The sequence below is a fragment of the Bacteroides sp. 14(A) genome (assembly GCF_000526555.1).
In the GTDB taxonomy this organism is placed as follows: domain Bacteria; phylum Bacteroidota; class Bacteroidia; order Bacteroidales; family Bacteroidaceae; genus Bacteroides; species Bacteroides cellulosilyticus.
Genome location: NZ_JAGH01000004.1, coordinates 805423 through 847787 on the forward strand (window position 1 = coordinate 805423; position 42365 = coordinate 847787).

Here is a 42365-nt window from a genome sequence, read left to right on the forward strand (position 1 = left end):
AAACGAAAATGGCAAGATATAAGAGGGTATGAACGTCTATATCGTGCAAACACAGATATGGATGATATTTTAAGATACCTTTCAAGAAGCCAAGTGATGGAATTGGCTGAATTAGAGTATAAAAAGTATGCTCCAGCAGAATGTTTGTTTAACGAATAAGAAACAGATATGAGCAAAGAAAGATTACAAGAAATAGCAAAGGAATTGGCAAATAATGCCAATATGCCGTACTGCTGGGAAGATGTCTACAATCGTTTGATTGGCGGTTATCCTCTTCCGTTTAAAGTAGAAGTCAAATAGCGTAAAACTAACAAGTAATGAGTAAACTTAAACTAATAATTAGGTGGATATTACTCCCTTTATGGTTAGCAATATTCATTGTTTATCTACCTATATGGTATTTACAAATGAGTTGGTACTATTTTAGCTTTCAGGATTATTGGGAAGGATATCTTGTACTTTGGGATAGGGTAATGATAATTTTAAGATTAAAAACGATATGAGCAATGAGTGAAAAGAAACATATCCTCGATTGGTATATTAAGAATACGCCATCTGACGAGAAGGAATACGATAAAGGCTGTTTATTCGCTTTCTCTACAATAGCTATTGTTTTCATTACATTAGTAATTTTAATTCTAAAAACAATATAAAGAAACATTATGAGAGCAATAAAATTTAGAGGAAAATCAATAGAGGGTAAACAATTGGGAGAATGGATTCATGGGGCTTATCTCCCAGACTTTGATGGATATACTCACCGTACATTAATTGTTGATTGTATTACTGGATTTTCAGAAGAAGTTAATCCTATAACTATAGGGCAGTTTACCGGACTTCTTGATAAAAACGGTAAAGAGATTTATGAAGGTGATATACTGCAAAATACGCCAAAAGAAGTACGATACAAAGTCTATTGGAGTACAAACATTCACTCCTGGTCCTTAGAACACACTAATAATGGGAGCAAAAAACCACTGTGTTGTTTAGATGATAAATTTGAAGTGATTGGTTCAATCTACAATAACCCCGAATTAATTAACAAATAATCAAATAAGAAAGAAAGGAAATCAAAATGAAAAGCAAAAAGGCTAAGATGTTTTTAGAAACATGGCAGACCAAATTAAGGGGTGTTCCTGTAAATTCTCACGATGACGCCATGAAAGCCGTTGAAATGGCAGAGGAAGAGATGAAGCAGAAAGCTATTGAAGCGTTCCGCCATTTTGTCGAAGATTATTGTAACGAATCGGGAAGAAAGGATATTGCAGCAGAATCGGAGCACTATCTGAAGATATTCAATGAATTAATTAATGCTAATCAATAATGAATATAGTAAGAACTGAGCAAGAAATTTATGAAGTATTGGATGAATGTCTAAATTGTGAGAACACCAGCACATCCATATACCCTGGAATGAGTTACGAACAAGGTGTTAAGGCAGCTATTGAGTGGATTATCGGCGATACTAACGAACATCCAATTAACGAATAACTAAGTAGATATGAGAAAAACTTTAAGTATAGGGGACAAAATAATTTCTAAAAGAACTGGGAAAATACTTGAATGCTATCATGTCATGCCAGTTTTTATCGGAAATGTGATAAGTAGCTATGAATATAGCTTCTTTGATCAAGAAAAGAAACTCAAAACTATCAAAGCCTCGATATTGGAACAAATGCTGGAAAAAGCATGGATTAAACAATGATTCAAATTAGAATAAACTTGAACCTAATGCTGTATAGGTAAAGCGTGATAAATTATGAAATACGGGATTTTGGATTTGTTAGACGAGTCTCTGAGTGAACTTTCAAACAGAGAACAGCGGAATTTACTCAAAGAATTGTCAAGTGAAATCGATTCACGACTTCAAGATGTTGGTGAAGAAAAGGATGATAAAGACGAATTTGAGGAAGAGTAGCAACATTGTCATACGGTGGTTGAACGTCCACCGTATGACTCAATACAAAACAAATATGAATGAATTAACGAATGAGCAAGAAGCCGAAAAACTTGCCAAAAAGATAAAACGGTGTTTGGATTCCATTCCCGATAAATTTACAGTAGTAATAACAAACTCCGCTATTCAAGTGTGCCGTAAAGATGAGTTTGAGAAATATTTTCAGAAAGAAGGAGATATCGATAACCCTCCGAGCATAGCCTACGAAACATTTAACAGAGGTAATGTTTGCGGATGCGATTCTCAACTTTAACGTATAATCCTAAAAAAAATAACGAAAAGATATGAGCTTATTTACAACAGAAGAGCTAAATATGTCTATTAATAAGGCAGTTGATGCAACGAAGACAGAGGCAATTAATATTCTTTCCTCTGTCTTAGAAAATTGGGTACATGGCGGTGATGCTGATTGTATCATTGCGGAGTTTGAAGAGAAATTAAATAACGAAATTAGGATATGAAGCATTATCACGAAGAAGAAATACCCATAGAGGAAGACTTTAACCCGTGGGATGAGAAAGAAAGAGCTGTCTAACTAACTACTAACAAGATATGAATAAAAATGTATCTAAATATGCTTCTGAGCATTGGAGCAATAGCGATTATAAGGTAAGAGCCGAAATAGCTCATCAAAAAAGTGTATGTGTAGCTACCTCTGTTGTAAGAAAGGCTGTACTGGAAACCTTTGAAAAGGCTTTCTGTCTTGGTGAGGAAGAGATGAAGCATAAAGCTACTGAAGCGTTCCGCCATTTTGTCGAAGATTATTGTAACGAATCGGGAAGAAAGGATATTGCGGCAGAATCGGAGCACTATCTGAAGGTATTCAATGAATTAATTAATGCTTAATGGAATGATTATGAAAATAGAGACTAAATTTAATATTGGTGACAAGGTCAAGTTCACTAAGGATGGAGACCTGTTAGAGGCAGAAGTAATTGCCGTAGAGACTTTAAACAAGTCGGACGTATCTTTTATAACTTATGTTGTTATAACTAAAGATGGAAGGTTCTTCCGAAGGTATGAATATGAATTGAACGATTTAACTTCATAACCTAAATAAGAAAATATGAATATAATACCTATTACAACAAAAGATAATCTTTCTAAAGAACAGATTGAATATCTACAAAAACAGCAAACTGAATATAAACTTATTAATAGAATTAAAAAGAATCCGGGACATACTTTATTCTCATTTAACCGAAAAACAGGAGAAATAAAGAAAGCCTCTGTTGTATATAAGGTTTCACTTGGATTAAATGGAAATCCTATAACCAAGTCAGAAACAGTTATAGAACCAGACTGTTATTATGAACAAGCTTTGAATGAAAAGAATTTTAGAAAAAGACTGAAAAGAATCGGGCTATTAAACCTTTAATAATTAATATGAAAAAATAAAGTTATGGACGAAAAATTTGTAACATTGGATATTTGATGGTCCTAACGATGGCGGACAATGGGATACCTACGAAGAAGCGTTAGAGGCTGGAATACAAGAGGCATTAAAATTATGTAATTAATAACTATCATGAAGAGAAGAATGAAAAGAAAAATGATGAAAAATCCGGGTAGGTATAAATTGCATCAGTATTTGAAATATGCTCATCAATGGTCAAGTACTATCGATTATAAGTGCCGTTTATACCTGATATTAGAGAGTGGTAAGATAATTAGAATCGAAAATTAAAAATCAAGCCTGAACTATTCGGAATCTCCTAATAGTTTAGTAGTCCCAATACTTTTTTAAATGATGCATCCCCAAATGTCTTTGATGTTTGGGGATATTTTTTTTGAAAATAAAATTTATATTATGGAAATAAAAATAGATCAGAACTTATATGCTGATTCATTAAAAGCGGCATTGAAAGTAGATTTTCTTAAAAGTAGTAAGGAATTAAAATTATATGCAGCCTCTATCTATAACGCTTCGATGTGGGCTAGGGAAATCGATAAAAAATTGGCTATACGCACACGGATATTACCCTTACCAATACAGCAATAGGTATTATCCAATGTAGCACCTTCTCAAAACGTTCTAAAAAACATTCCATTGAAGAATCCTAAATATCAGGCAGAAATCACAGTAGAATGCGAAATCTGCCTGATCCAGCAATATGTCAACCTTACTTTCCTTCATACAACAATACAATGAAATAGTCCGAACTTGGATACCGCCCGGACACAAAAAAAGGCGGTGAAACCGTTTGGAATTACCGCCTTGACTTTAGTATTAAAAATTTTAATTATTTCTTGGTATTACCAGATGGCTTGCTTTTATTCTCATTACTTTTAATAAAAATAGATGCCACGGATACAAGTGTACTAGCACCCATAATCCCAGCAAACCAAGGTTTGTCTAAATAGAGAGCATAACCAGCAAGAGCTATCATTACAACTATAGCAAGAAATGCGAAAAACATTCCCCACCAGTTCATTCTTCCATCTCTTCTATCAGCTTTTCTAATCATATTCAATTTATTACTATCCATTTTATGTCGGTGATCTTGCTCTTTTACAGAGGCATTAATAAGATAATCAACAATCCTAGGATCAATACTCTTATATGCGGCTAATTCTTGAGGTGAAGGTAGACAGTTGTCATCAACGGTATAAGTCTGCTCTAATTGTTTTCCAACTCCATCGCCTGTTGCAACTTGTGTTTCTCGCTGTTTTAATTCTTGCTTACCCATTGTTTAATACAATTTCATTGAAAGCTCTACGCATATCCCCTTCAACATTTCTTCTGTCTTCCATAAGATTTCTCTTATCATCATTCCTATTTCTGTCTTTTTCTATAATTTCTTTCCTAATTTCAGAAATAGCTTCGGAGTTCTGCTTATAATGCCCTTGAGAGGCATCACGAAATGTAGAAGCTCCATTTTTAATAAAACGTCCTACTTCCTTTAATATGCACATACTTACCTCCATATTTAAATTATAATGCAAATATAAAAATAAAACAGTAAATCAGATATTTTGTTTCCAAGATTATGCATATTATTAACCATAAAGTCACATTTTAACTAAAAAATTAAACGGTAATTCCAACAAGTCAAAGAACTCTTATATCTTATTTCCCTTCATACATAGCTTCCATATACAACCATATCTTACCCGGAGGAGCATCCTCATCAGCAAAATAAAATTTATGTGCAGTCTTAATGATTAACTCATCATCGAGAACTGTACATGTATCGGCATAAAATCCGTTAAAAGCTACATACTTGTCCCATTTCGTTGTCCCCGAGGGGAAAGTCATGCCTTTGGTCGCATTTTCGATTTGTTCCAAAGTCCAATATCCGCCTTCACATTTCTTTCCTGCCCTATCTGTATATCGGATCATAGACACATCATGCATGGCAAATCCTTCATCATAATGGTTTCCATACATGATACCATGTTGTTCACGCATGAACTTCCAGAACATTTCTGGATGTTCCTCTTTCATTTTGCAAAGCATTTCGTTTAAGCCATCCACACTTTGCCACATTATCTTTTCTGTTGCTACGCCTGCATTTCTTGCGGCGATTAGCATATTCTTGTAATCCATAATAATTATGCGTTAAAAAGTTCTTTCAATTCAAGGAAATCCGCCTCGGTTATCTTTATCGCTCCAGTATTGCCAAACATAAGATTGAAAACCGGATTATTCGGTAATTTAAAGCGAACCACGCCTTTTCCAATAGTTCCCTGCAAGAATCCCTTGCCAAACGTGGTTTCTTCCATTTCTCGGAACATGGTCATCATGTCTTTAAATAGCATGTCCGCGTCAATATTTCCCTCTTCATCACAAATAAATAATGCAGCATTATCAATTGTATTCTCAATCTTCCCTCGCTCACGTGCCAAATAGTTTTTGGCTCCACGCTTCATGTAGATAGAAGCCGTTTTCAAATTCGGGTTCTGTGTCACAAAATCATCAATCCGGCCATCGACCCATGTTTCTAAAGAATTAATAGCTTTATCTTTAAAATCTAATAATTTCTCTTTTGCTTCCATACTATTTATTTTTTAGGAGTTTTAGGAACCGGCTGTTTACCATTCTTCATATCAATAAATTCCTGCCAGGTTAAGTGAGAGTACTGCATGATATATTCATTCATTAGCGCCTCCTTTTTGTTGGCTTCGTCTTTAGCGGTTTTCTGAATTCGTTTCAGAAGCGTAAGATGCTTATCAAGAGCATCCTTTCCGTCCTTAGTATTGTTCTCTACAATCGGACGCATGATGCGCATATATTCGCGCTGAAGTATCTGCTGGATATTGATGCTGCTTTCTTGGAACTCCTGATTGTTTTGCAGGAAATCAAATTCTTTATCACTCAATGAAGAAGTGATACGGTCTATCTCATCCCAGACTGGAGTAATCGGTTGTGATGGTTGCTGATAGGTCCTCTTCATGTCAGCAATCTTCTGCTGCATTACTTCCTGGGACTTTTCAAGTTCCGGGAGAGAAAAGTCCCTTTGTTGTAATAGTGGATCTCCGAAATTCATATTGCTTGTTAGTTAGTGGTTAGTAAAAAAAAGAAAGTGGTTCACCCCCCGGAGGGGGCTTACCACTAACGCTTTTTGCGTTTCTTTGCGCTCTTTACAGATTTCACGCTGTTGGAGTTGGCGTTACTGTACCTGGACAGTTGCATCCGAAAGGGTTTGCACCCTCCAGAACTGTAACTGTAGGAGTAGACGGCAATCCTACAACACCGTAGATGGCGCGGCAAGTCTTGCGATCAGTGTAGTTGATAGAGGCAGTAAATGCTCTGTCGATTTCGCACTGGATCAAACGATCTTGATACGGGCGAGTGGCTTCCAGAACGGCAACCTTCTTGTCAAGGTCACAGAACTTGGCGCTATAACGCTCGTTCAGTACGTCGTAAAGATCACGTTGTGATTTGTACAGACCGAAGTCACCGTCTATCTGAGACTTGTACAGACCAAAGTCAGCATCTACTTGAGATTTCCATAATTGGAATTTCTCGTTGATGTCAACATCACGATGAGCGTACATCTGTTCCTGAGTGTTCACTTTCAGACCCCACATTGCATTAGTCAATGCAAGAGCTTCAGAACAACCTTTTTCCCATGCCTGAAAAGCAGTGGGAGCAGCAGCAGAACGGCCCGCAATTGCATCGCTTACAGTGTTGATGTTCACGTTTTCGGGCATACCGCCACCAAAACCGAAACCACCTCTACGAGACAATGCCCACAAACCGAGCGCTGTGCCGGCAATACCTAAACCTAAACCAGCCGAATACTCACGTATTGCTACGTGTCCTGACTATATCTTACCCATACTAAGTATGAGAAGCCCTGTTTCGAATTCCGTGCAAATAGGAACCCTACTCTCCCGATTCGGAGATAGTCGATACACCGCTCAACCTTTCGATTGCATGGCACGGGATTTACCACGTGGGCATTCCCCGTTAGCATTAAAGTAGTTCTTTAACACCCCGCTTGCGAAGCGGATAAGGGCTAACAGGCACTGTTACATACCAGCTACACCTTTCGATGCAAAACGGTCGCGGTCATAATCGTAGTAGTCACGATCTCCGTGTACATACTCCTTCTCCTTGATTACTTCTTTTACTTCAGCTTCCATAAAAATATGTTATTTGTATGTTACAAGACAATGCAATAGCATTGCGATACAAATAACCTTATAATGGCTATGCTAACATATTGCTTATCTGCGAGTTCTCTGCGAGTTCTTTGCTAATTTCACTTGTACAGTTTTTTACACTCCATTTCTGTAGTTTACACTCAAAATTATTGCGGATATGATTTATTGACTGTCTTTTAAGGTTGGTATGCCTTGATATTTCATCATCGGTAAGAAACTGGGCAAGAAAATAAACGAGGATATATCGAGCATCTACACACTCCTCTTTATTGCTCTCAATCATATCGACTTCACTCACTCCCGTATGACGGCACACTGCCGTTGTCATTGCCTGGTATAAATCTTTTGTTTTCATATCTGTTATAAAACATAAAGTTATTAAAAACAATAGTCACAACCCGCTTGTTTAGTGAGGACTGAAAGCCCAAAACAGCATTGGATTGTGACTGTTGTCCCTTGTGGTTTACCAGACGTAGCAAGGGACGGGCTTTCTTTTATCTCTAAGCCCTCTAAAAGAGAGTATTTGTCAATGTACTGCGAGATGCTTCTACTCATCTCTAATAATCAATGATCTAAATCATATCAACCTCCTTTCTTTGTTTTATAGATTATCCATGCTGCAATCATCAATAGTAATAATATACAAGATGCCCATATTACACCGGAAATCTGCTTTGGCACCGTCGTTTCGTTTTTCTGCTTTTCCTGTTCCTGCCTATCGTTTTCCTGACTCCAGGAAGACGATGAGCTATCCGATTTCAATGCAGTACTATTCAACAATGCGATATTGGTATTTTGATCAATCTGATTGTCTTCTTCAGTATTACCTTCGGCCAGCAACGGATATTTACCTGTATCCGGATTAACCGGCTTACTGGTATCATACAACTTCCAGTTTATTTTCCTATTCATAGTAGAATGCAAGAAGTTGGATATATCCTGCATAGAAGTAAAGCCCAAATCAATACTCTGTTTAGTACTATCCTCTCTTTGAACGAAAGTCTCTTTCATGACGGTAGATTTATGACTCCCACAGGAATAAAGCGACATCACAATTACCATCACAACCAAGGCTATAAAACCTATTATTGATAGCCTAACCATTTCTTTTAGATTATTCATGAACATTTTCTTTTTATTAGTGTTACTATAAGGTTCATATAAACTCTTTTGAACGGCCTTCCGCTGTGATAGTACATTGCCGTTATATTATAGCTCAAAGATGAAATCATTGATTCGATTTAACCAGCCTCTCTTGAACTTGTTGTTAGCCGGGCGCTTACGACAAATTTCCTCGATGAAGTCAAACCGTGAAATCTTAATCATATCGAATAATTCGCGAGGATTACGTGAGTTAACAGCTTCAAGGGTTTTAGGCCCGACAATGCCGTCCACCTTAACGTTAAGAAGCTGTTGCGGTATCTTTATGCCGTAGTTTCCTGAAGCCCAAACCCAATCTACCAGAATATTAGCAACAGACTGACTTTCTATCTGGTCAGCCTTCCATCTGTCCCAATACATTGTCTTTAATATCTCGGTCCATTCATGCTCAGATAGATTCTTCAGCCTCTCAACGGTTGGTACCGGATAACCTTTCTTTCGGCAGTACTGCATATAGGTTGCAAGCGTTACACCTCGATTAGTCGCACCTCCCAAATCGTCGGGGTCATTTACGAAACCTCCCTCCCACTTTAGGATAAGAGGTGCCAGTTTTTCAACATTTGCCATAATTATCTTTCATTTAAATTGTGATAAAATTCTAATCTAATATTAGCATACGCCGATTCGATGTTTGTATAGGCACGCCCATTGTTAGGACCTTCTACATTGTATATTTCAGCCTCTACCACCTTTGCCACTTGATCAATCCATTTCCTGTCTGTATAATCAGACAATTTATTGCCATGATAAGTAAAACAATCAAGTTTACTATTACGATCTTCGTGTATGTTCGTTAGCAAAGTCCGTATCTTCTTAATGGTATTCTCCTTATCTACTATATGATTCTCTTCTCTTATCTTCTTTATAATACGACACACCTTTTCTACCGAAAGATCAAAAAGAAGATTAGATAGAGTTTTAACTCTTAACTGTGTTTCCGGTTGTAATCCTTCGGCTATACGTGTCATTATGTGATTGTTTTCAATCATTTGCCTTTTTAATTCCTGCCAATTTGCTCCCTGGGCTGATAATATACCGTTAATAATACTCATAAACCACCGAAAGCAAGCAATCCACATTAAAGCAGATAATACAAGAAAAAAGCCTGCCGTGATAGCCATCATTCCAAACTCACTAATACCCCTTCCCGTCTGAAGAGCCGCATTTACAACTTCCGTATCCATTACTTTTAATTTTATAAAATTAATCTTATATTTGCAATTAGGATAGTTAGGACACTATCTCGCTCACAATCTCGTCCGGCTCGTGAGAGTCAGACGGGATTTTTTCATGAAGCTGGGTAAGTATTTGTCAAAACATCATTTTTATAAAATCTTAATCCAACTCGTGGATCAATATAAAAGAAATAATTATCATCTCCCATATTAGTGGATGACGAAATTACAGCACTTGATATATTCATTTCCGCGTTTAATACATCATTATGATAGGTTCTCAGCCTGATTTTGGGATAGTAATTTTTACCTTCCGTCCAGTCTTCTTCAACGAAGAATATACGTCCAACTTCATTGTTGTCTTGATTATACATAGAAAGACTATTGGTGTCTGGATCAATTTCTATACGAGTATCATTTAGTGATGTTGAAATTTTGCCTATAATTGATATATTTCCGACTTCATCGATATTGAAAGAGCCATTGGGAGATTGAATATTCTTAAAGACTCCACTTGTCGCATTTACCTCACCGTTGAATTTATATTTTTGGCTCTCTGGATCAAGCTCAAACATTACCTCATTATTAACAAGAGCAAAGATACCAGACCTCTCAACACCATTAATGGTAATGCACTTATCTCCCTGCACAATACCTGTCAATATCGGTTCTTCGGCAGTTCCGGTGTTCTTACCCGTAAACAGCTTTGGAGATATCATATAATTACTACCAATTTGCACCTTGTTTGTATCCCAACCTATTAACCAATCTGGAACATTTGCCATCACCTTAGATATTGAAGCTTCGGTAATCAAGACATAATCAGGAATTGACTGTTCATAGGCCATTACCGCAATACTGTCATATTCTAATGATTTCTCGAGGGATATATTTATAAAGTTGAGCGATTCCAAGGGCTGAATGGAAAGCACTTCAACACCTTCTTTTAAATAAGATACACGCCACCTGTCAGGAGTATAATCTTCCTTACTGCTTCCACTTATACGAAGTAACTTAGCTATAACAGTATTGCCGGAAATTGAAGTGCCATGTATATCGCACGGAATATCGCTAACGCGGATACCGTTCATATAAAATTCTATCGCAAACATTACAGCATCTTGGCCATCCGCACCATCTTCACCTTTATCCCCTTTTATTTTAATGGGATTTCCCCAACTACCGGAAGACGCGCTTTCCGCTACCTTCTGAGACATCCATACGACCGAATCTGTAGCGTTGGTATGCCATCCGTTTAAAGTACCATCTTCTGTTGGAACTTCCGGTTGTGACTCGCCATCGTGATATGTAATAAACACGGATAAACCATCAGAACCATCAGCACCAGAAGCTCCGTCATTTCCGTCTGCTACCATTAAAGCCCAGGCAGTTCCTGTGTAAATATAAACCTTTCCATTGTCAATATCCCGATATACCCAGTTTATCTCGGGATTCGCAGGGGGAGTAGACAAGTCACCTTTCCACACAATTGATAATCCATTGGTGCCATCTTTACCATTAGCACCATCTACACCGTCAATAGTCATTTGATACCATACGCCATCCTGATAGACGTAACTCTTGCCATCCGTAGTATTTCTATAAGCCCAGCCATTTTGAGGATTAGCAGGATGCGAGACAAAGCTGCCTTGCCACACTATTGATGTTCCATCCTTGCCATTAACTCCGTCAGCACCATTCTGTCCCTTTTCTCCAGTTACACATACAGCCTCTGTTGTTGTGCTCGTACCATCCGTATATGTTATGACTGAACGCGTCCAGACGTACCAACCATTTTTCCAAGCAGGTCTTTCAGTACTCCAATCTCCATCCGCCAGACTGGAGGAAGAACTGGAAAGATAATATTGTTCTACTATCGAGGAAATTCCCTTTCCACCACTGATGCACGCCGCCTCAGTATAACTAATAGTCCCATCAGTAAGTGTTATCCTGGTTCTTGACCATATATATTTTCCATTTTCCCACGATGGTGCCGTAGTCTGCCAACCCAAGGTAGGAGCTTCAGTGCCGGATGAATTTTTTGCATATTCAACATCAACTGATTCAATACCGGTTCCTGCATCTCCCTTTAGGTTTTCCTTAGCTTCAGGGGAAAGATTATCCCAGCCTAGAATCACATCTCCCATTGTGCAGACAAATTTGTTTTTTTCGTCATTCCATTTCCATGAGATTGCACCACCGGCAATATATCCGGATTTATCCGTTGCAAACCGGGCGGAACCGTCGCCAAATTCGGCTGTTCCATCAGGATAGATACAATAAACTGTATGTCCGCTGCTATCTGTTCCTTTAATCAAGCCATTCTCGCAATAGAAGCCTTTCAAACCATTTGCACCGGGTATATCACCACCGATACGCATTTTTACGCAGCCGGCAAAACTTTTACTATTAATGCCAAAGAGAATGTCAATGGCGGGTTGTCCGCCTTCGTCCGCATGAAGATAGATAGCTGATTGTCGATTTATATTAATAGTATTACCAAACTGTATAATTTCATCACCTTCAGTTGGTATAGACATATCTGATAATCCGGAGACTACTGCTTCCATGCCATCTATATAATCAATACTTCCGGAAAATTCACTGACAGGAATTACAATCGTATCAACGCCATCTATCTTGCGAATTTCCGATATCTCTACCCAATAACCTTTTAATGTTCCATTTTGCCAATTCTGACAACGAATGATATCATGAGCGACGAAGGACATTTCATCTTCTTCAATAGTAATGAGCCAATTTTGCTTTGCATCATCCAATATGGCACTCTTTATCTTACCGTTTGCCTGAGTGATTCCAAGAGCTCCTTTTACAGCACGTATCTTCTGGATCAAGAGTTCAAAAACCGTCATCGTTTCACGCACAACAATAGAATCTATTTCAAGCTTCCATTTTCCCGATATATACTCCCATATTTTCCATCCGTGACCTGCGAAGCCGGACATGAAATCTTCTACCACTTCTGCCACATATTCTCCGGCAGCATTCAAGATTTGCTTACCAGTTTTCTTTGCCGAAGCAAGCATACCTACAATCTTTGCTGTACTTAATATAGCCATAACTATAGTTTTATTATTTCAATCAGATTAACTCCAGGCACATAGTTCACGCCTAAAGTGTTCCAGAAATACACATCCAATAAGCCATCGCTACCAACTGTTACGTTATCAATTTCAACGAACTGAGTCATGTTATTCAACGGGCTAAAGTCTATATTTACCTCCACATTGTTAGCCGAATAGAATACCGACGGAAATTGGTCTGACGGAAGATCCCTGTCACAAGAAGGCAATATTCTTACTTTATAAGTACCTGCGGCAAATGCCTGGAATCGAAGCATGACCTTTAAACCGGAGCTGGTACTGCTACCGGAATTATACCGACTAATATACTTGGCGGGATATACACCGCTATCGTCCACATCAGGTTGGCGTACATCTGTATTAATAGCAGACCGGTCCACATTTATCTCACCTGGATAATCATCTCTTCTCTTTAAGTAATTACCTACTTCGTTTCCGCCGGAATCTTTCAGAATATTGGTTGTATAGTTAGTTCCTTGTACAATTGACATGTAATTTATAATCTCACCATTAACCGTATCATAAGATATATTATTGGCAAGCTGAGCAAATGAAACGATTGTTTTTCCGGCAGTGCCACTTCCACCTTCTTCCTGGAAATTACAAGTTATCGTTTTATTGCCTTGAACATTATTGACGGTCGCCGTTCCGCTCGTAGTCCCTACACCGGTACTCGTATCTGCGCCACTCCAACTACCGATAACATAGCCATCATTAGCCTGCGCGTTAACGCTTGCCTGGCCTCCCTCGGCAACATCCTGAACGGCTGGTGTCACAGTACCGTACGCATCGTTATTCGCCTTTCCTGTTACTGTATAAGATACGGCCGGACGTTCAGAATACAAGATGGAGGAAGATTTGATTTCTGACGTTCCATAATCATTCTTAACCTGTACATATATCGTTTTAGATGCATAACCGGCTGAAAGCTCATAAGAAAAAATCTTCGATGTACCGGCAATCCAGGATACATCGGTTAAATCGGCAGTCTCTCCAACTTTATAATGAGTAAGTCCGCCAGTCATATTGAGAGTTATAGAAACCAATTGGTCGTAAGTCACCGTTACACCATCATTGATTAATATCGAATTTAAAACCGGTGCGGTCTCATTCGCGGATAACCGTGCGACAAACGGAGCTTTTAAAGTATCTTTTAATTGATTTACAAAATAATATGCATCAGTCTTATCATCCTCGGATAACGTACTTTCAAATTTTGACGTATATTTCTCAGCACAATCCAGGAGCAACTCGTTGAAATTCACATTTACAAGCATTCCTGAACCATGAGCCGCATAGCTATATCCGAATATCTTGTCGGAAACCGTGAACGCATCCACGGAAGTAGTTCCTGATATCAGGAATGACAAGTCCTTAAAATAATAGTTCTTAGAAAATGGAACTAATATTTTCCATGTGACAGTATTGTCGCTTACTACTTTTTTAACGATTGAATTCAACCTCATCTGTATATATTCGTAGACCTCATCCCAGGAAGCAACCCAAAGGCTATCGTCACCACCCTTTCCATATAATGAATAGATAGTTTCCAATAGCTCTATCCGGGAAAGGTCCACGCGGTGGGTCGTTATACCTACCCAGTAGGGGTTATCGCTTGTATGTTGTTCAGCCAGTTCTTCCAGCTTTACATCATTAACGGAAGAATTGGTTCCGCCGTAGGTCCTTTTTTTGAATAAAGAACCTGTAGATTTCAGGTAAATGAATTCCAGGTGATGTAATGAACTGCGATAGAAATCAATTAAAGGGGATTTATCTGCCGCAGTTACGTAGGCGGCATTACCGTCGGGGAGTCCCATTATTTTCATGCGACGGTTTATTTTCTCCAGAACCTTATTGTAATCGGCCACAAAGCCTTTTTCAATATCATCGGCATTATCCTTATCATATACTCTTTCGTCAACATTGTGGTAGAGCATGGAAACGCCCCAATCCTTTATCAAGTCAAGCTCATTCCAGGTTATATATATGCTGTTAGTACTGCTGTCCTTTATAAGCCCATCCGGATTATATTCGTTACCCCACGTTGGCCATAATGCAATGCTAAAACCAAAACGGCGATCATTACCGCAGCCGTCAGTATATACGAGTGGATATTCAGGTATATAGCCGGTCGTCGGTGTGTTGCCAAGATGGAAAAACTCAGTATCATCAATCCATTTTTGATTAATTCTTCGCCAGATACGTGCATAGGCTCCCTCCACGGAATCATCCGCTGTATATGTAAATGCGAAATGCTTGTCATATTTCAAAGGCGCAAAATTTAGGTTCACATCATCCGCACTAACACCGGAAGGAAGATCAATGCTAAATTCGATAATCTCTCCTGCAAGTTTAAGATATTCAAGGGTCAGCATCAAGGTTGAACCGGATGGCAAAGCTGACTTACATATCACAGATAATTTTGTCTCAAAATTTTCTGTCACATACATCTGACTAACGTCAATCGCTCCTGGATAAAACTTACCATCTGTATCCTTGACTGTTATGTTTTTAGCTGCTAAATACATATTATTACCCAACGGGGATTCGCTTACGGTGTACTCCTTTTCGGCCCCTACAGAAGTAGGAGGTTCAGATAATGATACAGTACAAGAATAGATATCATGTTCTTCTCCCTTGAATGAATAAGAACCGATTACTTTTTCTTCGTCAGAAATCCAGATACCACCGGAAGCGCCCGATATCCCTTCAAGATAATCAACTCTTGTAAGGAGCTGTGCCAGATTCTGCTTTTCCGTATTGGTATAGTCATTCGTTGACAGTCCTTTACCTGCTATACTATCCTGTTTGGAATTCACTGCGCTGACTACTTCGTTAAATTCACTGGCAGAAAGTGTATCGCCTGTATTTTTAGTAGGAATATTTATATTTGCCATATTTTTTATTTTTTACGTTAAACCAATGCAAATGAGAAAGTATACGGGAAACCGGATGACGGAGGTGTTACACTACCTTTAATAACAGATATAGGCACAAATACCATTTGTTGAATCCTCTTATCAAAGACAGGAATAAGCATGTTATCTTCATCTATGCTTCCCGAAAACAAGGATGGTGCCACATAACTCCACTCATTTTCACCCTTAACCGGAAGAGAACCTACCGGAGCAGTATCAACAGAGGAATTAACGTTGCTAAGCTCTCCAAAAGAAAGTTCTCCGGAGGATTCCGCTATTTCCATCACTGCATCTTCATCTTCTTCAATGATTAAATTCTCATCCTCTTCGACAATACCACTCTGTGATGTGGCTGGTGTCTGTTTGGGGATTCGAACCACCAACCCTTTTTCTATGGTAGCACCTCCTAATAACCTTAGCAAATAATTAGTGGAATCTGATTTGTCCTTACGAAGAAATAATTTATCTCCAAAAGATTTAATTATAGATTGTATCTGTTGCGTTGTAAGTCCCCCACCTCCTTGCCCACCAGAAATTGAATCTATTTGGTTTTGTATTTTCTCTAATGTCCCGACTACTTTATCATTGCGAAGGATAATATCGTATGTCGGAATAAGTGTAAACCCTTCCTTTATTATAAGACTGTCAATGATAATGCTACCGTTAATATTTAAATCATCGTCCTCAAATAGCATCAAATCTCCTTCCTTTATGCTATCGTGCAGATCGGGATGACGTGCCATAAATATTTCATCAACTTTAGGCTCATAAGAATATCGCACATAATCATTCTTAGAAAGATATTCTTTTGCCTTAGAAAAAAGCTTTTGAGAACTCGCTTGAATATAAACATCCGGCATGTCTATGTTCAACAATACAAACTTGTCTCCTTTTTTTATATTGTAACCTTGGTAGGGGAAATATAATTTTAAACCTTCATCATAATCACGGTTGCAAGTCAATACATACTTATTGCCTTGTTTTTCACATTTCGTTATTTCAAACTCACGTCCACCACACATTCCATTTTTCATACTAATGGTGGCTGTTTCAGATGTTAGATAATCGTTTATATCAAAACCAATATCTTTTAATGTAATGGTAAAAGGAGGAATGTTTTCATCTTCTTCTATTTCATCCATTGTACCATCATCCGTCAGTTGTTCCGCATCGGCCACCTCATCAAGATTGCCATTATCCCCCGCATCTAACGATATATTAATTCCAGCGGCCTCTAATTGCCCCGCAGTCATACCTTCCATCGAAGGGTATATCTCTTCCAAATCTCCTGAACCGTCAAAATAAACGCTTCCTTCCCGAATACCTAATTCGCTAACATTGGGACTGTCTATATAAGGGTCTAACGTTTTTTCTGGGAAATCCGGTAGCATCAAGTTATCTACAGCCATGTTGTTAGGAAGGTAATTATCAGAAGAGCTGTTAGATAATTTATTATAATACCTTAAAGGCATGTTTCTAGTACTACCATATGCGCGTAGCCGGGTAATAATATCTTGGTCTGTCTCTGCTGTTTTCTGAATACTATATAGCCCATTCCCTTTCCCATAACTGAATAAATTCCCTACTGCAATTCCGGAAGTACCTATAGTTATAGTTCGTCCTCTTATGATAAAATTTGAGCCAAACTCGCTGTTGACAAGAGCCAAAGCATTCCATACATTTATGTTATTGACCGATATGTTTTTATTTGAGATGTTAACGTATTCAGGATGAACTGTTACAGTCCATTTCTTTTCATTTTTATATATTCTATCAAGATTGACTTGTATTCTTTCAGCCAAAGCGCTTATATTTTCTGCATAGAAGCTAAAAACAGGCAAGGATGAATAATGTACTAAGTTGTCGCTTTCTACATAATCTAGGAACCTACACCTTGTCAGTTCATCTGCAAGAGAATTGAAAACTATATTCTCGTATTTGAAAGCCTCTCCATATGTGTTCTTGGCGGCCTGCTTCAATTCGGTAGGGTCGTAGTTTATTTCAAACCTTTCTTCACGGTATATCAGATAGTCTCCAATTTCAAAATCAATTGGAGATGCGGACGTAACGGTAATGTTAACGGAACAAGCTCCCATGAACTCTCCGTTATACTCTAATTTATTGACAATACATCGTTGCGTTTGTCCGTCTTTATTATATACTATCCAACCCATATAGTCAACTCCTTATAACCAAATTTTCAACAATTGTACTGTCATCTGCATTATAAATTGGAATAATCCTTGTTTTTGGATCGCATACGTGCAGTTCCATATTAAACTCAAGAATTTCACTGTTGTCTCCTTGCCACAACTCCGTATCGCTTATTTTAGTCAAATACACATCCTGCCTTCCTGTACGTGTCATGGCATTGTATATTTTCAACCGTGAGCCATAATTATCCGCTCCGGTAAGATACTCAAGCAACATCTCCAATTTATCCATAGCCGTTCCTTTCGCTCCCTCATAACATACGCTTATTTTAATGTCATATGCTTTTAAAGGTAACGTGTCTGGAATAAATGTGTCTTCACCATCTTCGTCTGCCCAGTCGCGTTTAGGCAAGTCTTTAACTTCACCCGGAGCAGAAAGCGGAAAATCCGTACACACCATCCCGAAATCAACGAGAAAGTCCTTAACGGGTGCGTCCGACTTCATCTTCTGGAATAATATGGAATATGGTTCGTTCATTTACTTTAATAAAAAAAGAGCCTGAAACGGGTACAACAGCTTATGTTGCCCTATTTCAAGCTCTTATGGCTTTATGGTATATTAAATGAATTGATACTTCATTGCAAATATACCAATTTTTATTATATTATCTACAAAATAATAGAAAATATAAGTAAATATACTTGTTATATATGCGACAATATCCGCATGTGTAAGCATTTTGTTTTTTCACCTTCTGCTTCCTTGGGCTTCTCCAGCTTGTCTATTCTTTCGTTGGCGAGTTCCAAATCTTCGGATAAGCGCAACAATTGCTTCATGAGAATTTTATTCTGTCTTATCAGTATTTCTATATTGTTTTCCATAATGTTAATTCTTTTAATATAAGTGAGTTGTATGGAATAAGTCTGCTCGCCTTACAAATGAGGCGAGCAAAACTAATTGACATAGTGTTATCTATTCTCCTTTTATCTGTTTTACAGCTTTCCTAATGTTCCAATTATTATCATATAAAGCATGAACCAGCCTTCTTCCTTTCTGCGTCCACACTGTATATACACTTGTACCTATACTACCGTCAGAACGGGTGAAAGTTTGTGTTCTTGTGGAATGAAGTCCCCATCTTGAATAGGGAGTACAAAACATCCACTGACCGGATTGCTTATAAATAATCCCTTTCTCTTTCAGAATCTTATTTAGCGTAAACGCTTCCATTCCTATCTCTTTTGCAACTTGTGTAGTAGTCATAGTATTTACCGATTGCAGCGTTTCATCGTAATAATTCACTTTTGGAGCTGATTTCTTTATTTCATTCTCCTGCAATTCAATGGTAACTTGCTGCTGTTCGGCTTGGGATTGCAAGCGTTGCTTTTCCTCACGTTCATTTTTCAGTTGCGTGGCAAGGCTGATAACAAGATCGGGGTTGTTAATCATTTGCTCCAAAGTTGGCTGAGTGGCGGTCATACCGTATTGAAGAAGTTCTTTGATACGTTTGTTACACCATATAGCAAATGTAGGGGATAACCAACGAGCAAATTCAAGGGCAACATCTTCGTGCATCCAAGTGCCTTGTTCTCCATTACCTCCCTTAACTACTTGAATTAGTGCCGATATGGGAATCTGAATATCGGTTGAAAGTGCATCTACAAACTCAGTGGTTGTTTTTAAGCGAAGCCAATTACCAACTAATTTCCCAAATGCTTTTGCCATCTCTGTAGCGTTCACCATTACATTACCTTCCTTACCGAAAGATATGCTATTTCCATTATATTCAAATATCTGTATATCCATGACGTTATTTTTAAAAAGGAAAGGGCAAATGCCTATCCGTATATTGTAGGAGTTTACGGAATCGGCAAATGCCCCATAAAATATTTTTGTTCTCCATGCGCAACTCCTACGTAACGCACTTTGATAGCTATCTTCTGACAGCAAAGTTATAGGACAAAATAGACCTCTGCAATAGCCCTAAAAAGCACTTTAAAATATTGGGCTGTATTGGGACATAAACGGACATAAACGGACATAAAAAACTTTATTATACGATGTAATTTAGATACATTCTACTTCCATATGCGATACATGGCGTATAAACATACCATCATGCCCGAGCTGTGATACCACTTGCTTGTTTAAGAATATAACAAGCTGATTTATTTAATATTGCTGGTCTAATTATAGTCCCACCATTATAGATATGCTTCAAACACTTTCACATTATAGATATTGACTTGTCCGTAGTTGGCATCAAACACCTTCTTAATATCATATCCCAACTCATAAGACAAAGCTTTCATCTTTCTCCAATTAATAGAGCGCCAGTTCATCCCATGCTCTTTTGCCCAACGCTTGATAGAATACCATTCTTTTGATTCATCAAGTTGTTCGGTCTTCTGTTCAAGAAGCTGTTGCTTTTGCCTGTTTTCTATTTCAAGTCTCTCTTTCTCTTCTTCTGCCTGTAATGCCATTAGAAGAAGTTCCTTACGGGAAAGCTGATGCTTTGTTACCTTATGGAATACTTCACGGTACACATCAAATACCGGGCGAACTTTGCGAGCGATGAAGAATTCCATACAAGCAACAGTAAGGTAGTAATCTACTTTGTTGTTTCCTCCCCAGCCGTTAATAGAATCTTGCTCCCCATTTTTGGGAAATTGCTTGCAATCTTGCTTGCCATTTTGGGCAACCGACTTGTAATCAACACCTTCAATAAATTGTTCATTTGAAGTCAAAGCTCTTACAGCCTTCCCCTTTTCGGAATAGACCAACGGCCATACTTCTTCAAGATTGATAGGGAACTCGTTATCAGATTGTGACAATTTTAATACTGCGTTAAAATACGCTCTGATTTCGCTTTCGCTACTTTCCTTTGATAAAACCAATTCGCTTATATCTTTATTCGTTTTCATATCCGTTTATTTAAAATGAAAGCAGGGAGAAATGAAATTTAGATGTTTAATGTGGCTGCCAACATCCAATTTCAAAACTCCCTGCAAATATCTTTAGTGCTTTTACCGGCAGCCACGCGGGTAAATAACAACGTTGTTTCCGTTCGCTAAGTTAGGTAACAAAAATTAATTAAACAATAGACGATTTAAACTTTAACTTATTGATTATCTGTTTAAAACAACAAACAAAGAAACAAACAAACAAAGTAAAAATGCATACAATTGTTGCGTACAATATACTCTAGACAGATATATTGCACCTTTAAAATCTTTGCTACTTGGCTAAATAAGCAAGTGAATTAACGTTGGTTAAAACCTCTTTGTAAGTTTCACAAACGGATATAGAAACAAATGGAAAAGATAGAGGATAAGCACTGCACAGAAAGGTATAATTCCTCTTCTGCGTTTGATACGTTGAAACATCTTCTTCTCTTCGAGAAGGATGCAGACTACCGCCTTTTGGTAGGTGGTAGGAAAAGTTAAATTCGTTGTGACGTTCATTTTTTAACGAATTGTGATAAAAAGAAGCCCTTCGTAGGTGTGAACGTCACAACATACGCAGGGCATAGATGTCGCAGATTGTTTCCTTTCTGCCACCATAAAGGGCTTCCCAATATCTTGTACAAAATGTATTCGCTTTATTTTGCCCAAGAATTTATGTTGTAACGTTCACTGCAAAGATACGCATTCAATTTTAAAAAGCAAACATGTTTTATAACATGCTATATATTCTATAGAAGTATAGAAAATACAGCACTAACTAAAACCAAAATAGAAAGGAAGGCTATAGGTAAACAACCTGTTCTATTATTTGGAGTAAATTTATGACTATCATTCATTTTCCTTCCGCATCTAGGGCAGACAGGCGATCCAATAGGCAAGCTAGATTCTTTCCCACAATCGCAGCGATACATGTGCGTCTTTTCTGCTTCTTCTCGCTTAATGACATGGCTTTCAAACTCATTAATTTCCCGTTGAGAATATTCTCCTCCTGCCTCATTAGGTTTAAATTTATATCCGCACTTCAAGCAGGTGCATTGTATTTTATTCATCCCTATTCCACCAGATGCAGCAGCAGCAAAAATATTACCGGTTATCAATCCACCAGCAATGGCTCTCCCAGTCTTAAATCCTCTTTTATCTATATAAATTTGTGTAGAATGACATTTCGGACATTTCATACTATAAGACTTTTAAAGTTAATTCTTTCGCAAAAATACACATTCTAGAATAACCAACCAAGAAAGTAAATTACTTTCTGCAAAACCTCATCCATATTCCCTATATTTGCATTGCTAAACTTAAATTAAAGAGAATATGGAATTAAAGGATTTTATCAAAGGCGTTGTAGCTGATGTTACAAATGCCATAAAAGAGTGTCAAGAAGAACTTGACAATGGAGCTATATTATCTCCCACAAACATTGACACAAGGGAAGGTGTAAAAACGGAAAATGGTTTCTTGACTGTTTCAAAAATAGACTTTGAAGTATCCGTATCAACATCTTCCACAAATGAAACTGGAGGAAAGATAAACGTCATTTCGGCTATCGTAAACGGAGGAATAGGAAGCGAAAACAAATCATCAGATGACAATGTGTCTAAAATCAAATTCTCTATTCCTCTGATTTACCCTTTTTCTCGGTTGAAGGTCCTTTCTCCCGGAGCAAAAACTCATTAAAACACTTATTTATAGCATTCACCCCTTCTGCCGCATTCCACACGGCGTATTCCGGATCCTTCCCTTGTTTGAATACGCTGTTGTAATACAACTTAAAGAATATCCTTCTGTAATACCACCGTCTGAAAAATGCAACAATCTTTTTCATAAGCCACCTTTCTTTTTCTAAATATTCCCCGGCTTTCTGTTCCGGGGAATATTGGCTACATTTGCAGCCGAATTTAAAAACAACGTCTATTTATAAGTGGCATGCTCTTTGCGGTAACGACAAAGGCAATATTGCCACAATATTTAAAACCTTATCATAATGGGGAAAAAACAGAAAGCAAAAACAGTAGAACTTAACAGAAGTTCTAAAACTGGACGGTTCGTTACAGAAGAATACGCCCAAAAGCATCCAAGCACTACACAGACCGAACATCGCCCGAAAAAGAAATAGGAAGTATCGTTAAAATCTTTTTCGTAAGAAACTCTATTAAGTAGGAATATGCTTCATCGCTATCATTGGTTAAGTTTATTCCTGCTTTTTCTAACGTAAAGTTGGCTATATGAAATATTTCGTGCGCCAAAACAGACATTCCTTTTATATCTTTCGGCAAATCAGGCATATATAGAATCATCTGACCGCCCGGCAATAGAAGGCTTTTCCCTTTTTCTTCTCCACTAATCATAGATACAATTTCAGAAGCTTGTTCACTTCCAAACATCTTTGAAAGTTTAGCTTTCAGATATTTCTTTTCACCGAAGTGAACCATTACGTCACGGTCATATATGTCTATGCTTATAATTTTATTCATCGGACAAACACAAGGTCGATATTTTTTCAATGCAAGCCTTTGGTATAACCATTATACCATTGGCTTGCTTTATCGTATTATCTGTTTCTTCCGCAAAATTATGAGCCAATGATATAACTTTGTCATCTTCATATATTATCTTCCCGAAACTTTCCACTAATAATTTTTCAGCATGATAATCGGATATATCCTGCCAACCTGACGTTACCCCATAACTGTCAGTCCATACAATACAGACATTATTTCCGACTATACCTTTCATGAAATCAATCCTCTCCGCCATGAAAAGATGTCAAGGTCTCGGATAGGCTTTGTCAAATTACGAAGGCTGGTATTCATGCTTTTTATGGCTTCCAGCCTTTCATCTACCCTTTCCTCTGTTTCCAATTCATTGTCAGCCCTCCAAAACATCAAATCATGCGTTTCAGATATAATGGTTTCAAGCTGAATAATAAATTCATTGCACTGCCTACGTAATTCAAGTTCTTTCCTTTCACGGGAATTTAGTCCTTCGTTACTCATACTCTCGCATCTTTTCCGCAAATATAGCAATAATATATATAAAATCTAATATTTCATAGACAATATAAATAAAACTGGTGTTAATTGTTTCTGTCCCTCACCATAACTTCTCCATTCGCATTTATCATGCAATCGGAACTTTTTTTGTACACATACGCCTTTGCACTATCACTTTGCTTCACGTTCACCTTTGCATTATTATAAACCGACACGAACACCTTAGACATTCCCGAAACCTCTATCGAAACATCACAATCGTGTCTTACATATAATCTTGCAGCCGCAAACCCACCAAAAGAGATATTACCGGTGCATTTGCCGTTTAATACCCAAGTACCGTTGCCACCATTTACCACATTCACAACCTCATCCACGAATACAAGGTTGTCATTCAATATTTTCCTATCAAAGTAGGCTTTAATAAACTCCTTGTTTGGAAAGTCGTGTTTTTCAAAACAGAAATCACTTCCTTTCTTCCACATCTTAATCAGTTCGTCTTGGGTACGATCTTTCTCCCATTCACCCTGCCATTGTTGGCAGAGACCAAGCTCTATTGCCCGGTCTCTAAGTTTTTTATTTAGTTCGTTCATAATTACAATACTTTAAGTCTGCCAGACCCTTTATCTATTATTCGATTAAACATATCCCGTATTTCCTCTGCAAACTGTGCATTTCTTTCCGTATTTCTCGCTATCGCATTCAGTTGTTGCAACTGTGCCTGCGCTATTGCATTCATTTTAGGAAACTCCTCATTGAAAAACTTTTCCTGCAACATACGTTTTACACTAACGTCCTGCCGTATGGCATTCAAGTATGATCCGAGCAAGTCAGCAGTATCTTCCGTAACTCTTTGTATGTCTTTTGACAGACCGGAAGTGTCGCCATCTCCTGTAGCTGTCAATGCACCTCCAGTAGCCTTATTAAATGCTTCAAGAAATTTATCTGATGCTTCAAGCATTGCATTTCCTTCCGTATCAAAAAAGTTCTTTATAGTTGAAGCGGCAAGCTCTGTATTGTTGTTTAAGTCTTCAAAGTTCTCAAATACACCTCCTTTACCGTTTTCATCGCCAAACAGCTTCTTTTGTAGCTTTTCCATCATCGGAGCGATAACCATATTCTTCAGGATGGAATTAGCTACATCTTTCATTATATTGTTGACCGCTTTGTCAAAAGCTTCAGCCGCATCTTCTCCATTAGCAAAAGCATTAACAAGCGCATCGCTAAGTTGACCAGCCCATCCGTCAAAGTCTATTGCATACAACTCTTTCGCCAAATCCTCGATAAAGTAACGTATCTGACCATTTAATTCATTTATCTGTTGTTGATAATCAGCAATTTTTCCACTATCCGATTTCTTTTTGCTTTCTTCGTCACGGAGCTGCCCTTCAAGTTCCCTTCGTTGTGCCACGAGTGAAATATATTGAGCTTGATATGCTTGCAACGCATCTGTTCCGCCTATGCCTACATCTTCAAGTGCTTTCAGAACCTCTTTATCAGCTTCTACGGAGAAAAGTTTAATGTTTGTTCCGAAAAACTTGGATATTTTTTGGGCTGTAAGCTCTCCCTCTTTTATCTGTTCTTTCAAGTGCTCCGCATATCTACCACTATTTTTCAGCACCTCATATACGGTAGAATAACTTGTACTTAAAGAACTTCCACTCCTCTGTACCTGTTCATTCAATTGTTCGTACAGAGCAAGTTGTTGCTCAACCGCTCTTGTGCCTGTACCTCCAAATCTTTCTACAGAATCATTCAGATTATCATATGCAGCCTTTAAGTCCTCTACACGCTGTTTACTTCGTTCTATAGCCTTGTCTAACTTCTTATCGTGAATCTGGGCAATTCCGCTTATTAGACCTAAAGCCGCACCGGCTGCGGCTCCCCAAGGCCCTGCCGCTCCCAAGGCGGAAGTTATTCCCTGCATTGTTGAAGCACCGCCAACCGCACTTCCCATAACTCCTGCTGCATCGGAAAGACCTGAGCCAAGTCCAAGGTTTTCAAACACACCACCAAGGAAGTCGGCAGCATCTGCTAAAGCATCAAATTTACTTATTACGCCTTGTATTGCATCCGCCTGTTCTGCTTCTGCTGCTTTAAGCTGATTATTTGCGCTCTCCCTTCCTGCATCTGTTTTTGCGTTCTTCAATGCATTCCTTGCGTTTTTGATATTCGTGAAAGATTCTCCTAACGCCCTGAATGGATTACGCTCTGTCTGCTCACTCCTTAGTTTCCGAAGGGCTTCCACAAGTTCCTTTGTCTCTTCCACAGAAAATTTTTGGGAAGCAGCGAACTTTTCTACCTTATCAATCATGTCATCAAGAGTCGCATTTGAAACCCTATCCAAATCATCGAATATGCTTACCCAATCGGAAGACTCTTTAAACTGTTCAAAAGCTACGCTTCCTATCTCCTCATCAGCCTGCTTCTTACGCTCGGCAATCATCTTGTCAACATCTACACCACTGGATTCAAATTTATGGCGATTATTCTCTATCTCAGATAAATCATCATTCAACTTGTTTTCAATTTCCGTCACTTGTGTGGCATAGTCACGATATTTGCTCACAAGTTCAGCCAAGTTATCAGCCGTATCTTTTCTTAGCTGCATCATACCATCATTGTAGGCTTTCACGTATGGCTCTATCGACGAAATGCCAGCATCTTTCATTGATGCTTCATCCATTTTCAGAACATCCTCAAAAGATATCCCTTTTCCTTCTATGCCTTTTTCAATCTCCTCACGGAAGCCTTTCAGCATATCTGTTTCACCAACATTAAGTTCACCGAAAGCAAGCTGCATAGCAAACTTTTTATTCCCCGTTTTTTCTCGTATGGATTTAAATAAGTCCCACTTCCTTGTAGTATCATCAATGCTCTTCTGAATATTTTTCAGAATATTGTCAACTTCTTTTTTTAGGTTTTCTTGTTCATTCTTATCTAACTTAACTCCAACGGAAAGTGACAATTCTTTCTGTTTTTCAGTGTTACTAAGCTGTCCTTGAATGTATTTCCAAACGTTATTAGGGTTTTCAAGATCAAGTTTAAATCCGTATGCACCCGTAAACAAGCCGCCAAACTCTTTGTTACTTTTTACCCTGTTTGCAGCGGCATCCTTTCCTTCTAATTTGCTCCATTCCTTATAAGAGGAAAGGGCTTTGTCTATTAAATCTATACGATTTTTCCATAATTCGGCTATATAATCTTTATTTCTTTCTTTATCAGAAAATTTTTCTATTTCTCTTTGTGCATTTTTAATTGTCTCTGTAAGTTTGTTCCATCTTTCACTCCCAACTAAAGACACATCAAGAGCGTCTCTTGCTTCTTCGGCTTCTTTCTTTATTCTTTCCCAATGCGATTTATTTTTAACAGTTATACTTCCACCAGAAAGTAAACTAGCGATTTTATTATTTATATCCTTCAATGCGTTTTGTGCATTATTAAATCTTATCTGCACATCAATAGGGATAACATAAAATGCAGATTTTTTAAGTTTTTCTTGTTCTTTCTCCAAGACCAACTTAGCCGCATTAAATTCCTGAAGAATTTGCTCACGGCTACTCTTTGCTTCAATCAACCGTGTTTCAGCAGATTTAATATTTTCTTCTGCCTGTTTTTTAAGGCGAATATATTCTTCAAGCTGTTTATTTAATTCCTCTAACTCCTTTTGATAAGATAGATATTCCGATAGAGTAATACCACTTATCCCTTTTGGATGCATGTATTCTCCCATTGCTTTTTTTACCCTATCAATCTCCGAAATAATATGTTCGTAAGTTAATTTATCTCTTTCCTCATTGAGTTTCTTGTTTGCCTCAGTAAGAGAGGCAACAGCTAATTCTTCACGAGTATAGGCATTTGTCAAGGCGGGGGATAATGATTTCAGTTGTTCGTATGCTGATATTTGCGCATATTCTGTTTCCGTTTCATCTTGAATAACTCGTATAAGCCTATCAATCTTTGATTTCCTTTCATCAAGAACATTATTAAATCTTTCTTGTTCTTCTCTATGAAGCCTTACCGCCTTTTCGGCTGTTGTTTCTGCGTTTGCTAAATATAAGAGACCTCCTATTAGAGCACCTATTGCCACAGCGGCAATAGTGTAAGGATTAGCCGACATTGCAGAATTTAAAGCCCATTGTGCAACAGCCGCTGCCTTAGTAACTTTTATTCCTTTATTCAAGAATGTATAATAAGCCTGCATTTGTTGTATGGCAAAAGAGGATTTTTGAGCGGCATTCACAAGCAATATAGCCGTTCTATAAGCTCCGTAAGCCCCTATAACTCCCGTGAGCACCGGAAGCAACTCTTTCCAATGTTCCGTAAGTATCCTAACCATGTCAACGCTACCACCCAGCAAACTATTGTTCGCCTGCGCAATGTCAGCAAGCATAATCTGATAGGCATCCTTCAACTTTGCAAGCTTACCGGAAAGACTGTCAGATAACTTAGCCTGCATATTATAGAACTTTCCACCCTCATTAGTCAGATCGGTAAAAACCTCCTTAACCATCTCAAACGGAACTTCTCGGTTGCTTATCTTGTCGAATACCTCACCGACACTAACAACACGGTTTTCAAGTTGAGAGAACTTCTTTGCCAATTCATCCAGCAACGGAATTCCAGCCTCCGTAAACTGTCTTACTTCCTGCCCACGGAGAAAAGCCGCACTACGTACCTGCCCATAAGCAAGTATGATACGCCCCATATCCACACCAAGCCCGGCTGAAACATCCGCTAATCTCTTAGTGGTATCATAAAGCTCTTCATAAGGTATCTGGAAAGCCGCCAACTGCTTGGTATATCCAGCAAGTTGCTGGAAAGTGAACGGACTTTCAATAGCCAGATTCTTAATCTTTGAGAACATTGCATCAGCTTTGGCCCCATCACCAAGAATGGACTGCAACGCTATATGCTGCTTCTGGAACTCACCTCCAATCTCGATTAACTGAGTAGCAAACCTTTCCAACGTATAAATGGAGTACGTATTTGCTATCTGTCCCTGAAAACTTCTTACAATGCCGTCCTGAGATTTCAGACTCGCATTAGTTTTATCTAGCGCAGCCTTATGCCTTGTTTCAAGAGCCAAGGCCCTGTTCTTTTCTGCATTAAGCTTACCTTGCTCGGTCGCAAGCCTGTTTGCTTGGTTGATAACAGCTGTGAGATTTCCGCTTCTTATGGAGTTCAAGGCATTTGTCATACCTGCACTTGAAGACTTGGCTCTCTCCAACATATGTATATATTGCCTAAGCTGTTCAATACCTTGTTCAGTCTTTGGCCCTGCAATCCCGCCTATCTTAGAGTGGAGAGAAAGCCTTTGCATGGCATTATCGGCTCTTTGTATAGCCGAAGTTATACGTACCAAGTCGTTTATGCGCCTATTGTCAGCCGCCTGCTGAGCCTTCTGCGCTTGCTGCTGAGCCTTTTCGGAAGCTCGCTGTTGAGCCTGTTGTGCTTTAGCCAGCCTTTCTTGCTCTTGGGCTGCCCTTATAGCCATCCGTTGTTGTATTTCCAATGCCCTTTGTGCCCGTAGATCACTTGCGCTTGTCGGCTGATTTATGTTAGCATTCGCAAGAGCCTTTCTTACCTCATCGGCAACCTTGGCTTTGTCCACCACCACATCAATCTTGAAAGTCTCTTCACTCAAAGCATTAGATATACTCTTGCGCAAAATATCTTTATCCGATATAATCTGTGCCTTTCCACCAGTTCCTGAACTTGTAGCTACATCAACCTTGATTGACCTTCCTTTCTCTCTAATTTTGTTCAGAACCTCGTCAACCGCTTTTTCACTCACGTCAACGCCTATCTTTATGTTCAGCTTCTCTTCCAGCTTAGCCTTTATCTTGGATATATCAGCATCCGTCATATCCTTCAGATACAACGAGTAAAACAATGAACCCAAATTTGCCATCTCTGTGCTTCCTCCTATATTTTATTGCCCAACTTAAAACCACTCAAATCAAGCGTTACGCCCGCACCATTTTTGCCGTACTTCTCTTCCCACTTCTCCGCACGTACCATCACGTCCAAAGCGTCAGCCCGCTTGAAGTTATCTCCATGTTTACCTTTATCCTTACCCTTGCTTCTGCCATTCCCGTACACCGTTATTGGGCAGTCACAAGCCATAAGCTCAATCTGTGCCGCTGTATAAGCATCATAATACCCCCACATCGGCACAGTCCAAAGCCCCCAGAACAGCCTTAGGGGTTCGGTGAGACAGGGGTGCTTTTCCCCGATTGCCCACGCTGCGCCATAAAACTCTCTTGACGGATACGATTTACTTCCTCCCTCGTCATCGACTTTATCGTGTCCCTCATCTCGGTCAGATATATTGTAATCAAGAAATAGTCTTCCAGTTGTGCTTTTTTTTTACACATATCCACAAGCGGAAGAAGCTCCTTATCGCTGTACTGCTTTACGTAATAGAACCACCGCCATAAGAGCCAATAGAAAAATTTTATTTTGAAATATCCATTCAACACCAATGCAGCAGCGCACTTTGCCGAAACCTTGTCTTCTTCTTTTTCTTCCAAAAGAATGTCCGTCACTTTACGCCTGGTACGGTTTCTCATCCAGCTTATACTGAATTTTCTGCCCCTTATCTTTACTATGTCTTTCTTGTTCTCAACAATTGAATTCAGAGCTTTTTCCTGCTCTGTAGTGGCTTCTTCCACTGTCTTTTTCTTTGCCATAAATAAATTTTTAAAAGAAGAAAGGCGGCGGCACACATACGCCACCGCCTTTAAACAGATATTCAATCACATGAAATAGGTACTCTTTATCCCTCGGAATCTTCAGTCTTCTCCAAAATGAATATTTCCACTTCTTCCGAATTTGCTTTGGGTGTTACGGTCACATTGAAGTATGCAGGGTTATCACCGTCAGCGGCAACCAGTGAAGAATACATTTCCACTTTAGGAAGTATGATTATAGTGCTTCTATCATTGCTTGGGAATATGAGAGAACCCAAAACCTTTTTGGGATTCATACTATATCCCTTGCCTTTATAAGTACTTCCGTCAATTAGACCGGAAGCGGCATTAACTGAAACATCCGCACCCGCAGCGGTCTTTACAGTACCCATGAGCAATTCATTTATTTTTCCCGCTACGGAGGCTATTTGCAAAGAGATGTCACTGTCGCCTTTTACAGCCTTTGAAGTCCATATTCTTCCCGTTGTCAATTTAATCTCTGTCACGTCAGCAGCTCCTGTGTCAAAGGAAATACCGTCTTCCAGCACTGGAAGCTCCATGTCCACAGTCAGAGCAGAAGCCGCAAGGTCGGTGGATTTTATTTCGGTACTTTTGTAATAAACCTCTTCAATGTCATTAAACAAAGTTTCAAGAGATGAAAGTTTGTCTGTAATAGTCATTCCTGCCATATTATTTTCTCCTATAATTTTTTATAATTCATTTGTATAACTATCCGTTGTGTTCACTATCAGTTTTGCCTGAACGAACCAGACTGTAAAGCCCAGCCCGTCATCTCCTTTCATAACCACGCGAGGCTTCGTCACCGAATACCTTCCGCCTTTCATGGGAAACTTCTCCATGAGAACGTCCGCCATTTCCTGCAACCGCTTTGTGTAAGCTACACCGTTTGCCCTGTTTCTAGCCATCAACTCAAACCGCATTGTAGTACTCTGGTATGCGTTCTGATCGTCCCACGAAACAGGAAACGAAACCACTACCATATCTTCCATCTGTTTCTGGGTAGCGGGCCTGTGTTCAGGAAATACATTCCTGCTCACGTCCGTTACGTTAGCACAGACATCTTTAAGAATATCGCTTATATAGTATCTCGTCACGTGTGCCATTTATTCTATCGGTCTTAAACTTTGGGCCAGAACCCTCGGAGAAATTTGAAAGGTCTCGGTCAGAACATTCAAGCCATACATGTCTTCCAGAAAATCGGAATACTCAGTTCCTGTACATATTACTATACCGTAACCCTTATAGACTTCCGGTTTGTAAGTCGTAAGAAACCTCTTGGCTGTGGTATATCCATACATCTTGTCTGTTTCAACCACATCTTTCAGCCTTACAATCCTTTCTCTTCCTGTCATGTATTCCTCCACAATCGCAACACCATCCTTTTTGTAGCTCAATTTCCTTCGGGTAGGATTAGGAAGATGATCCATATCTTTCAATGCAATCGTTCTTGCCAGTTTTCCTTTCTTGAAAATACCTACCATGTAAGAAGTGATAGTGTTTCCTGTAAGGTTTTGAAACTCCTTTGAAAACTCTGCGTCCACAAGTAACTTGTAAGAAGCATTCGTCAGAACGTCCATCATCTGTGTGTCCATCAGTTTCTTGAACGTCTTGAATCCTTCATTCAGAGCTTTCGTGTTCGTTCCCATATCCTTAGTTGCTAGCCATATTGAAATAAAACGTACTTCCCATTTCAGACGGGGCAAGGTCAGATATAACGTTTTTCGTAAATGTACCGCTGTAATCCGTAAAGTCTATAAAGTCACCTTTATTCACTCCAAGTATCAAACCTGGAACGTCCACAGCGTAATCACCTTTCAGCACATTATCAGTCTTGAAAGTACGAAGACTGTTGCTTCCATACTTCATACACTTACCCTCGTACAAAACCATTTCATTCCCGTCATTGAAAGAAGTTTCTCCCTCCATCCGGTAAATCTTGCACGTATGCGGAAAGCTTGGATTATTTACTTTCGCCATATCCTCATCCCCCTTGCAGTCATTCTGATAGTTGAACCTGTAGTATTCTCTCCATACCGCTTGTAGATGTCGTTAGCCATTGCGCGAAGGTTTCGTTTGTCGAATGCGGAACTCTGCGTTCCACCTTCCTTATGTTTCCAAACGCCATGGCTATCCTCTATGCTTCCCTTCACGCTTGGAGTGCTTGCGCACCACATATAAAGGTCAGCTTTGCACAACTCTTTTGTCCGTTTGTCAAGTTCCGTCACATCTGTACCCGGAAGGAGGCCACGGTCTATTAGTATAGTGCTTATAGCGCTATCGTCTACATCAAACCCGACACAACCACGGAGATAACCTTCAATGGTTGTGTCAAGTACTACTGTATTTTGAGAATTATCATTCATTTCACTTTGCCTTTAAGCTGTAACAGTATAGATACACATATACTGCGGCATCTGCGGAACACAAAGGACCGCCATTTCGCTCTCTATGTACATCGTTCTTGTCTTGCTCTCGTATCTCTGTGTCAACAGCGTACGGCCTCCGTCAAACCATGCGATTCTCTCCGTTGGGTCATCAGCAAGTACAATCGGCTGTACGGCCTTAATAGTACCCAATTGACCGTCCGGTACGAATGATACATTCAACGGATCGAAATTCTCGATATTAACAGGCTTGATTTCTTTTGCGTCTTCGTCGAATTTCTCTACAGCCGCAATGCTGTCTCTCGGAACGATAGGACAACCCACCAAAGCTTCGAAAGCCGATTTTTTGGCTTCATCACTCATGTTCTGTGCATATTGTGCACCTACAGTATCAGGCTTGGTAGCACTGGCCGCTTGCGGATATAAGGACAATCCGATACGTGACAGTACCTTAGTGTGAGTCAATAAATCATCCCAAAGATCACTGGCTATTTCAAAATGCCCATTAGGGAATCCGAGCTTTCTCATCGCTTTTCTCTTGTTCTTTAAGAACAGGATAGGATCGGAAGTAGAGCCTTCGTTTGCAGGCAAATGGTCAGAGGTGGTCCACCATCTTGCTGTACCCGTAAGAGTTTCCTTGTTTGCAGAAGGTACACCAAAGTCAAAGGTAAGTCCCTTCAAGCCTCTCGGATTATTCTCCAAGTCAATGGTAAACTGTCCTTTGGAAACGATACGCATACGTTGATGTGTCAACGCATTTCTGTTACCCGCAAGCAGCTTGTCCGTACTGTCAAACATAAGATTTCGGATAGAATCTCTAGCTCCTTGCGTCATAGCAGCTTCTCCAAAACGTTGGATCATTATCATCTGCTCGCGTAACATCTTGGCACTGATTGGATAACGGTGCTTCTGGGTAGGAATCTTGTTTGAACCGATGTTGAATTTGCCGAAACTTTTGTCAAGTCCTTCGGAAGCTTCATCAACATATACGGGTAACGTTGCGATATTAAGTGAACTGATTAGCTGTTCATAGGTATAATCAAGCTGGATTTCATTATCCCAGTCAAAACCGTCCACATTAAGCACATTGTACTTATCATTGAAACGGTCTACGAAACTTTGAAACTGAGCGTTTCCAAGTCCGAAAGTCAGTAGATCATAATAGTTCTTCACATTTGTTCTCATCTGTTTACCTCCTTATTTTTCGTGAATGGGAACAATCATCGGCAGTACCGCTAATACCTCATCGGGAATTTCTTCTGCCAGACGGTCAATATAAATCTCTCCTGCAAAAACTACTGCGCCCGTAGCATACGGAGACTCCAGGTCCGCATCTACATACACGTCATGGTACAGAAGCCCCTTTATGGTGGAAGGTTCTACAGTACCGGACTCTTGTGTGGCAGTTTTTACTTCGCTCGCCTTGACAATGGTAATTTCACCTTTTGCCTGGTCGAACTTGCACATTGAGCCGGAAGGTATGACAGAGCCTATATAGGTAGAGATATTCTTAATATTTCCACCTACAGGAAACTGCCCTTTCACTTCGTGCCAAATGTTTTTGCCGCCCCCATATTCCTTGGAGGTCTTGCCAAATACATTTCCTAGTGTACTCATTTCTTAATGGATTTTAGTTTTACTTCTTTTCAGGGAATTTCCCCTCTTTCGCTTTGCGATTGAAAAAATCATCAAGCTCCTTCTCGTACTCCTTGCTATCGGGTGAAGCGGTTCCTCCACCACCATAAGGAGTGGCACCTTCTCCAAGATAGGATTTGAGGCGCTCTTCGTATAGCTTCTTGGCTGATTCGGTCAGCTGGGTATCATCCATGCCATCCGCAATTTCCACCATTTTCACTACATCGTTCCAAAGTGACTTGTTAGATACTTTCAACTCTTGCCCCTTTTCCAAAACCGAGTTTCTCAGCATGTCCATGGAAGATTTTTTCTTCTCATCGGCAAGTGCTTTTTCCAGGGCTTCCAGACGCTTGGTTATCGCATCGTCAGCTAAGGGAGTAGTATTGGGCTTCGGATTGGGATTTTGTGGGGATGCAAAGTTTTTCTTCGCTTCCTCCACTGCTTCGGCAACATCATGGTTGTACTGCCCTTCAAGGGTTTTCAGCACCTCTGTATGCAATGCCCAATAAGCATCGTCCGGTTCTGTCCCCTCTGAGGGCAAATGTTTTCCCACGTATGTTTCCAGTGTTTTCTGAGAGAAACTAGTTTTTCCAAGCTTCTCAGTCAGAGTGGATAAGATTTTTTCTTTTTCCATAGGTTTTGAATAAAAAATAGAGCTGCATCAGAGGTTTTTCCTCCAATACAGCTCTATCGGCTTTATATATTTAAAATTCTTATTTCGTTCCTGTCACATCAACTTTGATATAACTCCTGCATCGCCTGCATTGAATACGAAGCATGATTACTCCATTCAAGTATCTGACTTCACCCATTTTTTGTCCACATATCGGGCATGTAACCATTTGTAATGTTTCTTCCTTTATACAAGAGTCATCTAATGAAGTCCTTACTTTTATCATACTTTACTGATTATGTTGCAAATATAAAAAGCTTATTGCAAATTTCAAACAAAAAATACGTTTATTTTCTATGAAAGTTTAGATAATATACATATATTTGCAAATATAACCAAGCCAAAGAGCTGTATTAGTGAGCATTATTGCCCGCCGATACAGCTCTTTTTTCGTGTATATGGAACTGATAGACAAAAAGTTGACAACAAAAGATGGATGTGAGGTGCTGGATTGCGATTATGTTCAATCTCTTCGCGATACAGACAAGAAACGTCCTAATCACTTAAAAATAATAGCTCAACTTGGAGGACAGGAAAAGCTTCTGTCCACCAACGCCGACATAACCATATACGGAGGAATGAGGGGCGGGGGAAAAAGCTACGCCTTACTTATGGAGGCCCTAAAGGACGTTAAGAATAAATTCTTTCGTTCCGTTGTCATGCGCCACGAGATAAACGACCTTTCCGATATTATAGAAACGTCATACCAGATATATGTCCAGTACGGAAAATACAACAAATCCAAGAATGATATGACATGGAACTTCGACAAAGGCGGTTTCCTCGAGTTCTCTTACCATGCCGACAGCGTTGAGGACTTCAAGACACGATTTCAGGGGCATCAATATTCTTACGTAGGCGTTGATGAAATAACGCACATGGACTACCCTAAGTTCAAGTATATGATTACCTGTAACCGTAACGCGTTTCATATACGTAACCGGTTCATAGGCACATGCAACCCCGATCCGGACAGCTGGGTAGCTAAATTTATAGAATGGTGGATAGGCGATGACGGATTTCCAATACCTGAAAGAGACGGAGTAGTACGATATTGTTTCATGGACGGGGAAAACGTAAGCAGCATCTACTGGGGAGACACCCGGGAAGAAGTATATCAGCAATGCCGGGAGATAATCGACAAATATTACAAGCCGGAATATGCGGAATACGGCTCACCACAAGAACTTTTTATAAAGTCAGTGGCATTTATTGAAGGAAAACTTTCCGACAACAAGCAGCTTCTCCGATCAGACCCCACCTATCTTGCCAACCTCGCCAACCAATCCGAAGAACAGCGTGCCCGTGATCTCGACGGCAACTGGAAATACCGCTCAGTAGGTGACGATATGATAAAGCTTCAGCACATGGAAAACTTCTATCATGCCCCTTATAAGCAAGGCGATAATGTCCGCAGGGTGTCATGTGATGTGGCTTTTGAAGGAGGTGACAACATGGTGATGGTGCTATGGGTGGGATGGCACATTCAGGACATATACGTATGTCAGTTCAATTCCCGAATGGCAGTCAATGCAGTAAAATCAAAACTCAATGAATGGCATGTGAGAGAAGAGAACTTCACATATGACCTCAACGGTTTGGGACAAGCATTCAAAGGATTTTTCCCGAAAGCGATACCGTTCAACAACCGTGAAGCTGTCACCGATGAGTTCAAGGGAATTTACGCCAACCTCAAATCACAAGCTGCATATCTTTTTGCCGATAAACTTATTAACTGCGAAATTTCAATAAACGAAAATCTGATAGACAAGAAATTTAACGGCACACCGCTTTCCCTCATTCTTAACAAAGAAAGAAAAGCTATAAGACAAAGCATAAACGAGGCTGACAAAGGTTTCTCACTCATAAAGAAAGTGGAAATGAAATCCATTGTAGGACACTCACCGGACTTCATTGAAGCCATGCTTATGCGTATGATATTTGAAATAAAGAAAACCGCTCACGTAAAACCAAGATTAGCCAGAATAGTCAGACCATTTAACCGCTATAGAAGATGAATACCAAAGAAGTAAAAACTAAAAGACCGTGGAAGAAAATACTTCCCAACGGAAATTCTCATGGCACTTTTACAGCATCCACAGAGGTGCCTATGCCTTTTGATGACATAGCTTTCAGCATAGTGACACAAGCGGATTTTCTCCGTGAATATTATCCAAGCGGCCATGCCATAAATGATCCTACGGTATATCCGGATATCACTCGTGAGGAACTTGTACCTGTACTTGATGCGGAAGGAAATGATACCGGAAAAACGAAAAGCCGTTACTATACTGAATTTGTTCCCCGATACGCATTTGCTTTCCAGCAAATAATCAAGATAAAGCAGATGGTGCATCTGTGCGGAAACGACATACAGTTTGAACTATGCAGTCCTAAACCTTCTCAGAAAGATATGGATATATTTAACATATACCGTGAAGGATGGCTGAAAAAAAACATGGAAATAGCTTTTTTTGATGCTGCAAATTCCGTAAAGACCACAGGAGATACGGCTTTTCTTGGATATTTAGACAATGGAGTGTTCGGGCATAAGGTATTGTCGTTTGCCAATGGAGATACACTCTATCCGCATTACGACTCAATCACCGGAAAACTTCGCCTCTTTGCCCGCTCGTTTAATGATACCGACAATAACGGAGGAACGACAACGGAATGGTTGGAAGTATGGGATAAAACTTATATGTACCGTTTCAAACGCAACGGAGAAGCCGCAAAGACATTTAAGGACAAGATTCTTGGTCTCTTTGGAGTAGATGGATATTCTTTAGTAGAAAAACGCCCACATGGGTTCCCTTTCATTCCTGTGGCCTACCATCGAGACGAAGACGGAGCTTGTTGGAGTGCATCTCAAGACAGCATAGATGCTTACGAAATGTCATTTTCGCAAATGGCACATAACAACCAGGCATTTGGAGAGCCAACCCTTGTGTTTCAAGGTGAAGGAGATAGGCTTGATGCTCAATATGATGCTAACGGTACAATTAAGACGCTTTCAATGGGTACAGATGATAAAGTGTCCTATTTAAGTGCCCAAAGCGCATCTGAAAGTTACATGAAGCAACTCGATACGCTCTACAAGATGATATTTACCCAATCTTTCATAGTTGAACCTCCAGAACTAAAATCAGGAGATTTACCGGCGGCAGCATTAAAAATCCTCTATTCTCCGGCTGTTGAGAAAGCTATGAACGATGCTCCCAAATACCAAAAGTTCCTTGATGACATGGTAGCCATATTCTCCTATGGTTACGGAATGGAAATGAAAAAGACCATCGATTTTACCAATCTCAATATGAAATGGTGGATAGAGCCGTATGTACATGTGAACACGTCCACTGTCATTTCTGACCTTGCAACTGCTGTACAAAATGGTTTCTGTTCCAGACAAACTGCATCCGAACGTATAGAAACTTTATATACCACTAATGGAGAATGGGACAGGATCGTCCGGGAAAAGAAAGAAGAACAGCAAGCCGACCTTCTCTTTGAACTAAAGACAGCTAAAGCGAATAAGACAGAAGGAAACCAAGTCACCGTAGAAGAGGGAGTGAAAGCCTAATGAGATATCCGTCAGACAGAGAAATAGAGGAAGCGAAGGATTATATCCGCCAGAGGCTGCAAGCTGAAAAAAGCATGGGGAGAAATCTCCGTACCGCTATGCTCCGTGCTGCTGAAAGAATAATATCCATATCCCACAAATACGGCATACCTCCAAAGATGTTCCGCTTTTCCTTAGACCTGAATCTGAAGCACGAGGTGGAAGCTGTCATTTCTGATTTGCGAGCCACTATCGAAGACTACACTTCAACCCTTTCTGTAGCCACTCACAATGATAAGGAAGAAGAGATATTAGCATATATCACACGCAACTCATACGGAAAAACATTTGGTGAACGTAACGCCATATATGCCAACCGATACAAGTATGAGCTGGAAGCCGCCATCGCCGCATCTATGCTTGCGGGAACATCGAAAGCTGCCACCCTTCAACTCATATCCAAAAACCTGGAACACCCGTACGACAATCCAGACTTTATAGAAGCAGTCAAAGCAGGAGATATGAACGCCACACGCATACGGACCGATAGTATAAGCTACGGGATAGGACGAACCAATAGCAGTTTCACGGCCCTCCGTAATCTGACCGTATTTGCGGTGGCAGAAGGTTGGATGAAATATTGGTACCTATCGGGAACAGAGAAGGGCGCAAAAGGTTTTATTACTTTCCGATCCAGTAGCTTTCCCTGCCAGACATGTGACGAATATGCTATGCGGACTCATCCTATGTCAGACCCGTATCCACCACTTCACAATAATTGCGTATGTGGAATGGCGTTTATCTATTAACCTAAAATACAAGAAAATATGCTCAAATATTCAAAACGATTCATTAACGAAACCAAGAGATACAACATATCCGTATTGGAACGCGCAATGGCAGACATGATAATGATGGGCTGGGATGCTACTGAAGCTTTTATTGCTACCGGCCAGTACAAGCCTACCCTTGCCGATGAATGGAACAAGCAGCAGATAGACAAGATCATCAACGACCCCAACATTCTTACCTATATGCAATCTAAGCAAAAGGCAATTCGATTGGGACGTTTCAAGAAAATACCGACCTCGTGCGATAAGGACGAGAAAGAAGAAACCGAAGATGATTTTACCGGAAAGTTCCGCGACAAGAACGAAGTTCTCAATGCCCTCGTCGCCACAGTCAAAGACCTAAAAGGCCAAAGACCGCGCTGATGTTCTTATGAAAATAGCCGACCTCCAGCAGATGAAAAAGGAAGAAACAATAGAAAGAAGACAATACCGGTCCATTTCTATCTTCCAATACCTCCCTGGTAAGTCATGCCTCTCTATACATGAAAGCTAAAAAACAAGAAAGCACAGCCTGGAACAAAACAATGAAGAAGGATAGCTTATCCGTAACCGGAAAAAGTTTAGGGGCACGGGTGTACATAGAATACCTCCCCGTGGCCCCTCTTTATTATTTTCATTCGATAAAATTACCTGCTATTTTTAAAATAGCCACACACCCAATCACAAGAACTATCAGAGAATCAGTGGCGGTTACAATTCTGTTATCGCAGCCCCACTTGGCTCCAAATTAACAGGATTGAATAAATATGGGTTATCATACAGATACATCTTGCCTTGCTTGGTCAGCCTTATACCACATACTTTGCCCATTGGTAAGGGAACGAGCATTTCAACAAGGCCTGCCTTTTTAGAGAGCTTGCAGCTAGCGCATATTTGTCCATACGGGAATATCACTAGGGTACATCCGTAAAATCCCTGGCCGTCAAGCATCCGCAAACACTTTTTTTTTCCGGTCTTAGACAGCTTTATATCCGTTCCCATTTCACTTTCATAGTTTAACCCTCAAGTTCCACTACATACCTAAAATCCGTCCTCTTTTCCATGTTGTCATATACAGGTTGCCGGATAAACCCTATTTCATCCACAATAAGCCCCGTATTCCTCTCATACGTAGTCATCATACCGGAAATGTCCTTCTCAATTTCCGCTTTCAGGGCTTTCGCTTTTTCTATTTCCCCCATTTTCTCCCTCCATTTCCTTTTTCATCTCATATTTAGTACGTTCCTCCGCAAGAATTTTGGCATCTTCCTCGTCACTGACCGATTCGGCTTTCACGCGATCAATAGCCCGTACAACAACTTGAACTACATCATTCTGAAACTCAGCGTCAAGAAGTGTAGCAACAGCGAATACGTTATTGAAAATAACACCTACGCCCGACTTGTCCTCCTTCAGCACATTGTCAAGCAGTCCATACATCATGCTGTCAATCCTATACATGAATCTGAATATGCCGCCCGAAGCACGAACCTCCATGAAATCTACTCCGTCCATCTCCACCTTTTCGACAATCCAGTTGCCAATCTGTAACTTTTCTCCGTCTTTCATAAACTATTATTTATATAATTAATAATTCTATACTCTACATCGTTCCCCTGTATATTTACATATAAAGGAGTATTAAAATACTTGTCATCTATAAACCCATCCTTTGTCAGGAGCTTTTCAATAAATGTTCTCCTTAAGAAGCTACCACCGTGAGGCACTACTATAATGCCCCCATTCTCCGATTCTATTTTCAAGAAAATATCCGATTGCTCTTTCTCTGAAAACCCACTTATATCCGTGACTCCATATTTTACAGCCAATGAACCTATATTGTATCCGTATTTTACGCTATCGGAATGACAATATTGAGTAAACAATCCTATATTGTATATAGTTATCATACCTTGTCTATATTAAAGTTCTACATATCCTCCGCGTCATACTCCACGTCCCCGTTAATACCCGTCAAAAATCCATGTCCATGTCAGATACAATAGGAACAGGAGTCTTCAATTCCTTCTCGTTACATCCGAAAACCTTGTAAATAATGCCCTTGGAATCCCTTCTCCTGCTCATCTTACCGAATCCCAGTTTCGTAAGCTGCTTTCCAAAGTCCTGCATGCTTACACTTTCAAAGCCGTTGGCTTCCGCATAACGCACCATATCGTTATACATGTCTGAAGACCTTAACCACGTGAATAACTCGCCCTTGGCATTGGCGGAAGGTCTTACCCCCGCGTGCAAAAGCCCAAGAGAAAGTTATGTTGCTTTCCCCCATTACTATAAGCTTCTGCTTCTCCGAGTTCTCGCTCTTCGGAAAGACAAACCTTCTTTGCTTTAAATATTTCCCGCCTCTGATAATCCAATTCAATATACCAGGATATTCCTGCTTCAAATCATCTGCAAGATGCTTGTTCTGCATCTCTTCTGGGATGACATTCTCAAACATCACATACAAGAAACGCCTGAAATATCCATAGCTCGTATCCGAAGCCTTCGGGAGATTGTTCATGTTGAA

Annotated in this window: 55 protein-coding genes and 1 pseudogene (1 of these 56 running past the window's edge); 18 read left to right on the forward strand and 38 right to left on the reverse strand. The window is 39.6% G+C overall.

Annotated features, from left to right (window positions below):
- The 12 genes from K429_RS0122340 to K429_RS0122410 all read left to right on the forward strand — a co-directional run.
- Nucleotides 1–159: the 3' portion of a hypothetical protein gene (locus K429_RS0122340; protein WP_029328113.1), read on the forward strand. Its footprint begins 120 nt before the window's first position; 159 of the gene's 279 nt are visible here — the last part of the coding sequence; its start codon lies off the left edge, out of view; it ends in the stop codon at nucleotides 157–159.
- Nucleotides 160–168: 9 nt separating this feature from the next.
- Entirely contained in the window at nucleotides 169–300 is a 132-nt protein-coding gene (locus tag K429_RS31200; RefSeq protein WP_005676561.1) for a hypothetical protein, read from the forward strand.
- A gap of 362 nt (nucleotides 301–662) precedes the next feature.
- On the forward strand, nucleotides 663–1049 hold the full coding sequence (locus tag K429_RS29535; RefSeq protein WP_029328117.1) for a YopX family protein: 387 nt from the start codon (nucleotides 663–665) through the stop codon (nucleotides 1047–1049).
- A gap of 26 nt (nucleotides 1050–1075) precedes the next feature.
- Nucleotides 1076–1324 (forward strand): hypothetical protein, encoded by a 249-nt coding sequence (locus tag K429_RS0122365; RefSeq protein WP_029328118.1) that lies wholly within the window; start codon nucleotides 1076–1078, stop codon nucleotides 1322–1324.
- The gene (locus K429_RS30440) at nucleotides 1324–1491 is read left to right on the forward strand and encodes a hypothetical protein (protein ID WP_155923455.1); all 168 of its coding nucleotides are present in this window, start codon (nucleotides 1324–1326) and stop codon (nucleotides 1489–1491) included. The genes K429_RS0122365 and K429_RS30440 overlap by 1 nt, the downstream gene beginning before the upstream one ends.
- A gap of 10 nt (nucleotides 1492–1501) precedes the next feature.
- Nucleotides 1502–1705, forward strand: a complete 204-nt coding sequence (locus K429_RS0122375; protein WP_029328119.1) for a hypothetical protein — start codon at nucleotides 1502–1504, stop codon at nucleotides 1703–1705.
- Nucleotides 1706–1759: 54 nt separating this feature from the next.
- Nucleotides 1760–1918, forward strand: a complete 159-nt coding sequence (locus tag K429_RS30445) for a hypothetical protein (RefSeq protein ID WP_155923456.1) — start codon at nucleotides 1760–1762, stop codon at nucleotides 1916–1918.
- Between the two features lie 55 nt (nucleotides 1919–1973).
- Nucleotides 1974–2210 carry a hypothetical protein gene (locus K429_RS0122385; protein WP_155923457.1) on the forward strand — a complete coding sequence of 79 codons (237 nt, stop codon included), beginning with the start codon at nucleotides 1974–1976 and terminating at the stop codon, nucleotides 2208–2210.
- A gap of 31 nt (nucleotides 2211–2241) precedes the next feature.
- The gene (locus K429_RS30450; RefSeq protein ID WP_155923458.1) at nucleotides 2242–2418 is read left to right on the forward strand and encodes a hypothetical protein; all 177 of its coding nucleotides are present in this window, start codon (nucleotides 2242–2244) and stop codon (nucleotides 2416–2418) included.
- Nucleotides 2419–2509: 91 nt separating this feature from the next.
- Nucleotides 2510–2803, forward strand: coding sequence for a hypothetical protein (locus tag K429_RS0122395; RefSeq protein WP_029328121.1), 294 nt, complete (start codon nucleotides 2510–2512; stop codon nucleotides 2801–2803).
- Nucleotides 2804–3023: 220 nt separating this feature from the next.
- Nucleotides 3024–3335, forward strand: a complete 312-nt coding sequence (locus K429_RS0122405) for a hypothetical protein (protein ID WP_029328124.1) — start codon at nucleotides 3024–3026, stop codon at nucleotides 3333–3335.
- Between the two features lie 369 nt (nucleotides 3336–3704).
- Nucleotides 3705–3959 carry a hypothetical protein gene (locus K429_RS0122410; protein WP_231501910.1) on the forward strand — a complete coding sequence of 85 codons (255 nt, stop codon included), beginning with the start codon at nucleotides 3705–3707 and terminating at the stop codon, nucleotides 3957–3959.
- Between the two features lie 241 nt (nucleotides 3960–4200).
- Here the strand turns inward: K429_RS0122410 and K429_RS0122415 are convergent, their stop codons facing one another.
- The 17 genes from K429_RS0122415 to K429_RS31025 all read right to left on the reverse strand — a co-directional run bounded on the left by K429_RS0122415 (nucleotide 4201) and on the right by K429_RS31025 (nucleotide 21006).
- Nucleotides 4201–4647, reverse strand: coding sequence for a DUF2335 domain-containing protein (locus tag K429_RS0122415; RefSeq protein ID WP_029328126.1), 447 nt, complete (start codon nucleotides 4645–4647; stop codon nucleotides 4201–4203).
- The gene (locus K429_RS0122420) at nucleotides 4640–4873 is read right to left on the reverse strand and encodes a hypothetical protein (RefSeq protein ID WP_029328127.1); all 234 of its coding nucleotides are present in this window, start codon (nucleotides 4871–4873) and stop codon (nucleotides 4640–4642) included. Before K429_RS0122420 ends, K429_RS0122415 begins: the two co-directional genes overlap by 8 nt.
- A gap of 154 nt (nucleotides 4874–5027) precedes the next feature.
- The gene (locus K429_RS0122425) at nucleotides 5028–5507 is read right to left on the reverse strand and encodes a hypothetical protein (RefSeq protein WP_029328128.1); all 480 of its coding nucleotides are present in this window, start codon (nucleotides 5505–5507) and stop codon (nucleotides 5028–5030) included.
- A gap of 5 nt (nucleotides 5508–5512) precedes the next feature.
- Nucleotides 5513–5956, reverse strand: a complete 444-nt coding sequence (locus K429_RS0122430; protein ID WP_029328129.1) for a hypothetical protein — start codon at nucleotides 5954–5956, stop codon at nucleotides 5513–5515.
- A 5-nt stretch (nucleotides 5957–5961) separates the two neighbouring features.
- The gene (locus tag K429_RS0122435) at nucleotides 5962–6447 is read right to left on the reverse strand and encodes a hypothetical protein (protein WP_044097044.1); all 486 of its coding nucleotides are present in this window, start codon (nucleotides 6445–6447) and stop codon (nucleotides 5962–5964) included.
- Nucleotides 6448–6550: 103 nt separating this feature from the next.
- Nucleotides 6551–7159 carry a hypothetical protein gene (locus K429_RS0122440; protein WP_029328132.1) on the reverse strand — a complete coding sequence of 203 codons (609 nt, stop codon included), beginning with the start codon at nucleotides 7157–7159 and terminating at the stop codon, nucleotides 6551–6553.
- A gap of 457 nt (nucleotides 7160–7616) precedes the next feature.
- Nucleotides 7617–7925 carry a hypothetical protein gene (locus tag K429_RS0122450; protein WP_029328133.1) on the reverse strand — a complete coding sequence of 103 codons (309 nt, stop codon included), beginning with the start codon at nucleotides 7923–7925 and terminating at the stop codon, nucleotides 7617–7619.
- A 227-nt stretch (nucleotides 7926–8152) separates the two neighbouring features.
- Complete coding sequence (locus tag K429_RS0122455; RefSeq protein ID WP_155923459.1) at nucleotides 8153–8692, reverse strand: hypothetical protein; 540 nt, start codon at nucleotides 8690–8692, stop codon at nucleotides 8153–8155.
- Nucleotides 8693–8779: 87 nt separating this feature from the next.
- On the reverse strand, nucleotides 8780–9298 hold the full coding sequence (locus tag K429_RS0122460) for a glycoside hydrolase family 108 protein (RefSeq protein WP_029328136.1): 519 nt from the start codon (nucleotides 9296–9298) through the stop codon (nucleotides 8780–8782).
- Between the two features lie 2 nt (nucleotides 9299–9300).
- Complete coding sequence (locus K429_RS0122465; protein WP_029328137.1) at nucleotides 9301–9915, reverse strand: hypothetical protein; 615 nt, start codon at nucleotides 9913–9915, stop codon at nucleotides 9301–9303.
- A 104-nt stretch (nucleotides 9916–10019) separates the two neighbouring features.
- Nucleotides 10020–12986: a hypothetical protein gene (locus K429_RS31020; protein ID WP_029328139.1), complete on the reverse strand. Its 2967-nt coding sequence runs from the start codon at nucleotides 12984–12986 to the stop codon at nucleotides 10020–10022.
- Between the two features lie 2 nt (nucleotides 12987–12988).
- Complete coding sequence (locus K429_RS0122475) at nucleotides 12989–15907, reverse strand: hypothetical protein (RefSeq protein ID WP_029328140.1); 2919 nt, start codon at nucleotides 15905–15907, stop codon at nucleotides 12989–12991.
- Nucleotides 15908–15924: 17 nt separating this feature from the next.
- Nucleotides 15925–18102, reverse strand: coding sequence for a hypothetical protein (locus K429_RS0122480; protein WP_029328142.1), 2178 nt, complete (start codon nucleotides 18100–18102; stop codon nucleotides 15925–15927).
- Between the two features lie 4 nt (nucleotides 18103–18106).
- Nucleotides 18107–18619, reverse strand: coding sequence for a hypothetical protein (locus K429_RS0122485; RefSeq protein ID WP_029328143.1), 513 nt, complete (start codon nucleotides 18617–18619; stop codon nucleotides 18107–18109).
- Between the two features lie 167 nt (nucleotides 18620–18786).
- A complete protein-coding gene (locus K429_RS30455; RefSeq protein ID WP_155923460.1) occupies nucleotides 18787–18963 on the reverse strand; it encodes a hypothetical protein in 177 nt (58 codons plus the stop codon).
- 91 nt (nucleotides 18964–19054) lie between these two features.
- Nucleotides 19055–19888, reverse strand: coding sequence for a phage antirepressor KilAC domain-containing protein (locus K429_RS0122495; RefSeq protein ID WP_029328144.1), 834 nt, complete (start codon nucleotides 19886–19888; stop codon nucleotides 19055–19057).
- Nucleotides 19889–20286: 398 nt separating this feature from the next.
- A complete protein-coding gene (locus K429_RS31025; protein ID WP_081750926.1) occupies nucleotides 20287–21006 on the reverse strand; it encodes a hypothetical protein in 720 nt (239 codons plus the stop codon).
- A gap of 390 nt (nucleotides 21007–21396) precedes the next feature.
- Here K429_RS31025 and K429_RS31205 point away from each other — a divergent pair, with 390 nt between their 5' ends.
- Nucleotides 21397–21528: a hypothetical protein gene (locus K429_RS31205; RefSeq protein ID WP_255347659.1), complete on the forward strand. Its 132-nt coding sequence runs from the start codon at nucleotides 21397–21399 to the stop codon at nucleotides 21526–21528.
- A gap of 248 nt (nucleotides 21529–21776) precedes the next feature.
- Here K429_RS31205 and K429_RS29540 read toward each other — a convergent pair whose 3' ends face one another.
- On the reverse strand, nucleotides 21777–22226 hold the full coding sequence (locus tag K429_RS29540) for a hypothetical protein (RefSeq protein ID WP_029328145.1): 450 nt from the start codon (nucleotides 22224–22226) through the stop codon (nucleotides 21777–21779).
- A 136-nt stretch (nucleotides 22227–22362) separates the two neighbouring features.
- Here K429_RS29540 and K429_RS0122520 point away from each other — a divergent pair, with 136 nt between their 5' ends.
- Nucleotides 22363–22725 (forward strand): trypco2 family protein, encoded by a 363-nt coding sequence (locus tag K429_RS0122520; protein WP_029328147.1) that lies wholly within the window; start codon nucleotides 22363–22365, stop codon nucleotides 22723–22725.
- Nucleotides 22726–23129: 404 nt separating this feature from the next.
- Here the strand turns inward: K429_RS0122520 and K429_RS0122525 are convergent, their stop codons facing one another.
- From K429_RS0122525 to K429_RS29545, 15 genes are all read right to left on the reverse strand, one after another.
- A complete protein-coding gene (locus K429_RS0122525; RefSeq protein WP_029328149.1) occupies nucleotides 23130–23522 on the reverse strand; it encodes a hypothetical protein in 393 nt (130 codons plus the stop codon).
- Nucleotides 23515–23784: a hypothetical protein gene (locus K429_RS0122530; protein WP_029328151.1), complete on the reverse strand. Its 270-nt coding sequence runs from the start codon at nucleotides 23782–23784 to the stop codon at nucleotides 23515–23517. The genes K429_RS0122525 and K429_RS0122530 overlap by 8 nt, the downstream gene beginning before the upstream one ends.
- Nucleotides 23781–24044, reverse strand: coding sequence for a hypothetical protein (locus K429_RS0122535; RefSeq protein ID WP_029328152.1), 264 nt, complete (start codon nucleotides 24042–24044; stop codon nucleotides 23781–23783). Before K429_RS0122535 ends, K429_RS0122530 begins: the two co-directional genes overlap by 4 nt.
- 80 nt (nucleotides 24045–24124) lie before the next feature.
- Entirely contained in the window at nucleotides 24125–24634 is a 510-nt protein-coding gene (locus K429_RS0122540; protein ID WP_029328153.1) for a hypothetical protein, read from the reverse strand.
- A gap of 2 nt (nucleotides 24635–24636) precedes the next feature.
- Nucleotides 24637–29910: a tape measure protein gene (locus tag K429_RS0122545; protein WP_155923461.1), complete on the reverse strand. Its 5274-nt coding sequence runs from the start codon at nucleotides 29908–29910 to the stop codon at nucleotides 24637–24639.
- 59 nt (nucleotides 29911–29969) lie between these two features.
- Nucleotides 29970–30215 carry a hypothetical protein gene (locus K429_RS0122550; RefSeq protein ID WP_029328156.1) on the reverse strand — a complete coding sequence of 82 codons (246 nt, stop codon included), beginning with the start codon at nucleotides 30213–30215 and terminating at the stop codon, nucleotides 29970–29972.
- A gap of 29 nt (nucleotides 30216–30244) precedes the next feature.
- Nucleotides 30245–30736, reverse strand: coding sequence for a hypothetical protein (locus tag K429_RS0122555; RefSeq protein ID WP_029328157.1), 492 nt, complete (start codon nucleotides 30734–30736; stop codon nucleotides 30245–30247).
- 86 nt (nucleotides 30737–30822) lie between these two features.
- The gene (locus K429_RS0122560; RefSeq protein ID WP_029328158.1) at nucleotides 30823–31425 is read right to left on the reverse strand and encodes a hypothetical protein; all 603 of its coding nucleotides are present in this window, start codon (nucleotides 31423–31425) and stop codon (nucleotides 30823–30825) included.
- A 21-nt stretch (nucleotides 31426–31446) separates the two neighbouring features.
- Nucleotides 31447–31851 (reverse strand): hypothetical protein, encoded by a 405-nt coding sequence (locus K429_RS0122565; RefSeq protein WP_155923441.1) that lies wholly within the window; start codon nucleotides 31849–31851, stop codon nucleotides 31447–31449.
- 9 nt (nucleotides 31852–31860) lie between these two features.
- Nucleotides 31861–32403 carry a hypothetical protein gene (locus tag K429_RS0122570; RefSeq protein WP_029328159.1) on the reverse strand — a complete coding sequence of 181 codons (543 nt, stop codon included), beginning with the start codon at nucleotides 32401–32403 and terminating at the stop codon, nucleotides 31861–31863.
- Nucleotides 32404–32407: 4 nt separating this feature from the next.
- Nucleotides 32408–32734 (reverse strand): hypothetical protein, encoded by a 327-nt coding sequence (locus K429_RS0122575; RefSeq protein ID WP_029328160.1) that lies wholly within the window; start codon nucleotides 32732–32734, stop codon nucleotides 32408–32410.
- Complete coding sequence (locus K429_RS0122580) at nucleotides 32722–33120, reverse strand: hypothetical protein (RefSeq protein ID WP_029327667.1); 399 nt, start codon at nucleotides 33118–33120, stop codon at nucleotides 32722–32724. Before K429_RS0122580 ends, K429_RS0122575 begins: the two co-directional genes overlap by 13 nt.
- Before the next feature lie 12 nt (nucleotides 33121–33132).
- Entirely contained in the window at nucleotides 33133–34326 is a 1194-nt protein-coding gene (locus K429_RS0122585; protein ID WP_029328161.1) for a major capsid protein, read from the reverse strand.
- A 12-nt stretch (nucleotides 34327–34338) separates the two neighbouring features.
- Nucleotides 34339–34758 carry a hypothetical protein gene (locus tag K429_RS0122590; RefSeq protein ID WP_029328162.1) on the reverse strand — a complete coding sequence of 140 codons (420 nt, stop codon included), beginning with the start codon at nucleotides 34756–34758 and terminating at the stop codon, nucleotides 34339–34341.
- A gap of 19 nt (nucleotides 34759–34777) precedes the next feature.
- Nucleotides 34778–35410 (reverse strand): hypothetical protein, encoded by a 633-nt coding sequence (locus K429_RS29545; protein ID WP_029328163.1) that lies wholly within the window; start codon nucleotides 35408–35410, stop codon nucleotides 34778–34780.
- Nucleotides 35411–35847: 437 nt separating this feature from the next.
- Between K429_RS29545 and K429_RS0122600 the strand changes: the two genes are divergently transcribed.
- From K429_RS0122600 to K429_RS0122615, 4 genes are read left to right on the forward strand one after another with little or no spacing between them, the layout of a single operon-like run.
- Nucleotides 35848–37467, forward strand: coding sequence for a terminase large subunit domain-containing protein (locus tag K429_RS0122600; protein ID WP_029328164.1), 1620 nt, complete (start codon nucleotides 35848–35850; stop codon nucleotides 37465–37467).
- On the forward strand, nucleotides 37464–39029 hold the full coding sequence (locus tag K429_RS0122605) for a phage portal protein (RefSeq protein ID WP_029327672.1): 1566 nt from the start codon (nucleotides 37464–37466) through the stop codon (nucleotides 39027–39029). Before K429_RS0122600 ends, K429_RS0122605 begins: the two co-directional genes overlap by 4 nt.
- Nucleotides 39029–39817, forward strand: a complete 789-nt coding sequence (locus tag K429_RS0122610) for a hypothetical protein (RefSeq protein ID WP_029327673.1) — start codon at nucleotides 39029–39031, stop codon at nucleotides 39815–39817. The genes K429_RS0122605 and K429_RS0122610 overlap by 1 nt, the downstream gene beginning before the upstream one ends.
- A gap of 18 nt (nucleotides 39818–39835) precedes the next feature.
- Nucleotides 39836–40222, forward strand: coding sequence for a hypothetical protein (locus tag K429_RS0122615; RefSeq protein ID WP_029328165.1), 387 nt, complete (start codon nucleotides 39836–39838; stop codon nucleotides 40220–40222).
- 632 nt (nucleotides 40223–40854) lie between these two features.
- On the opposite strand, the gene K429_RS0122625 is transcribed toward K429_RS0122615, so the two are convergent.
- From K429_RS0122625 to K429_RS30725, 5 genes and pseudogenes are all read right to left on the reverse strand, one after another.
- The gene (locus K429_RS0122625; RefSeq protein WP_029328167.1) at nucleotides 40855–41040 is read right to left on the reverse strand and encodes a hypothetical protein; all 186 of its coding nucleotides are present in this window, start codon (nucleotides 41038–41040) and stop codon (nucleotides 40855–40857) included.
- On the reverse strand, nucleotides 40997–41407 hold the full coding sequence (locus K429_RS0122630; RefSeq protein ID WP_029327677.1) for a hypothetical protein: 411 nt from the start codon (nucleotides 41405–41407) through the stop codon (nucleotides 40997–40999). The genes K429_RS0122625 and K429_RS0122630 overlap by 44 nt, the downstream gene beginning before the upstream one ends.
- A complete protein-coding gene (locus tag K429_RS0122635; protein ID WP_029327678.1) occupies nucleotides 41404–41748 on the reverse strand; it encodes a hypothetical protein in 345 nt (114 codons plus the stop codon). Before K429_RS0122635 ends, K429_RS0122630 begins: the two co-directional genes overlap by 4 nt.
- Before the next feature lie 64 nt (nucleotides 41749–41812).
- Nucleotides 41813–42022: a hypothetical protein gene (locus K429_RS0122640; protein ID WP_029328168.1), complete on the reverse strand. Its 210-nt coding sequence runs from the start codon at nucleotides 42020–42022 to the stop codon at nucleotides 41813–41815.
- Nucleotides 42015–42365, reverse strand: a pseudogene (locus tag K429_RS30725) (hypothetical protein); the annotation flags it as partial. The gene K429_RS0122640 and the pseudogene K429_RS30725, both read right to left, overlap by 8 nt.

Excerpts from the sequence above, each read along its gene's own strand:
- K429_RS0122480 (WP_029328142.1), bottom strand. The coding sequence starts at position 18,102 with ATGGGTTGGATAGTATATAATAAAGACGGACAAACGCAACGATGTATT.
- K429_RS0122545 (WP_155923461.1), bottom strand. The coding sequence starts at position 29,910 with ATGACGGATGCTGATATATCCAAGATAAAGGCTAAGCTGGAAGAGAAG.
- K429_RS0122640 (WP_029328168.1), bottom strand. The coding sequence starts at position 42,022 with ATGTATAACGATATGGTGCGTTATGCGGAAGCCAACGGCTTTGAAAGT.
- K429_RS29545 (WP_029328163.1), bottom strand. The coding sequence starts at position 35,410 with ATGGAAAAAGAAAAAATCTTATCCACTCTGACTGAGAAGCTTGGAAAA.
- K429_RS0122485 (WP_029328143.1), bottom strand. The coding sequence starts at position 18,619 with ATGAACGAACCATATTCCATATTATTCCAGAAGATGAAGTCGGACGCA.
- K429_RS31025 (WP_081750926.1), bottom strand. The coding sequence starts at position 21,006 with ATGAAAACGAATAAAGATATAAGCGAATTGGTTTTATCAAAGGAAAGT.
- K429_RS0122615 (WP_029328165.1), top strand. The coding sequence starts at position 39,836 with ATGCTCAAATATTCAAAACGATTCATTAACGAAACCAAGAGATACAAC.
- K429_RS0122495 (WP_029328144.1), bottom strand. The coding sequence starts at position 19,888 with ATGGATATACAGATATTTGAATATAATGGAAATAGCATATCTTTCGGT.
- K429_RS0122555 (WP_029328157.1), bottom strand. The coding sequence starts at position 30,736 with ATGGCAAAGAAAAAGACAGTGGAAGAAGCCACTACAGAGCAGGAAAAA.
- K429_RS0122395 (WP_029328121.1), top strand. The coding sequence starts at position 2,510 with ATGAATAAAAATGTATCTAAATATGCTTCTGAGCATTGGAGCAATAGC.
- K429_RS29540 (WP_029328145.1), bottom strand. The coding sequence starts at position 22,226 with ATGAAATGTCCGAAATGTCATTCTACACAAATTTATATAGATAAAAGA.
- K429_RS30455 (WP_155923460.1), bottom strand. The coding sequence starts at position 18,963 with ATGGAAAACAATATAGAAATACTGATAAGACAGAATAAAATTCTCATG.
- K429_RS0122590 (WP_029328162.1), bottom strand. The coding sequence starts at position 34,758 with ATGAGTACACTAGGAAATGTATTTGGCAAGACCTCCAAGGAATATGGG.
- K429_RS0122460 (WP_029328136.1), bottom strand. The coding sequence starts at position 9,298 with ATGGCAAATGTTGAAAAACTGGCACCTCTTATCCTAAAGTGGGAGGGA.
- K429_RS0122365 (WP_029328118.1), top strand. The coding sequence starts at position 1,076 with ATGAAAAGCAAAAAGGCTAAGATGTTTTTAGAAACATGGCAGACCAAA.
- K429_RS29535 (WP_029328117.1), top strand. The coding sequence starts at position 663 with ATGAGAGCAATAAAATTTAGAGGAAAATCAATAGAGGGTAAACAATTG.
- K429_RS0122465 (WP_029328137.1), bottom strand. The coding sequence starts at position 9,915 with ATGGATACGGAAGTTGTAAATGCGGCTCTTCAGACGGGAAGGGGTATT.
- K429_RS0122410 (WP_231501910.1), top strand. The coding sequence starts at position 3,705 with ATGATGCATCCCCAAATGTCTTTGATGTTTGGGGATATTTTTTTTGAA.
- K429_RS0122520 (WP_029328147.1), top strand. The coding sequence starts at position 22,363 with ATGGAATTAAAGGATTTTATCAAAGGCGTTGTAGCTGATGTTACAAAT.
- K429_RS0122630 (WP_029327677.1), bottom strand. The coding sequence starts at position 41,407 with ATGAAAGACGGAGAAAAGTTACAGATTGGCAACTGGATTGTCGAAAAG.
- K429_RS0122435 (WP_044097044.1), bottom strand. The coding sequence starts at position 6,447 with ATGAATTTCGGAGATCCACTATTACAACAAAGGGACTTTTCTCTCCCG.
- K429_RS0122575 (WP_029328160.1), bottom strand. The coding sequence starts at position 32,734 with ATGGCGAAAGTAAATAATCCAAGCTTTCCGCATACGTGCAAGATTTAC.
- K429_RS0122560 (WP_029328158.1), bottom strand. The coding sequence starts at position 31,425 with ATGGCAGGAATGACTATTACAGACAAACTTTCATCTCTTGAAACTTTG.
- K429_RS0122530 (WP_029328151.1), bottom strand. The coding sequence starts at position 23,784 with ATGAAAGGTATAGTCGGAAATAATGTCTGTATTGTATGGACTGACAGT.
- K429_RS0122625 (WP_029328167.1), bottom strand. The coding sequence starts at position 41,040 with ATGGGGGAAATAGAAAAAGCGAAAGCCCTGAAAGCGGAAATTGAGAAG.
- K429_RS0122475 (WP_029328140.1), bottom strand. The coding sequence starts at position 15,907 with ATGGCAAATATAAATATTCCTACTAAAAATACAGGCGATACACTTTCT.
- K429_RS31205 (WP_255347659.1), top strand. The coding sequence starts at position 21,397 with ATGGAAAAGATAGAGGATAAGCACTGCACAGAAAGGTATAATTCCTCT.
- K429_RS0122420 (WP_029328127.1), bottom strand. The coding sequence starts at position 4,873 with ATGTGCATATTAAAGGAAGTAGGACGTTTTATTAAAAATGGAGCTTCT.
- K429_RS0122430 (WP_029328129.1), bottom strand. The coding sequence starts at position 5,956 with ATGGAAGCAAAAGAGAAATTATTAGATTTTAAAGATAAAGCTATTAAT.
- K429_RS30450 (WP_155923458.1), top strand. The coding sequence starts at position 2,242 with ATGAGCTTATTTACAACAGAAGAGCTAAATATGTCTATTAATAAGGCA.
- K429_RS31020 (WP_029328139.1), bottom strand. The coding sequence starts at position 12,986 with ATGGCTATATTAAGTACAGCAAAGATTGTAGGTATGCTTGCTTCGGCA.
- K429_RS0122425 (WP_029328128.1), bottom strand. The coding sequence starts at position 5,507 with ATGGATTACAAGAATATGCTAATCGCCGCAAGAAATGCAGGCGTAGCA.
- K429_RS0122525 (WP_029328149.1), bottom strand. The coding sequence starts at position 23,522 with ATGAATAAAATTATAAGCATAGACATATATGACCGTGACGTAATGGTT.
- K429_RS31200 (WP_005676561.1), top strand. The coding sequence starts at position 169 with ATGAGCAAAGAAAGATTACAAGAAATAGCAAAGGAATTGGCAAATAAT.
- K429_RS0122610 (WP_029327673.1), top strand. The coding sequence starts at position 39,029 with ATGAGATATCCGTCAGACAGAGAAATAGAGGAAGCGAAGGATTATATC.
- K429_RS0122375 (WP_029328119.1), top strand. The coding sequence starts at position 1,502 with ATGAGAAAAACTTTAAGTATAGGGGACAAAATAATTTCTAAAAGAACT.
- K429_RS30440 (WP_155923455.1), top strand. The coding sequence starts at position 1,324 with ATGAATATAGTAAGAACTGAGCAAGAAATTTATGAAGTATTGGATGAA.
- K429_RS30445 (WP_155923456.1), top strand. The coding sequence starts at position 1,760 with ATGAAATACGGGATTTTGGATTTGTTAGACGAGTCTCTGAGTGAACTT.
- K429_RS0122600 (WP_029328164.1), top strand. The coding sequence starts at position 35,848 with ATGGAACTGATAGACAAAAAGTTGACAACAAAAGATGGATGTGAGGTG.
- K429_RS0122580 (WP_029327667.1), bottom strand. The coding sequence starts at position 33,120 with ATGAATGATAATTCTCAAAATACAGTAGTACTTGACACAACCATTGAA.
- K429_RS0122405 (WP_029328124.1), top strand. The coding sequence starts at position 3,024 with ATGAATATAATACCTATTACAACAAAAGATAATCTTTCTAAAGAACAG.
- K429_RS0122550 (WP_029328156.1), bottom strand. The coding sequence starts at position 30,215 with ATGTGGGGGTATTATGATGCTTATACAGCGGCACAGATTGAGCTTATG.
- K429_RS0122635 (WP_029327678.1), bottom strand. The coding sequence starts at position 41,748 with ATGATAACTATATACAATATAGGATTGTTTACTCAATATTGTCATTCC.
- K429_RS0122605 (WP_029327672.1), top strand. The coding sequence starts at position 37,464 with ATGAATACCAAAGAAGTAAAAACTAAAAGACCGTGGAAGAAAATACTT.
- K429_RS0122535 (WP_029328152.1), bottom strand. The coding sequence starts at position 24,044 with ATGAGTAACGAAGGACTAAATTCCCGTGAAAGGAAAGAACTTGAATTA.
- K429_RS0122540 (WP_029328153.1), bottom strand. The coding sequence starts at position 24,634 with ATGAACGAACTAAATAAAAAACTTAGAGACCGGGCAATAGAGCTTGGT.
- K429_RS0122385 (WP_155923457.1), top strand. The coding sequence starts at position 1,974 with ATGAATGAATTAACGAATGAGCAAGAAGCCGAAAAACTTGCCAAAAAG.
- K429_RS0122455 (WP_155923459.1), bottom strand. The coding sequence starts at position 8,692 with ATGAATAATCTAAAAGAAATGGTTAGGCTATCAATAATAGGTTTTATA.
- K429_RS0122585 (WP_029328161.1), bottom strand. The coding sequence starts at position 34,326 with ATGAGAACAAATGTGAAGAACTATTATGATCTACTGACTTTCGGACTT.
- K429_RS0122450 (WP_029328133.1), bottom strand. The coding sequence starts at position 7,925 with ATGAAAACAAAAGATTTATACCAGGCAATGACAACGGCAGTGTGCCGT.
- K429_RS0122570 (WP_029328159.1), bottom strand. The coding sequence starts at position 32,403 with ATGGGAACGAACACGAAAGCTCTGAATGAAGGATTCAAGACGTTCAAG.
- K429_RS0122415 (WP_029328126.1), bottom strand. The coding sequence starts at position 4,647 with ATGGGTAAGCAAGAATTAAAACAGCGAGAAACACAAGTTGCAACAGGC.